Here is a 57,671-nt window from a genome sequence, read left to right as displayed (position 1 = left end):
GGCGAGATGACCATGATGACCTCGGGGCCGGCCGACGCCTATACCAAGGCTGAATCAATCCTGGCGGGTATGGCCGGCAAGGTTTATCGCCTGGGTGACGTTCATGGCCTGGGGTCGAAGGTCAAAATCATCAACCAGCTCCTCGCCGGTGTGCATATTGCCGCCTCTGCCGAAGCCATGGCGCTGGGCCTGCGTGAAGGGGTCGATGCCGATGCACTCTATGAGGTGATCACCCATAGCGCCGGTAACTCCTGGATGTTCGAAAACCGCGTACCGCACATTCTCAAGGCTGACTACACGCCGTTGTCCGCGGTGGATATTTTCGTCAAGGATCTGGGCCTGGTACTGGATACCGCCCGGGCCAGCAAATTCCCGTTGCCGCTGTCGGCCACCGCTCACCAGATGTTCATGCAGGCGTCCAGTGCCGGCTTCGGTCGTGAAGACGACTCGGCGGTGATCAAGATTTTCCCGGGCATCGAATTGCCGACTGCCAAGCCCCAGTCCGTTTGAAGCCCGAGCCCGTTTGAGGAACACCCCATGACTACCTCCACCGCACGCCCGCTGCTGGGCTGCATCGCCGACGATTTCACCGGTGCCACGGACCTTGCCAACATGCTGGTGCGCGGCGGAATGCGTACCGTGCAAAGCATCGGTATCCCGAGCGCAGACGTCGCTGCCGGGCTTGACGCCGATGCGATCGTCATTGCCCTGAAGTCGCGCACCATTCCTGTCGCCGACGCGGTCGAACAGTCCCTCGCCGCACTGGCCTGGCTGCGCGAGCAAGGCTGCGAACAGATCTTCTTCAAATACTGCTCGACGTTCGACTCCACCGCGGCCGGCAATATTGGCCAGGTCAGCGAAGCGCTGCTGGCGGCGCTGAGTAGCGACTTCACCCTGGCCTGCCCGGCGTTTCCGGAGAATGGCCGGACAATCTTTCGCGGCCACTTGTTTGTGCAGGATCATCTGCTCAGCGAGTCAGGCATGCAGCAGCATCCGCTGACGCCAATGACCGATGCCAATCTGGTTCGGGTGTTGCAATCGCAGACCCGTCTGAATGTCGGCCTGTTGCGCTACGACACCATTGCCCGCGGCGCTGAGTCGGTGCGCGCGCGAATCGCAGAGCTGAGGGCTGAAGGTGTCGGCATGGCCATCGCTGATGCCTTGTCGGACAGCGATTTGTACACCCTCGGCACCGCCTGTGCCGATCTGCCGTTGTTGACGGGTGGTTCGGGGCTGGCCTTGGGCTTGCCGGAAAATTTCCGTCGCGCGGGCAAGCTGCGCGACCTCGATGCCTCGAAGCTTCCGGCGGTGTTCGGCGGGGAAGTGGTGTTGGCCGGCAGTGCTTCGATCGCCACCAATGGACAAGTGGCGGCCTGGCTCGAAGCCGGTCGGCCGGCCTTGCGGATTGATCCGTTGGCCTTGGCTGCGGGTGAACCGGTGGTGGCGCAAGCCTTGACCTTCGCCCGTGATAACGAACAAACCGTATTGATCTACGCCACCAGCTCACCGGATGAGGTCAAGTCGGTGCAACAGCAACTGGGTGTCGAGCAGGCTGGAAGCCTGGTGGAAAACGCCTTTGGCGAAATTGCTCAAGGTCTGCGCCAGAGTGGCGTGCGCCGTTTCGTGATTGCCGGCGGAGAAACGTCGGGCGCGGTGGTTCAGGCGTTGGGCGTACAGCTGCTGCAGATCGGCGCGCAGATCGATCCGGGTGTGCCGGCGACTGTCAGCAGTACTGACGAACCGTTGGCGCTGGCACTTAAATCGGGCAACTTCGGTGGTCGCGACTTCTTCGGCAAAGCCTTGAGCCAACTCGCCGGAGGTGTGCAGTGAGTAACGAAAACGCCCTGCGCGAAGAGATCTGTGAAGTTGGCCGCAGCCTTTACCAGCGCGGTTACACCGTCGGCAGCGCCGGCAATATCAGCGCGCGCCTGGACGACGGCTGGTTGATCACACCGACCGATGTCTGCCTCGGGCGCCTCGATCCCGCGACCATCGCCAAGGTCAATCTGGCCGGCGAATGGGTGTCCGGTGACAAGCCTTCCAAGACCCTGGCGCTGCACCGCCAGGTCTACGACCGCAACCCGAGTGTCGGCGGCGTGGTGCATACCCACTCCACCCATCTGGTGGCGTTGACGCTGGCCGGTGTCTGGCAGGCAGACGACATTCTGCCGCCGCTGACGCCGTATCAGGTCATGAAAGTCGGGCATATCCCATTGATTGGCTACCAGCGACCCGGTTCGCCGAAGGTTGCCGAGCAAGTCGCGCAGCTGGCCAATAGTGTTCGCGGCGTGATGCTCGAACGGCTTGGCCCGGTGGTCTGGGAAAGTTCGGTATCCAGGGCCAGTTACGCCTTGGAGGAGCTTGAGGAAACTGCGCGGCTCTGGCTGATGAGCCATCCCAAACCGGAGCCTCTGGACCAGGCGGCTTTGGACGAGTTGCGAGAGACCTTCGGCGCGACCTGGTAAAGCGCTGGCTTAACACAACAAATCGATACAGCAGGCCCTGTACATGAGACGCGTAGCGACTCTAGACGGACCCGGCTTGCCTGAAAAAACAATAACAACAGGAAATCCAAGCATGACTCACCTTCACAGCGGCATTTTCAGATTCAGTGGCAGAACCGTTTCGTTTACCCGGCGTGGAGGGGTTCTGAAATGAGCCCGTTAGTCCTGATGATTACCGCAGGGGTGGGCATCGCGCTGTTGTTGTTCCTGGTGCTCAAGTACAAGTTCCAGCCCTTCGTGGCCTTGATGCTGGTGAGTATTCTGGTGGCGCTGGTGGCCGGGGTGAAACCGGCCGATCTGGTGGCGACCATCGAGGGCGGCATGGGTAAGACCCTGGGCCATATCGCGATCATCATTGCCCTGGGCGCGATGATCGGGCGAATCATCGAACTCTCCGGTGGCGCCGAGGCGCTGGCCAAGACCCTGATCACTCGTTTCGGCAACCGGCGTACACCGCTGGCGCTGACGATTGCCGGGTTCATGGTCGGGGTGCCGGTGTTCTTCGAGGTCGGCGTGATCATCTTGATGCCGCTGGCCTATGGCATTGCGCGCAGTGCGCGTAAGCCGCTGTTGGTCTTCGCATTGCCGATGTGCGCGGCCTTGTTGACCGTACACGCCTTCCTGCCGCCACACCCGGGCGCAGTGGCCGCTGCCAGTCAGTTGGGCGCGGACCTGGGCCGCGTGCTGATGTTCGGTCTGCCGATCACCGCGTTCCTTTGCTATGTCGGCTACCGCGTGGCCGGGCGCATGACCCGTCGGGTGTACCCGATGACCGACGATATTCGTGCCGAGGTGTATGGCCCGCATGTCACCAACGAGGATCTGGCCGCCTGGTCCAATGGCAACGACAAGAGCGCTGGGCGAGCGGCTGTGGCCGTGTCGCACATGGGTCTGGAAGAGTCCACCAGCAGCATCGTGTCCAAGTTGCCGCCGGCGCCACCACCGGGTTTCGGTATGATCGTCAGCCTGATCGCGCTACCGATCATTCTGATCCTGCTGGGGACGCTGTCCACCTCGTTGCTGCCTGCCGAATCGACCCTGCGCGGCATCATGACTGTGCTCGGCGCACCGCTGGTGGCGCTGCTGATCGACACGTTGCTGTGTGCCTGGTTGCTGGGTTCGCGTCGGGGCTGGAGCCGTACGCAGGTGTCTGATGTGATCGGCTCGGCCTTGCCCGGTGTGGCCATGGTGATCCTGATTGCCGGTGCCGGCGGGGTGTTTGGCAAGGTGCTGGTGGATACCGGAATCGGCGCTGTCGTCTCCGATATGCTGCGCACTACCGGTCTGCCGGTGCTGGCGCTGGGCTTTTTGCTGACCATGCTGTTGCGCGCGGTGCAGGGCTCGACGACGGTGGCGCTGGTGACCACTGCCGGCATCATCAGCCCGCTGATTGCGACCCTCGATCTCACTGCCAATCACATGGCGCTGCTGTGCCTGGCCATGGGCGGTGGCGGGTTGGCCATGTCCCATATCAATGACGCCGGTTACTGGATCTTCACCAAGTTGTCCGGACTGACCGTGGCCGACGGCTTGCGCACCTGGACGGTGTTGACCACCTTGCTCGGCACCTTGGGTTTCTGTATTACCCTGCTGATCTGGCCCTTTGTCTGATTCTTTATCTCAGGAGCTACCATGCCTCGTTTTGCTGCCAACCTCAGCATGCTCTACCCGGAACATGCGTTTCTGGATCGCTTCGCCGCCGCGGCCGCCGATGGTTTCGAAGCGGTGGAGTATCTGTTCCCCTACGACTACAGCGCTGAAGAACTCAAGCAACGCTTGAGCGACAACGGCCTGGTGCAGGCACTGTTCAACGCGCCGCCCGGTGATTGGGTGGCGGGTGAGCGGGGCACGGTGTCGTTGCCGGGCCGGGAGAGTGAATTTCGTCGCGGTTTCGATCGCGCCCTGGAGTACGCCGGCGTGCTGGGTAACTCGCGCATCCATGTCATGGCCGGCCTCCTGCCTTCCGAGAGTGATCGGGCACGGCATCACGCCATTTATCTGGAAAACCTGGCCTATGCCACCGCCCGGGCGGCCAAGGTCGGTATCACGGTGCTGCTGGAACCGATCAATACACGAGACATGCCGGGCTTTTTCCTCAACCGGCAGGACCAGGCCCAGGCCATCTGCAAGGAAGTAGGCGCCAGTAACCTGAAGGTTCAGTTCGACTGTTATCACTGCCAAATCGTTGAAGGCGACCTGGCCACCAAACTGCGTCGGGACTTCGATGGAATCGGCCATATCCAGATCGCTGGCGTGCCGGACCGGCATGAACCGGACCTGGGAGAAGTCAACTATCCCTATCTGTTCGAGTTGATCGACCAGTTGGGTTATGACGGCTGGGTAGGTTGCGAATATCGGCCGCGTGGCAACACGTCTGCCGGCTTGCAATGGTTGCGGGAGTGGAAGGCGCGCTAAGCGCAACAGAGAAGGGGCGGCGGGCTCTGCTGGAGGCAAGAGCCCGTTGTTTCAGACCGGGGTATTGTCAGACGGCAGCAACAGTTCGACTCCCTGTTTGCGAATGCCATCGGCCGCGGCCGGGGTCAATGCATCGTCGCTGAGGATAATGTCGAACTGCTCTAGCCCGGCAATCCTGTACATGCTGAAGGTGCCGTATTTCGAACTGCTGGCCACCAGTACCACTTGCGAGGCTGATTGCATCGCGGCTTGTTTCACCTCCACCTTCAGCGCCGAAGGCGTGGTAAGGCCGCGACGCAAATCCCATGAGCTGGTCGATATGAACGCGATGTCGGTGACGACCTGGCGCAAGGTGGCCACCGCCAGGCCGCCCACGCACGATTGATTGGAGTGATCCAGCTGCCCGCCGGTATGAATCACCGTGACATGGGGGGCTTCGATCAGCGCCTGGACAACGCCGAAGTCATTGGTCACCACGGTCATGCCGGGCAGCGCTTTGATATAGGGGACGATTTCCAGCGTGCTGGTTCCCGCATCCAGGTAAATCGTCATATCGGCATGCAGTAGCCGGGCGGCGAGCTTGGCCATGGCCTGCTTCTGTGGCAACTCGACCACCGCCTTGAGCTGATGGCTGGGCTCACTATGGAGCTGGCTGGCGATCCGCACGCCACCCGTTACCGAGTAAGCTCGACCTTCCTGCTCCAGCAACGCGATGTCGCGGCGTATTGTCATGTGCGAACAGTCGAACATTTCCATCAACTGATGAACGCTCAGCACCTGATGCTTGCGTAACTGTCGCAGCATCAATTCACGGCGCTGTTCAGGAATCATCGGTGCGCCGCTTTCGGCGGCGATGTCCTTTTGATTAGGCATTCGGGCTCCAGATTAAGGAAAGCTGGCGGTAAAGCTAACGGTCAAACATAGTAGCGAATCTGTGGCGGGATCAGTAGCGCGGCGAGTGACACGGCCTGGGGACAATGACCGTCATTCTGGGTTGCTGGGTGCCTGGGACTTAAATTGAACCGCGTTTCACCTGGAGAGGGCTTCCTGCTCTTTCGATATGTAGCCAGTGAAGGCACAATGCGCATCCTTTTTTGGCTGGCCTTGCCGGAGGCGCCTCGAAATGATCAAAACGCCGTACTACCTCATCGACAAACAAAAGCTGCTGGCGAACATGCAGAAGATCGCCTATGTGCGCGAACAGTCCGGGGCCAAGGCCCTGCTGGCACTCAAGTGCTTCGCCACCTGGTCGGTGTTCGACCTGATGCAGCAATACATGGACGGCACCACGTCGTCGTCGCTTTACGAGCTCAAGCTCGGTCGACAGAAGTTCGCGGGCGAGACTCACGCCTACAGCGTGGCCTGGGCCGATGACGAGATCGAGGAGATGCTCGAAAACTGCGACAAGATCATCTTCAACTCCATCGGTCAGTTGCAGCGCTACACCGAGGCTTCGGCCGGCAAGGTGCGCGGCCTGCGGGTCAATCCGCAGGTGAGCAGCTCGGATTATCTGCTGGCCGACCCCGCGCGGCCGTTCAGCCGTCTGGGCGAATGGGACCCGGTGAAGATCGAGCAGGTCATCGAGCAGATCTCTGGCTTCATGTTCCACAACAACTGCGAGAACGGTGATTTCGGCCTGTTCGACCAGATGCTGTGCACCATCGAAGAACGCTTCGGCGACTTGCTGCACAAGGTCGAGTGGGTCAGCCTCGGTGGCGGTATCCATTTCACGGGCGAAGGCTACGCGCTGGACGAGTTCTGCGCGCGCCTCAAGTCCTTCTCGCAAAAATACGGCGTGCAGGTTTACCTGGAACCGGGCGAGGCGGCCATCACGCAGAGCGCTTCGCTGGAAGTCACCGTGCTCGACACCCTTTACAACGGCAAGCACCTGGCAGTCGTGGACAGCTCCATCGAAGCGCACATGCTCGATCTGCTGATCTATCGCCTGAATGCCAAGCTGGCGCTCAGCGAGGGTGAGCACACGTACATGGTGTGCGGCAAATCCTGCCTGGCCGGAGACATTTTCGGTGAGTATCAATTTGATCGTCCGCTGGCTATCGGGGATCGGCTGTCGTTCATCGATGCAGCGGGTTACACCATGGTCAAGAAGAACTGGTTCAACGGCCTGAAAATGCCGTCCATCGTAGTGAAACAACTCGACGGTACCGTCGAGGTGGTTCGTGAGTTTGGTTACAACGACTACATGTCCAGCCTTTCGTAAGCTGGCAGAGAAGGAGAGAGAGAAAAATTGAAGAAGAACGTGCTTATCATTGGTGCAGGAGGTGTCGCCAAGGTGGTGGCCCACAAGTGCGCGCAGCACAACGATGAACTCGGTCGTATTGCTATCGCGTCGCGCAACATCTCCAAGTGCCAGGCCATCATCGACAGCGTCAAGGCCAAGGGTAGCCTCAAAGTGCCCGCCGATATCCAGGCCTTCTCGCTGAACGCCCTGGATGTCGAAGCGACCAAGGCGCTGATCCGCGAAACCGGATCGCAGATCGTCATCAACGTCGGTTCCGCCTTCCTCAACATGTCGGTGCTGCGCGCCTGCATCGATACCGGCGTGGCCTATCTGGACACCGCCATTCACGAAGAACCGGGCAAAATCTGCGAGACTCCGCCCTGGTATGGCAACTACGAGTGGAACCACCTCGAAGAGTGCAAAGAGAAGAACATTACCGCCATTCTCGGCGTGGGCTTTGACCCGGGTGTGGTCAACGCCTATGCAGCGCTGGCGCAACAACAGTATTTCGACCGCATTGATTCGATCGACATTCTCGACGTCAACGCCGGTTCCCATGGCAAGTATTTCGCCACCAATTTCGACCCGGAAATCAACTTCCGCGAATTCACCGGACAAGTGTGGAGCTGGCAGAACAGTCAGTGGACCAGCAACACGATGTTCGAAGTCAAACGCACCGACGACCTGCCGGTCGTAGGCGCGCAGAACCTGTACCTGACCGGCCACGATGAAGTGCACTCGCTGTCGAAGAACCTCGACGTGCCCAACGTGCGTTTCTGGATGAGCTTCGGCGAGCACTACATCAATGTGTTCACCGTACTCAGGAACCTTGGCCTGCTCTCCGAGCAACCGGTCAAGACCGCCGAAGGCCTGGAAGTCGTGCCGCTGAAGGTGGTCAAGGCCGTGCTGCCTGATCCGAGCTCGCTGGCGCCTGGCTACACCGGCAAGACCTGCATCGGCGATCTGGTCAAGGGCACCAAGGATGGCCAGCCGCGCGAGGTGTTCATCTACAACGTGGCTGATCATGAAGACGCTTACGCGGAAACTGACAGCCAGGGCATTTCCTATACCGCAGGCGTGCCGCCCGTGGCCGCCGCCTTGCTGGTCGCCCGCGGCGAGTGGGACGTGCAGCGCATGGCCAACGTCGAGGAGCTTGCGGCTGAGCCGTTCCTCAAGGCGCTGGATGTGATGGGCCTGCCGACCCGCATCAAGGATGAGAATGGAGACCGTCCGTGGAGCTGCAACGCTTGAGGCTCGCAACATACAGTTGAACCGGGTTTCCCGCTCCATACGCAAAAACGCCGCTCTTTGAGCGGCGTTTTTGTTTGTGCGTATTGGCTCGTCACTTTGGACGGCAGTGGGGAATGCAACATTCCCGCCCGTCACCCACATGGAAACCCAGCCCGTCGAACCGGCACTAACCCGTGGTTGCGTGGTCAGTAATTGGCGCGCTGTAGCGCAACGAGGATCGTCGCTGATAGTGGCACATCAGGCTGCGTTTAGTGTTTTCTCCAATGCCTTAGGGCAAAAAACTCGCGATGGACTGCGTCTTGGACCGACTTTTCCTTTTGCGGGCGACACTCTATGGGTTTGCTTCTCGATCCGCGTCATGACATTGATGCCGCTTTATTAAGCTATCGCCGGGTGTTCTGGTCGCTGGCGCTGTTCAGTGGGGTGATCAACCTGCTGGTGCTGGTGCCGTCGCTCTACATGATGCAGGTGTACGACCGGGTCCTCACCAGCCGCAACGAAACCACCTTGTTCATGCTCACCTTGATCGCCTTGGGACTGTTCATGTTCAGCGCCCTGATCGAGTGGGTACGCGGCGAGGTGATGATTCGCATGAGCGCGGGGCTGGACGATGCCTTGGGCGAGCGGATTTTCGACGCTGCCTTCGCCCGCAGCCTGCGCGAGCACAACGCCAACCCGGCGCAGGTGCTCACCGATCTGGCGACGCTGCGGCAGTTGATCACGGGCCAGGGCCTGATCGCCTTGCTCGATGCGCCGTGGTTGCCAATCTTCCTGCTGGTGGCGTTCCTCTTTCATCCCTGGTTCGGCGTGCTGACGCTGGTTCTGGCCTTGGTGCTGATCGGCCTGGCGCTGTGGGGCGAGTTGGCGACTCGCACGCGCTTGGGCGAAGCCAATCGCCTGGGCGTGCAGTCGTCGATCTATGTAAACAGCACGTTGCACAACGCCGAAGTCATCCAGGCCCTGGGCATGCTCGGGCCTTTACGCCAGCGTTGGAGCCTGCTGCAGCAACGCATCATTGCCGCCCAGGCCCATGCCAGCGACCGTGGCGCGCGTATCACTTCGATGACCCGTTTCGTGCGCATCTCCGGACAGTCTCTGGCCCTGGGCCTGGGGGCGTTGCTGGTGCTTGAAGGCCAATTGTCGGCGGGCATGATGATTGCGATGTCGCTGCTGCTGGGGCGTGCTCTGGCACCCGTGGAAATCGCCATTGGCTCTTGGAAGCAATTCAACTCCGGCCGCCAGAGCTACCAGCGCCTGAGCCAACTGCTTGCCCAGCATCCGCGCGAGCGCCTGCGCATGCCTTTGCCACCCCCCACCGGCGCAGTTCGTCTGGAGCAGTTGTATGTCGGCCCTCCCGGTGCTTCGCAACCGATCCTGCGGGGCATCAATTTCAGCCTGGCCAAAGGTGAAGTGCTCGCCGTCGTCGGCCCCAGCGCCAGTGGTAAATCAACACTGGCCAGGGCGATGGTCGGGGTATGGCCGGCGATGGGCGGGTCGGTGCGCCTGGATGACGCCGAGATCAGTCAGTGGTCCCACGACGCCCTGGGCCCGCACCTTGGATACCTGCCGCAGGACATCGAGCTGTTCGACGGCAGTGTGGCCGACAACATTGCCCGTTTCGGCGCGCAGGACGCCGACAAGATCATCGCCGCCGGGCGTCACGCCGGCATTCACGAGATAATCCTGAGGTTCCCCAAGGGTTACGACACGCCGCTGGGCCCCGGCGGGCTTGGCTTGTCCGGCGGACAAAAGCAACGCCTCGGCCTGGCTCGCGCGCTCTATGGGCGCCCGTCGCTGATTGTGCTCGATGAGCCCAACTCCAACCTCGATGAAGCCGGAGAGCTGGCGCTGGTCCAGGCCATCAGTGCGCTCAAGGCTGCTGGCAGCACCGTGGTGCTGATTACCCACCGACCTAATGTGCTGGCGGTGGTCGATTACATCCTGGTGCTCAAGGACGGCACTCAACAAGCATTCGGTCCACGGGATCGGGTGCTCAAGGCATTGATGCCGGGGCCTAGACCGGCCGCGGTCAGGGGGGCTGGCGAAGATGCATGATCTGACCCCTGAGCAGCGGCTGAGCGTGCGCGGCGCCACAACGTTACCCTGCGCCAGTACCGACGCCGGGGGGGCGGCACGCTATGGTGTGGGTTTCCTGGTCCTGACGCTGGGCGGCTTCCTGCTCTGGGCCTGCCTGGCGCCGCTCGACCAGGGTGTCGTGGGCAGCGGCACCGTGGTGGTGGCGGGCGAACGCAAGGCTGTGCAGTCGTTGGTCGGTGGGGTGGTGGAAAAGCTGTTGGTCAGCGATGGCGACCGCGTCACTCAGGGGCAGTTGCTGGTGCAGCTCAATACGGTGCAGGCGCAGTCGCAACTGGACGTGACCCTGGGGAAGTTGCTCAACGATCGCAGCGTCGAAGCGCGATTGATTGCCGAGCGCCTGGGTTCAGCCGAGATCCAATGGCCTGCTGATCTGCTGGAACATGCCGACGAGCCGCGGGTAAAAGCGGCCATGGCCTTGCAGAGCCAGTTGTTTCTGACTCGCCGCGCAGAGCTGGGCAGCCGCTTGCAGATCATCGAACACGAAGCCGCGGCGTTGCAGCAGCAATTGCTTGGTTACCAAGGCGTCAAACGCAACTACGACGCGCAGATGCGTTTTCAGCAACAAGAACTCGAAGGCCTGCGTGATTTGGCCCGTGAAGGCTACGTTCCGCGCAACAAACTCTTCGAGGCCGAGCGCAACGCAGCCCAATTGGCCGGGCAGATTGCCTCCGGGGTGGGCGATGTCGGCAGGACCCGCCAGGCGATCAACGAAAGCCGGCTCAAGGCCTTGCAGGCGCAGCAGGAATTTCGCCGCGACGCCGAAACCCAGCTCAGCGAGGTCTCTGCCGAGGCGGCAGGTTATGCCGATCAGATTCGTGCCTTGCAGTTTGAAGTCGACAACGGTGCGATCCGTGCGCCGGTGTCCGGGCAGATCATGGACGTGAGCCTTCATACGGTCGGGGGCGTTGCGCAGGCCGGCCAAACCCTGATGCAGGTGGTGCCGCTGGATGCGCCGATGGCGATCACCGCGCGTTTCGAGCCGCTAATGGCCAATAAGTTGCGCCCGGGTCTGCCGGTGCATGTGCATTTCACCGCGCTGCAACGGGTAGATACGCCGACGGTCACCGGCACGGTGACTACGGTGTCGGCGGATCAGTTGATCAATGAACAGACGCACCAGCCGTACTTTTCCGCCAAGGTCGAAATTCCCGCCGACACCGTCGCTTCGCTGCAGGCTGCCGGCCTGCTGGTGCGCCCCGGCATGCTCGCCGATGTCACGGTGGTGACGGGGGAGCGCACCTTGATGAATTACCTGATGAAACCTTTGCGTGAGCGCTTGCTTGCGGCCTTCAAAGAGGAATGAGCATGATCGACCGTTGTCGCTACCGCTCCGGTGTACTGCTGGGTTTGTGTACCAGCTGGGCCGCGATCAATCCCGTGTGGGCTGCCGAAGAAGGCCTGAGCCTGACCGCTGCGTACGACGCCTCGCGCATCAATGACCCGACCGTGCAATCGGCGGCCCATGCCTTTGATGCTTCGAAACAGGAAGAGGCGATTGGCCGCGGTGGCCTCTATCCGCAAGTATCGCTGACGTCGCGCTACGGTTACGGTGGGCGTACCGATGGCGGCGACGACCGCAACTACGTCAACAGTAACGATTACCAGGCGAACAACGTCACCCTGGCGGCGCAACAACCGCTCTATGACAAGGGGCGCTGGGCGGCGTATCAGGAGGGCAAGGCGCGGGGGCAGTTGGGTACCCAGGTATTCGACGTTGCCGGCCAGACCCTGTACGACCGGGTCGCCAAAGGCTACTTCGACGTCGCCCGGGCCGAAAACGAGATCAAGTTGATCGCCCAACAAAAGACTGCCATCAATGGGTTGGTGACGCAGAGCAAAAAACTTTATCAAGGCGGCCAGGGCGCGATCACCGATATTGATGAGGCCCAGGCGCGGCTCGATCTCGTCGACGCCCAGCAGGCTGAAGTCCAGGCCCGGCGCGTGGCTGCGTTGCGGGCATTGTCCGGTCGCGCCAGTGTGCCCATCGATGACATCCAGCCGATGCGCGAAGAACTCGCCGCCGGTAGCCCGATCGCTCCGGAGCAGGATTTGCCGTACTGGACGGCGATTGCCCGTGAAGCGAGCCCCGAGCTGGCAGCCCGGTTGGCCGCGGTGAAAGTCGCCGAGGCGCAGGCCGACAGTCAGCGCGCCGGGCATTATCCGACCTTGTCGCTGACCACCCAGCTAACCCGCCGGGAAACCCGCCAGTACCAGGAACTCGATCCTCGCCAGGACACTTATTACGTGGGGGTGCAGCTGGATATTCCGTTGTATCGCGGCGGGGCGGTACGCGCCTCGGTGGCGAAGGCCGAAGCGCAACTGGCCGGTGCCCAGTCCGACTACGATGTGCAGCGTCAACAGTTGGCCGAGGACATCGAAGCCGATTATCTGGGCGTGGTGGCCGGGTTCACCAAGAGCAAGGCGATGCAGCGGGCGGTGGAGTCCAATCAGCGGGCCCTGACTTCGACGGAGAAAGGCTTTCAGGGTGGAGTGCGTTCCACGGTGGATATTCTTGATGCACAGCAGCGGGTGTTCCAGGCCCGCCGAGACCTGCTCAACACCAAACTCGACATGCTGCAAAGCTATGTGAGCCTGCACACCCACACCGGCCAAATGAACCGCGGCGTCCTGGAGCAGGTGCAAAGCCTGTTCTGAAAAGCCTTGGGTTCTAACCAAAGCTCAAGATCGCAGCCTATCCCCTGTGGAAGCGAACCTGCTCGCGAAAGCGGTGGGTCAGCCAGCCTCCATGTTGAATGTGCCGGCGCCTTCGCGAGCAGGCTCGCTCCCACATTTGATCTGTGGCTGTCCTCGATTTTTTGGGTACTGCAAATCCCTTGTGGGAGCGAGCCTGCTCGCGATAGCGGTGGGTCAGCCAGCCTCCATGTTGAATGTGCCGGCGCCTTCGCGAGCAGGCTCGCTCCCACATTTGATCTGTGGCTGTCCTCGATTTTTTGGGCACTGCAAATCCCTTGTGGGAGCGAGCTTGCTCGCGATAGCGGTGGCTCAGTCAGCCTCGATGTTGAATGTGCCGGCGCCTTCGCGGGCAGGCTCGCTCCCACATTTGATCTGTGGCTGTCCTCGATTTTTTGGGTACTGCAAATCCCTTGTGGGAGCGAGCCTGCTCGCGATAGCGGTGGGTCAGCCAGCCTCCATGTTGAATGTGCCGGCGCCTTCGCGAGCAGGCTCGCTCCCACATTTGATCTGTGGCTGTCCTCGATTTTTGGGCACTGCAAATCCCTTGTGGGAGCGAGCTTGCTCGCGATAGCGGTGGCTCAGTCAGCCTCGATGTTGAATGTGCCGGCGCCTTCGCGGGCAGGCTCGCTCCCACATTTGATCTGTGGCTGTCCTCGATTTTTTGGGCACTGCAAATCCCTTGTGGGAGCGAGCTTGCTCGCGATAGCGGTGGGTCAGCCAGCCTCCATGTTGAATGTGCCGGCGCCTTCGCGGGCAGGCTCGCTCCCACATTTGATCTGTGGCTGTCCTCGATTTTTTGGGCACTGCAAATCCCTTGTGGGAGCGAGCTTGCTCGCGATAGCGGTGGCTCAGTCAGCTTCCATGTTGAATGTGCCGGCGCCTTCGCGAGCAGGCTCGCTCCCACATTTGATCTGTGGCTGTCCCCGATTTTTTGGGCACTGCAAATCCCTTGTGGGAGCGAGCCTGCTCGCGATAGCGGTGGGTCAGTCAGCCTCCATGTTGAATGTGCCGGCGCCTTCGCGGGCAAGCCCGCTCCCACAGGATGTGAGCTTGACTCAGGCTGTAAAGTCGCTGGCGTGCAGCTCCTTGACGCCCACCAGTTCGAATTCGAACTCGGGGGTGGCGTCGGCGTTGACACTGCCGTAGAGAATGCCATCGGCAAAGCGCAGTTGGCCGGTGGCGTTGGCAGGGTCGAAGGCGTTGCTGCCGATGAAGGTGAAGGCGTCGACGGTGGCGGTCAGCGGGTTGGCGTCCAGGCCGGTAAGATCCAGATGATCACCCTCGGTGGTCTTGAAACCGCTGATCACATCGCGCAAAGCCCCGACGCCCATGTCCGACAGCGCGCCAAACGCGTAGGTATCCGCGCCAGTGCCACCGGTGAGGTTGTCGGTGCCTGCACCGCCGATCAGCCGGTCATCGCCCGAACCGCCCACCAGCGTATCGTTGCCCGCACCACCGTTCAGAACGTTCGCGGCGCTGTTGCCCGACAGACTGTCAGCGTAGGCGCTTCCCGTCAGGTTTTCGAAGAACTTCAAGGTGTCGAGCCCGGACCCCACGGTGTTTTGTTGCGCTGACGTCGAGAGGTTTACGGTAACCCCGGACAGGGCGCGTTCGTAGGACACCGTGTCAATGCCATCGCGCCCGTCCAGCACGTTGTTGCCGGCTCCGGCGAACAGCGTGTTGTCCAGCGCGTTGCCCGTGCCATTGGCGGCGCCAGTGCTATCGATATACAGACGCTCGACGTTGTTGCCGAGGGTATAGGCCCCCAGGCTGCTGTGCACACTGTCGACCCCTCCAGACACCGCATTGCTGTTGGTCTCGATCACGCTGTCGTCGGCGTTGTCGACATAGTAGGTGTCGTTGCCATCGCCACCGCTCATGCTGTCGTCCCCTGCGGCACCATCGAGCACGTTATTGGCGGCATTGCCGGTGATGAAGTTGTGCCGCTCATTGCCGGTGCCGTTGATGGCTGACACGCCGGTGAGCACCAGGTTTTCGAGGTTGGCGCCCAGGGTCCAGCTGACCGAGGCCTGCACCGTATCGATCTGCGAGGTCGAGGTGTTGGTTTCCACCACGCGGTCGGACGCGTTATCGACCACATAGATGTCGTTGCCATCGCCACCGGTCATGGTGTCCGCACCCAGATGACCATCCAGTGTGTCGTTGCCCAAAGTGCCCACCAGGGTATCGGCCTGGTCGGTACCGGAAATCATGTTCTGGGCGTTGTCGAAAATGTCCTGCACGCTGTTGTTGTCGTTAGGGTTGCCCTGGAAGCCAAGGTCACTGGCAATGTAGTCGGCCAGGCGCTGGCCGACGATCTCCGCCGACTCCTCGTGCAGGTGCCAGACGTCGTCGGGATACGCCTGCGGATCGACTTCGTGGCGCAAGGGAAGGTCGGTGTAGTCCACCGCCAGCTTGACGTCAGCGCGCTCGGTGGCGATGGCTTCCTGGGCGGCGCGGACATAGCCAACCCCCTCGACGATGGAGGCAATCTTTTCTTCCGAATAACCACGGGCACGCGCCGCGTCCTGCTCGTAGTGACCGGTTTCCATCATGTACACGCTGAAGTCGCCGAACTGGGCATGCAGGTAATCAAACACCTTCAGGGTCGCAGCCTTGTAGGCCGCTGCTGCCGCTACTTTGTCCGTGGCGCGGGCGATCTCCTGGGCGGCTTCCTCGCCCTGGCCCCAAATGATGCCCATGGTGACGTTATTGATGGATTGCAGTTCGGTGAGCTGGTCACGCAGCAGCGTCACGGCGCGCAACAGCGCAGCCCCGGGTTGGTTGGTGTCGGTCAGCCACCAGCACAACTTGAGTTCCTCCGCGCTGAGCGTCGAAAGGCCGGTGACCGTGCTGCCGCCCACCGCGATGTCGATGCCGTTGCCATCGGCGTCGGTGAACTGGCTGCGCACGTCATAGGTGGTGTAGCGGTCCAGGTCGTTGACCAGCATCGACGTGCCGGACTGATTGTCGTCCTCCGTCATGCGCAGCAGTCGCGCATTGGATTGGCCAAGGGTGGGCACGTAGAGGATGTCCTGCTGGGCGCGCTCGCCGAACACGAAATCACTGGCAGTCAGGGTGTTGAGGTAGTTGCCATTGAGGGCGATTTCAAAACGATTGCCATCGGCGTCGGCCTCGGCGGACTTGATGTAGGTCTTGTCGCCGGCCGCGTTGAGGGTGATGTACAACGTGCCATTGTTGCCATCGCCGAGCCCGACAATGCCCAGGCCCGAAACATCGATCTTGTCGACGCCCGCGGTGAAGTCATAAATCGTGTCGGTGGCCGTGACACCGCCGGTGTCGTAGTCGCGGTAGCTGTCGAGTACGTTGGTGTAGCGGAAGGTGTCGGCACCGTCACCGCCGTAAAGCGAATCACGTCCGGCACCGCCATCGACGATGTCCGCGCCGGTGCCGGCCTTGATTGTGTCGTTGCCACCGAGGCCGAGGATCAGGTCTGCACCCGCCGTACCGTTGAGGGTTTCGGCATTGTTGGTGCCGGTGATGGTGTTGGCGGGCGCATCGGCCACCGCCAGGGCGAAGCTATCGCTGACTGATGCACCGGCCGGGTCCGTGGCTTTGACCAGGACGTTGTAATTGCCGGACGCGGTGCTGGTCGGCGTGCCGGTGAAGGTCAGGTTGGTGGCATTGAAGCTCAGCCACGCGGGCAGGGCGCTGCCATCGGCCAGGGTCGCGGTGTAGCTGAGGCTGTCATTATCCGGATCGGTGAAGCTGGTGACCGGCACCGCGTAGTTGAACGGGGTGTTTTCGGTCGCGCTCTGATCCAGCAACGCCGTTGCCACCACCGGCGCATGGTTGACCGTTGGTGAAGTGGCAAAAACGAAGTTGGCACTGGTCAGCGTGTTGAGGTAGTTGCCGTCCAGTGCCACTTCGAAGCGGTTGCCATTGGCGTCGGCGGTCAGGGACTTGATGTAAGTCTTGGTGCCGGCACTGTTGAGCACCACGTACACGGTGTTGTTCTTGCCGTCCCCCAAGCCGGTGAAACCCACGGCCGAGAGGTCGATCTTGTCGGCGGTGATATCGAAATCGGTGATCAGGTCGCCAAGGTTGGCGCCGCCGGTGTTGTAGTTGCGGTAACTGTCCAGGCGATTGGAGAACACAAAGACGTCCGCTCCAGCGCCACCGGTGAGTGTGTCCATACCGGCACCGCCGTCGAGCTTGTCATCGCCCGCGCCGCCACTGAGGCTGTCGTTGCCCGCCAGGCCGAGCAGGGTGTCCGCCGAATCGCTACCCAGCAGCGAGTCGCTGCCGCTGGTGCCGGTGATCACACGATTGAAGATGAAATTGCTGGCGGTCAGGGTGCTGGCCAGGTTGCCCGAGAGAATCAATTCGAAGCGATTGCCGCTGGCGTCGGCATCGTAGTCCTTGATGTAGGTGCGGTCGTTGGTGGCGCTGTAGCTGACCTGCAAGGTGCCGCCACGGCCATTGCCCAGACCGGTGAAGCCGAGGCCGGCGAGGTCGATCTTGTCCTGGGTGACGTCGAAGTCGGTGATGGTGTCATCGAAGCTTGTGGTTGCGTTGCGGTAACTGTCGGACTGAGCGACGAAACGGAACGTATCGGCGCCGGTACCGCCGGTGAGTTTGTCGATGCCTGCACCACCCACCAGAATGTCGCCACCGGCTCCGCCATTGATGGTGTCGTTGCCGGCAACGCCATAGAAAATCTCGCTGGCGGCACTGCCCAGCAGGGTGTCGTTGCCAGCCGTACCTTGCACGGTGGTCATCGGCTCCGTGGCGCTGACGTAGCTGCCGTCACCATAGACCAGCGTGGCACCCTTGCTGGTGTGACTGATGGTGTTGCCAATAATGGCGTTGCGATCGGTGCCGTCTTCATTGCGCTCTGCAACACCGTAGGTCGACAGGTTGCTGCCGCTGATGATGTTGCCCTGAATTGTGTTGTCGCTGCCGTTGAAGTATTTGCCGGACACGCCGAGGGTGTCGTCGTAGGACTGGATGATGATCTCCGGCACGGGGTTGCCCAGGGAATTATTGTTAAGCGTGTTGTCAACGATCTCGACGTGGTTGCTGCCGTAGATGCGGATCCCGGCGCTGGTGTTGTCGTGGATATCGACGTCGCTGACGGTCACGTCGCTGGACAGTTTGATCAGCACCCCTTCGGCGCCGTTGCCGTACACCTCGCCACCGGTGATGGTGATGTTGCTGGGGGAGGGGATGTTCTCGCTGCCGCGCTGCACCACGATGCCATTGCTGCCGTTGTTGTAGGCGACGTTATTAGTCATGGTGAAATCGTGGGTGCTGGTAACGACGTTGAAACCGTGGCGGTCGTTGTCGTAGGCGACGTTGTTTTCGAAGGTGCTGTCGCTGAGGAAGTCAGCAACGAAGCCGTCCAGGCCATTGCCGTGGGACACGCTGTTCTTGATGACCATGTTGACGGTTTGCTCGTGGGGGTCGAAACCGTACCCGGAGCAATCCTTGATCTCGACGCTGTCGAGGGTGACGTTGGAGTCGTAGCCTGCTTCGCCGGGAATGTAGCCATTGAACCAACCGTCGATCTTGCCCGTGGTGTTGTCACGGTTGCCGTCGATGGTGAGGTTGCTGACGCCGAAGTCGTGGGTTTCCTCGCCATAAGCGGAGCGGATGACCCCCGTGATCTTGGTGTCGGAGCCGTCAGCAACCTTGACGGTGGTTGCGCCCATGCCGTCGCCGTACAGGTAGACGTTGCTCTTGAGCATCAGGCAGCCGTCGGAGGGTTCCTCGCCTCCCGAAACGATATAAGTTCCGGTCGGCATATACACCTGCCCCCCACCTGCGGCGGCCGCTGCATCAATCGCGCTTTGTATCGCCGCCGTGTCGTCTGTGATGCCATCACCTTTGGCGCCAAAATTCTGTACGTTGAAAATCATGAGTTTATCTCCGTATCAGGCTAAAACCTCGGTAGATGCCAATATTCCATCGGCGGCTACCGTGTTATGACCCAACGGAGCGCAAAAGTTGTGACCACATATCGGGGAAGTGTCAAAAAACCGAACCAACTGATCAGCGGTTGTGAGGTGTTTCGAGAAAATAACGTTCTGTTGACGCTCGCTCAGTTAGCGAGCAAGCCCGCTTGTAGGGTAGGACTTGTAGGGAGGAGGAGGGCGCAAGCTCTACCTCATCAAGCACGGGCAGGACATGCCCAAGGGGTTGAACTGGCAATGGACGCCAGTGGCGCCCATATCGTTGGCCATCCGAAATCGGCGCCTGCACCGGTCTCGCACAAGGAGCCAGAGATCCGCTGGATTGGCTGATCAGGACAACGCAGGACGAGTCCATTTGAAGGGATGATTACGGACGATCGCTAAACACCTGGACACCCTCTGGAAGCTTCGACTGCATCATTTCTCTTCTATCCAATTTGCGTCCGTCCACGACGAAGGAACCATCACCCACTGAATGAATGGTTCGTGTCTCTTTGCGTAAATCGTCGATGTAGGCCGCGAGGCCTTCGAGGACAACGATATTGTGTTTCTCGATGATATCGATAACGTTGCACTCGATATTTGCCAGGCATTCCTTAATCAAGGGTGACCTGACATGTTTGCCTTTCACGGGTGTTAATCCGAATGTTGCAAACTTGTCTGTGTCAGCACCGGAACAGGTTCCCACACCAATAACGCGATCTATCAAATCGACGGTGGGGATTGAAATGACACACTCCCTGGTTTTTAAAAGCGCGGCGTACGAATAGTTCCAGGGCCCGGTGGTCATGGCAAAAATCGGCGTGAAGCCCATCACCATGGTCCAGGAGATGGTCATGATGTTGTTCTTCTGGCCATCATTTGTGGTGACGAAGACAACCGGGCCTGGCTCCATCAGTGTGAATGCTGTGTTGATTTTCATCTTTTTCAACTTCAGGCACTCCCCATTGTCTTTGATCGGCATCAAAGACGCTCAGACGGTATCGAATGCTCCATTTTCAGCCAGCAAGGTGGCTATCAGGGCGGTGCTGTCGAGTACCTGCAAGTGCTGCGTCACACACTCGGGGGGCAGGCGAAATGGAGGCACGCTGTCAGAGATCGCAATGTGCTCGAAAAGCGGCTGGTCGAACAGATGGCTGCCAGCTGTGAACAAGCCATGGGTCGCTGCTGCGAACAATCGTGTGGCTCCAGCCTTTTGACAGGCAAGGCCCGCATGCTTCAGCGTTTCACCGGTACTGATCAGGTCGTCGAAAACAATGGCTGTCTTCCCCGATACGTCGCCAACCAGGAGGGTGCCCGTCAGCGTCGCGTGACCACGGTGCTTTTCCATCAGCGCACTGCCCACTGAACGTCCCAGTTGTCGTTCGAGGGCCTGACGAAACTGTTCGGCGCGCTTGGCACCACCGGAATCCGGGGACACCGCCACCACGTCGGCGTCGCCGACGAATCTTACGAAATGCACGGCGAATAATTCGGTGCACTGCACGTTCCACGTAGGAATGCGAAAGGCATTGTCGAATGCGGCCGGATTATGCACCTCCAGGGCAACCAGACGATCTACGTGGCAGGCTTCAAACATGGTCGCCAGGTAGCGAGTGATCGTTGGGTCTTGAGGTTGGCTGCGACGATCTTTGCGTCCGTAACAGAGGTAGGGTGTTACGACCTGCACATGGCGAGCGCCGGCATCCTTGAGTGCTCCGCAAAAGAACAACAGGCGACACAACTTATCGTTAGCGCTCTGCCGGTCATCCCCATACAAAGAATGGAACACCACGACCTCGCGACCGTTAACCGACGCCAGCGGTCGGCATTTATGTTCGCCATCTTCATAGTCGCGCTCTTCATGCAGGGCCAGTTGGCAGCCAAGCCGTTGCGCGACGCGGGTTGCATAGTGCTCACTGCCTTGCAGGGCAAAAAGAAGCGGGCGATCGGTGAGCATGCATTGGCTCCTTTGAGGCTTATCGAACAGTTGCGCCGTCATCGGGCAGCACCATGACGCAAAACTTCAATGCAGAATTCCATTTCGTAGGGCGAGACGTTGCATTCGACGATGTCATGGGCGGCAACTTGCAGATGCACGCCGATAATGTCGGCATGGATCGGTTGCTGGCAGACATGCCGGTCAACCAATACCGCAGTGTAGACCCGACGAGCCCCCAGTTGCGCCAAATAGGCACAGGTGCGCAGGAGTGAATGGCCCTCAAAAAGCACATCGTCGACAACAAGCAGGGTGGTATTGGCAAGGTCCAGTTCGCCCTGCCAACGTAATCCCGCTCGGCTCGGCCCTATTGATATTGATCAAGTGCTGTGAAATGAAATTTCAATCCATGAGAGGCGTTGGTTCATTGAACGGCGTTACGCAGGTATTTGATATAAATCAACGCCAGGGCGACATCAACAGAGGACTCTGAATCAACGCTGGTACCTGATCCGGCGCAGGCGTTACGGCTGGCCTCAGCAATGGGGCAGCGGTGGACGTCGAGTCCCATCTGTCTGGAGTCAGATCATGAGCCAATATCAACGCTCTCGGGCTCGAAGTAACGACGGAGGTGACGTGCGCCGATGACATGAAGCAAGACATTCTTGATCACGTCACGGAAATGCGGCCCGACCTGTTGATCAAGGAAGTGCAGCATGAATCAGCGCTCAAACGCGCGTTCTTCACCCCGCAGGGAAACAATCGTTCATCAAACTGGCCGGTCTGGGCAGAGTCCAGTACCACGGCCTGGAGAAGCTGCTGGGCAGCACGACCGAACATATTCTGTACCAGGTGCCTTGCAGTGTTCTGGCGGTCTAGAACGGACAAGGCCATGTTGTAACGAAACGACAGGCGTCATCGCCTGAGGAGGTTTTTCATGAGTCAAAGCCCCTCATTGCAAACCACATTGGAGGACCGGGCAGAAGCCGGTCGACGTCTGGTGGAACCGTTGCTCAAATACGCCCATCGACCCGATGTCATCGTCCTCGCCTTGCCCCGTGGCGGCGTTCCGGTCGCCTATGAAGTGGCTAAGGCCCTGGACGTGCGCCTGGACCTGATGCTAGTCCGAAAGCTGGGCGTTCCGTCCCACCCGGAGTTCGCCATGGGCGCCATTGCCAGTGGCGGTATACAGATCCTTAATGACGACGCCTTGCGGGCGCACCCCATTACCCCGGCCGCGTTCGATGCCGTGCTCGCGCGAGAAACACAGGAGCTGTTGCGTCGTGAGCAGGTGTACCGCGGAACCCGCCCACCCGTGCGACTGAAGGATCAGGTGGTGATCCTGATCGACGATGGTCTGGCAACCGGGGCCTCGATGATGGCGGCAATCCACGCAGTGCGAATACAAGCACCGTCTCGCATCGTCGTCGCAGTGCCGGTTGCGCCGCTGGAAACGGCGGAGGCACTGCGCAGTGAAGTCAATGAGGTGATCTGCCCACTGATTCCCGAGTGGATGATGTCGATCGGTTATTGGTACCTGAGGTTTCCCCAGACTTCAGATGAAGAGGTCATTGATTTGTTGATGCGGGCCTGGCGGCGAGAATCCGCTACCAGCGCCTCGGCTCAGGGGAACGTCGATGACTGAGTCGCAATATCGGCAATGCTGATTCAATAACAAAAAAAGCCCCCCGCCGGTTTCCCGGCAGGGGGCAGGGCAGTCTGGGGTTCACTCGCCTTTGATCGGCACGACCTTACATCCGTTTGGCGGTCCACCGCGACAGAACAAACACGCCACACTGGTCCCTACAAGGACAGTGTCCCGGACCACAACATCCAGCCGGCGAAGGCTGCCGCCGTCCAGATAATGATCAACAGCCCCGTCTCAGGGCCGCTGAGCGGTTGTCCCTGGCGAGTCTTGATGGTGGCCAGGTAAATCAACGAACCGGGGGCGTAGAGCAAAGCGCTGAGCAACATGTATTTAGGCCCGGCGGCATACAGCAGCCACAGGCAATACAGTGTGGCGACCGAGGCGATGGCCATGTCGCGCAGTTGCAGGGCGCGGTGACCGGCATAGGTCTGACCCTGCCAGGTCAGTTTCAGCGCATACGCACCGCTGAACAGGTACGGCAGCAGAATCATCGAGGTGGCCAGGGAAATCAGCGCGAGGTAAGTGGCGCTCGAGTACAGCGTCAGTAACAGGAACAGTTGAATGCAGCCGTTGGTGATCCACAGGGCATTGGCCGGTACACCTTGGGTGTTTTCCACGGCAAGGGATCCCGGCATGACCTTTTCCTTGGCCGGTGTGAACACCGATTCCGCCGCCAGCAGCGTCCAGGCGAGCAGGGCGCCACCCACCGAAATGATCAAGCCGATGCTGATCAGCACCGCGCCCCACGGCCCGGCGGCAGCCTGAAGCACGCCGGCCATCGAAGGGTTTTTCAGGGCGGCTAACTCCGGTTGTTTAAGTATGCCCAGCGACAGCAGCGACACCGCAATCAGCAGCAACAGGGTGATGACAAAACCGATGACCGTGGCGCGACCGACGTTGGCGCGTTCTGCGGCACGGGCGGAGAACACGTTGGCGCCTTCGATCCCGATGAACACCCAAACGGTGACCAGCATGGTGCTTTTGACCTGATCGAGGGTGCTGCCCAGCGCGGTCGAGCCCCAGAAATCGACAGTAAAGGTTTCACGCTGGAAGGCCGCGATCACCAGGCCGATAAACAGCAGCAACGGTACGATCTTGGCTACCGTGGTCAACGCGTTGGCCCGGGCCGCGGTGCGCATCCCTCTGAGGATCATCCAGTGCAACGACCACAGCACCACGGACGCGCCGGCAATCGCCGCTTTGTTATTGCCTTCACCGAACAGCGGGAAGAAATAACTCAGGGCCGCGAACAAAATCACCAGGTAGCTGACGTTGCCGATCCAGGCGCTGATCCAGTAGCCCCAGGCTGAGTTGAACCCGAGGAATTCGCCACCCAAGGCGCGTGCATAGGCAAACACCCCGTTATCCAGTGCTGGTTGGCGGTTGGACAAGGTCTGATAAACCAGCGCCAGCGACAACATGCCAACGCCGGTGATCAGCCAGCCAATCAGAATTGCCCCGGCGCCCGCACTGGCCGCCATGTTCTGCGGCAGGCTGAAAATGCCGCTGCCGATCATCGAACCGACCACCAGGGCAATCAGCAGGCTCAAGGACAAGCGTTTGGGTTCCACCTTTCGCAAGCTGCCTGCAAGTGGGTGGGCAGTAGGCGGGATAACCGGTTGAGTGCCTTGCAGGTGCGTAGCCATGGGAGCCTCCACGAAACGAAAGTTTCTGCACTCATCGAAGGCGATGGTGCGAATGCTGACTCTAATTTCTACGTGTACGTCCAACGCCTGTTTGATTTAGATCAGAAAGAGGGCAAACACCTGGTTTGTCCGGGCACAGCCATGACCTCCGTTGTGTCCAACGCCTCAATTGCGGCGCTCCGGCGAACACGAAAGACATTCGAGTCCTAAGCTCTACCTCGATGAACGACAGATGTTTTTACGGCGAGGCATGCAAATCGCTTTTGAGGAACTCACTTCGATGCTCAGTAAGTGGCTGGACCCCGTTCTATTGCTGCTCACCGCACTGACGCTGCTGGCCGGTGGCGTTGCGTATGTTGCGCAAGAACCTGATTGGGCCTCGATGTGCTGGGCCGCAGGAAGTCTGGTGATGGGCGCAGTACTGCTCGTTGAAATCGTCAGGCGCCTGGCCCGGCGCGAGGCCGGTGTCGACCTGATCGCGCTGCTGTCGATCACCGCCGCCCTGGTCTTTGAGCAGACACTGGTGGCGGCGGTGATTGCCTTGATGCTGGCGACCGGACGCACCCTGGAGTTTTTTACCAAGCAACGCGCTGACCGCGAGCTTCGTGCGCTCATTGACCGGGCGCCACGTTTTGCCTGGCTGCAGGAGGAGGGCGGCTTGCGCGAGATCCCTGTTGAGCAGGTCCAACTGAATCAGACATTGCTGGTGCGGCTGGGGGAGGTGATACCGGTCGACGGTCGGCTGCTAAGTCCTGCGGCCATTCTGGACGAATCGGCGCTCAGCGGTGAGTCGTTGCCCGTCACCCGTCGAGAAGGTGAGCAACTGCCCAGCGGCGTTTCCAATGTCGGTGCGCCCATCCTGCTAATCGCCACGCGAACGGCCGCGCAGAGTACCTATGCCGGCATAGTGCGGCTGGCCGAGGAGGCACGTCGTTCGCGCGCACCTTTCGTGCGCCTGGCCGACCGCTATGCATTGTTCTTCATCCCGCTGACGTTGCTGATTGCCGGATTGGCCTGGCAATTGAGTGGTGATCCTTTGCGAGCGCTGGCGGTCCTGGTGGTGGCCACACCTTGCCCTTTGATTCTGGCAGTACCGATTTCCTTCATGTCAGGTATTTCGAGGGCAGCGCGGCGCGGGATCCTGATCAAGGACGGCGTGACCCTGGAAGCGCTGGCCGGGGTCAAGCAGGTGTTTCTCGACAAGACCGGCACTTTGACCAGCGGCCATGCCCGTCTGCAGTCGATAGAGGTCAACGGACTGGCCGATCCGCAGCGTCTGCTTGGCCTGGCCGCTTCGCTGGCGCAGGCCTCGACGCATCCTATCTCCCAGGCAATTGTTGAAGCGGCGCATCAGCGCCAATTGCCGCTCAGCGTCCCGCAGGAAGTAGAAGAAAGCCCAGGCTCTGGACTTTGTGGGCGCGTCGATGGCGTGCAGGTGCGTTTCGGCACGTTGTCTTTTGCTCACAAAGAAGCCCCCGAAACCGACTGGGTCGCCGCCATGCTGCGCCACATGGATTACCTGGCGTGCAGTGGAAGCTTCATCGACGTGGATGGGGAACTCGCGGGCCTGCTGGTTTTCTCGGACAAGGTTCGCCGCGAAACCCCGCAGACTCTGCGTCGACTGCGCAATAGAGGCATCGAAAAGATCGTCATGCTCACCGGGGATCGCCTGGAAACTGCGGAGATGATTGCGCTGTCTGCCGGGATTGACGAGCTGCGTGCCGGGTTGACCCCTGAGGATAAAGTGCGTGCTGTACAGCAAGGTTGCCTGCGCACCAGCACACTGATGGTCGGCGACGGCATCAACGATGCTCCCGCGCTGGCGGCGGCCAACGTTGGCGTGGCCATGGGGGCGGGCGGTGCCACTGCTTCTGCGCAAGCCGCTGGTGTTGTGCTGCTGGTGGATCGTCTGGATCGCCTGGTCGAGGCGTTGGACATTGCCCGACGAACCCGCTACATCGCACGCCAAGGTGTGCTGGTCGGGATGGGAATGTCATTGCTGGCCATGGCGGCAGCCGCCCTTGGCTACCTGCCGCCGCTGATTGGCGCCGTGGTGCAGGAGGGCATCGACGTGGCGATCATCATTAACGCCTTGCGGGCATTGGGGCCGTTATGGGCGTTGAGGAAACGAAAGCTTACCGCTGAGCATATCGATCGCCTGCAAGACGAACACCAGCAACTCTCCAGCGTGTTGAGCGATCTGCACCAACTGGCCAGCGACTTTGCCCAGCGCCCACTTGCGCAAGCACAGACCGACTTGCAGGAACTGGTCGACAAGCTGCAAACATCTCTGGCGCAGCATGAACACGAAGATGAAAACATACTGTACCCGCTGCTGACGCGAAGCCTGCCGGGGGAGGACCCGATGTCGGCCATGAGCCACGTTCACCGGGAGATATTTCGCCTTATCCATTTGCTGGCGCGCATGAGCAGCGACTTCAATTCCAACCCTGCAATGGCACCTGCTGACGAGATTCAGCATCAGCTGATTCGACTGGATACCCTCGTGCGACTGCATTTTGACCAGGAGGAGGAACTGTTCCGTTTTCTAGATGGGCGCTAAAAGTTTGAGTCCGGCACGAAGCATTCGACACGTCATTATTGAACATATGGGCGATGACCGATGTTCATAAGCGGCTGTTGTAACCCAGGCTTTTGAGACCCGTTAACCAGAAACTAAGTTAGAGTGTTCATCAATGTCTGTTCACAAGGGCCCTCCACTCGATTCGCGTAGTCGCGCCAAGCGGTTCCAGCGAACGAACTGGGTAAAAAAACCGTATATCAATCGTTAGTTGAAGAATGAATCGTCCGCTGTTTGTTTCTCTAGATGGGCCCAAGGGAACCGGCAAAACCACACTGTTGGAGGCCGTTACGAAAGTGCTGAGGGCCGACAACAAAAAGGTGATCCGACTTTCCGAGAGTAAAAGCGATCCCTATAGGGGGGAAACAATGACCCTCGTGAACAAACTCGTCAGAAATCCCACCCGGGATTTGGAGTTCGAGGTTTGTGAGCGCCTTGCTGATAGCCGTACCTGGATTTCCCAGCACGTGCTGGCTAAACAGCCACCAGGCAGCATCATCTTGATCGATCGCTGGTACCCGTCTGATGCCGCGTTTCGCCGGCTAATCCCGTTTGCAGAGATTCTACAGTTAAACATTGATCGAAACGTGCGAGTGCCGGACCTGCATGTCGGGGTTGTCACCACCCCTGATATTTCATGGGCGAGGGCTGCGGCACGACGGCGTGGGCTGAGCAGTACTGTGATCCATAAGCTGGAAGAACATGTCGCTTGTACCAAGACGTTCGAGCGAGCGATTGCAGATCACGGCTGGGTTTTATGCCGTAATGAAGGAACGATCGAAGACGCAACGATGCAGGTGATTTCGGAGATCTATAGAGTCCTTCGATGCCCCATAGGCGAAGTTCACCGCGCCGGTCTTGATGCGGTTGAGATAACCGTAGATATGGATCGTTAGCTGGGTCGAAGGGGTGATTTTTCGCCGCAGCGGTAGCGGTAGCCGGCTGACGCTTTGATAGTTCATGAAGCTTCTTGCCCGCGACTCGGTAGCCTAACACGCGTGAAGAACCGGTCCGGCCCGGGCCAGCTTGCATAGATAACCAAGGCAGCGATGCGGTCCGGATAGACGGCCGCTATCGCCTGCGCTACTGCGCCGCCCAGTGAATGGCGCTGATCCGTAAAAGCCGGTTGCACCGAACCGCCCCAATGCGTTTCTCTCGATCCTGAATTGGTCGATACCGATGTCAATTTTGCTGCTTGCGTCCGGATGCATCGCAAGCAACAGGTGCATTTTTTTGACAGCGAGCTTGTTGGTTATCACGCCTACTGCGGCGAATCGAATCACGTTCAGCGGCCGGAAGCGGCCTGAAATTATGCACCCAAGTTGGTGCTTCAAGAAGCAAATGGGTCATCACTTTCTGCGAGCGAAAAGAAGTCTCCCATAGAACTGGCTGGTTTTTTGATGATCAAGCCAAATGGGCTAATGGAGCCTGACGGAAAATAAGTTTTCCTGGGTAGCCGGGCCTCAGGCTGCGATCAAGACTCAACTGTCGCGGTGAGCGCCATTCACCGGCAGGCGACTGCCCAGGCGATAGCGCGACGAGGGGTGAGTCAGCCGAACGTAGGTGACGATTTTATTCTGACTCCAGGTGCGGCGCACCAGGATCAGGCAGGGTTCATTGGTGTCGATCTGCATGTGCTTGCTTTCGTCGCTGCTCGGGTGACCGGCTTCGACGATATGTTCCATCTCATCGGGTCGGATCACCTGCAACAGATAACGCGCCGGTTGCAGTTGCTCGCCAAATTCTTGCAGCAGGAAGTCCGGCACCAGTTCGGGATTGACGTAGCGATCCTCGAACTGCACCGGCACGCCTTCTTCGCTGTGCACGCAGATCAGATGGAACACCGACGAACCGGTGGGCAACGCCAGGGCTGCGGCCACCGGCATCGAGGCCGCTTCGCGGCCCAAGTGCAGCACGCGGCAACTGTAGCTGTGCCCGCGCGCGATGATTTCGTCAGCGATATTGGTGATGCGCAGTAGGTTCGATTGCGGCTTGCTTTCGGCCACGAACGTCCCGACGCCGGAGATCCGCACCAAATGGCCTTCCTCGGTCAGCTCGCGCAAGGCCCGATTGACGGTCATGCGCGAAATGCCCAGCTCCTGCACCAGGCGATTTTCCGACGGGATCAGGTCTCCGGGCTTCCATTCACCGCTACGCAGCTTGTCTTGCACAAAGTCCTTCGCGCGCCGATAGAGGGCTTGCGGTGCATTTTTGATCATGGGTCAGTCCGCGTCTTTTTGAGCGGCAAGAACACTTGCCAGGGCTTTGAGAAAAAGGTCGTTATCCTCACAGCTACCGATGGACACACGCAAGTACTGTGTATACCCGTCTTCACGCCAGGGTTTGAGGATGACGCCCTCGCGCAGCAAGGCCTGATTGATGGTTTCGGCCGGATAGGGCGTGCTGAAGTACAGGAAGTTGGCCATCGACGGCGCCGGACTCAGCCCCATGTTTTGCAGGGCAATCACCATGTGCCGCCGCTCGTGGGCGACGTGGGCGAGGGTGGCCTGCAAGTGCTCTTCGTCCGCCAGTGCTGCAATGGCGGCGGCCTGGGCCACGCGATTGATGTTGAACGGGGTGCGCAGACGGTCGATCAGGTCGGCCAGCAAAGGATCGCTGACGATGCCATAGCCGATGCGCAATCCAGCCAGTGAATACGCCTTGGAGAAAGTCCGCAGCAGGATGAACGGCTTGCCACTGGCCTGGATCAATCCGAGGCAATCGGGGTAATCCGCCTCGAAATCCGCGTATTCGTAATAGGCCTCGTCGAATACCAGCAAACATTGCGCCGGCAGCGCCGTCAGTAGCTGTTGCAACTCGTCGGCGTCGAGGGTGCAGCCGACCGGGTTGGAGGGGCAGGAGAACATCAACAGTCGGGTTTTCGGTGTCAGCGCCGCAAGCATCGCCGGCACGTCAAAGCGCCCCTCATCCGTCATTGGCACCCCTGACACCCGGGCTCCGGCGGCGATGGGGTAAATGAAGTGCAGGCCGAACGACGGCACTACCGTGACCACTTCATCGCCGTGGTCCAGAAACACGCGACTGATGATGCTCAGCAAATCTTCCGAACCATTGCCGAACACCAGGTGATCGCCCGGTACGCCGAGCTTTGCCGATAGCTCCGCGCGCAACTCCAGGCAACTGGCATCCGGGTAGAGGGCGATGCTGGAACAGGCCGTGGCCATGGCGGCGGCCACTGCGGGCGCCGGGCCCAAGGGGTTTTCGTTGCTGCCCAGCTTGGCCACGCGGGTCAGGCCGAAACGCTGGCGTACTGCTTCGGTGCTGAGGCCGGCGTTGTAGCTGGCGAGGTCGCGCACTTGGGGGCGCGCAAGGAGTTGCAGTTCAGCAGCGTTCATACCAGAGAAGCCTCTTTGTTGTCCTGCCAGAAGGCATTGCGATCCAGATAGTTCTGCAGAAATTGCTGCAGGCGCGGGTGTTCGGAGTTGTGGAATATCTGCTGCGGCGTGCCTTGGGCGACCACTTGCCCTTGATCGAGGAACACCACCGAGTCAGCAACCTGCGCGGCGAAGCCCATTTCATGGGTGACCACCACCATGGTCATGCCTTCTTTGGCCAGGGTCTTCATGACCTGCAAAACTTCGCCCACCAGTTCCGGGTCGAGCGCCGAGGTCGGCTCATCGAACAACATGATGTGCGGTTCCATGGCCAGTGCCCGGGCGATGGCCACGCGCTGTTGCTGGCCGCCCGAGAGCTGGATCGGATAGACGTCGGCCTTGTGCGCCAGGCCGACTTTGTCGAGCATGGCCATGGCGCGCTGACGGGCTTCGGCCGTCGATAACTTGCGCACCCGCAGCAGGGCTTCGCTGACATTGCCCAGCGCCGTCATATGTGGCCACAGGTTGAATTGCTGGAAAACCATGCCGACATTGCGCCGAACCTGATTGATCTGCGCTTGCGGCGCGCGTTTGCGGCCCTTGCCGTTATCCGGCACAAAGCCGAGCAACTGGCCTTCGACGTAGATTTCCCCTTCGTCATACTCTTCGAGGAACGCCATGCTGCGCAGCAGGGTGCTTTTGCCTGAACCGGAGGGGCCGATCAGGCACACCACTTCGGAATGCCGGACCTGTAGATCGATGCCTTTGAGTACACGCAGGGTGCCGAAACTCTTGCCGACATTGTGAAGACGCAGCATGGGTTGCTGGTCGCCGGGGAGTTGCTCGGGAGTCTTCATGGGGTCACCTTGTTTCTGGGCAATGGGTTTCAAGTGGCGTTGGAGGTCGTTCATTGCGGTTGCCTGCTCATAAAGCGCCCGACCTTTGTTTCCAGGTACATGCCCAGCCGCGAACAGAGTTCGACCAGCAGCAGGTAGCCGATACACAGCACCAACAGGGTTTCGACAAAGGCGAAAGTTTGCGAGCCGATACCGGTCATGACCATGGTCAGTTCCGGGATGGTGATGATCGACAGGACGGCAGTTTCCTTGCACAAGATGGTCACCAGGTTGACCAACGCCGGCAGGATGATCACCAGCATCTGCGGCAACTGAATGCGCAGGATGCATTGCCAGCGTGTGATCCCCAGGCAGTCGGCTGCTTCAAGTTGGCCGCGGGCCACCGATTCGAAACCGGTACGGAAGATTTCCGCAAAGTAGACGCTGCCATAAATGCCCAACCCCAGAACCCCGGCCGGAATCGGCTCCAGGCTGAGGCCGAAGGACGGCCCGCCGTAGTACACCAGGAACAGTTGGACCAGAAACGGCGTGCTGCGGATCACTTCGATGAACACCCGCAACGGCGCCCGAATCAGGTTGTTGCCAAACAGCTGAGCCACGGCAATCAGCAAGCCGAGGAACAACCCCAGAACGACACCCGCGGACCAGGTGCCGAGGGTGACCATGAAGCCTTGGGCGATGTCATCGAGGTGCTCGGTGATGATCCGGTGATCGAAGATCATGAGCGTTGCTCCTTCATGCGTCGCTCCAGCAGGCCGCCGCAGAACGCCAGTGGAATGTTGATCAGGCAATAGAAGCCGGCGAGCATCAGGTAGTCCTGAACGAACAGGTAATCGCTGGCGGCCAGGTTTTGCGCGGTGCGGGTCAGGTCAGCGAGACCGACTACCGACACCAGCGACGACGCCTTGATCAGCAGGATCATTTCGTTGACCAGCGCCGGCAGGGTCAGGCGCACGGCTTGCGGTACACGGATGCGCACCAGCATTTGCCGAGTACTCAGGCCCAGCAATCCGGCGGCCTCCAGCTGACCACCGGGAATGGCGAGAAAACCACCGCGCAGAATTTCCGCGATGTAGGCCCCGGCGCACAACGACAGGCTGATGATGGCGGCCGTCAGCGGCGACACGTTCGGCAAGCCGACGCGAGGCAGGAAGTAATAGACGAAGAGCAATTGCACCAGCAGCGGAATGCCCCGGAACACGAAAATGTAACCACCACCCAAACGTCGGAACAACGGCACCGGTGACAGGCGCAGGCTGGCGACCAGAATGCCGATGAAAAATCCGATCACCAGAGCGGCGGTGGAGACTTCAAGGGTCACCAGCAGGCTTGTCAGCAACAGCGGCAGGTTCTGTAGAAATAAAGACCAATCAAACATCGTGGCGACTCCAACTCAGTTGACCGCCGGCCAGGGCCGGCCGGCGATCAGGAGCTCCAATGGGCGGACGGATTTACCAGGTTGGGGTGAAGTCGGCTTTCGGTACATCCATCTCGGCACCCAGCCATTTCTTCTGCAACGCGGCAAGGCGACCGTCTTCGTGCATTTTCAACAAGGCACTATCAAGGGCGGCGATCAGGCTGCTGGCGTCGTCATCCTTGCGGCCCAGGTAGGCGAAGTAGGATTTCTTACCGAACGGAGGCAAGATCACTTTAAACGCTTTGTTGCGTTCAGCGGCGACGTACGAGATGTTCGGCAGCGAGTTGGCAACCGCAACGATGCGCTTGGCCGCCAGGTCAGCGTAGGCCTGGTTGTTGTCGACGTATTCGCGGATCGTCACTTTCTCCGGCAGCGTGGCGGCGAAGGTCTTGAGTTCCTCCAGTTGCGCCGAGCCTTTGCCGGCACCTACGGCCTTGCCGGCAATGTCTTGCGGTTTGGTGATGGTGGTATCGCTGGCGCCGACCATCAAGGCAACGGTGGCTTCGGCAATCGGCAGCATGAAGTGATAACGCTCTTTGCGGGCCTGGGTCACGATGATGGGGCCTGCAACCATGTCGAATTTCTTCGCTTCAAGCCCTGGCAGTACGCTCGGCCATGGCAGGTCGATGAACTTCACCTTGACCCCCAACTCCTTGCCCAACTGATCGAACAACTCGGCGTTCAGGCCTTTCTGTTTACCGTTATCGGTGAAATCGAAAGGCGCAAATTGCAGCTCGGTACCCACCACCAGTTCACCGGCTTTCTTTACATCGGCCAGTTGATCGGCGTATGCAGCCAGGGACGCGACAGTCAGGGTCAGAGCGAGGCACAGGCCGTTGAATCGTTTACTGAAAAGAGAATCGAGTTGCATGGTGTCACTCCTTCTGGGGATACAGCGAGGTTGGGTGTGAGTCCTGCGGTGATTCAGGAGGGCAACAGCAGTTAACGTGCCACTCCGGTATATACAGGCCTTCAGCCGAGGATTTTTCCCGGGTTGAGAATGCCGTTGGGGTCGAAGCAATCCTTGAGCTGACGCATCACCGCGAGGGCTTCGGGGCCGACCGAGTGATGAAGAAACTCGCGCTTGAGCAGGCCGATGCCATGCTCGGCAGACACCGAACCGCCCAGTTCGCCGACGGCGCTGTAAACCAGCTCTTCGATGTCGAGGATCGGCGCCGGCTGCGGCAACGACACACAGTCCACGGTCAGGTGCAGGTTGCTGTCACCGATGTGTCCGAAATACACGCTGTGATTGCCAGGCCAGCGCTCGTCCAGGCGTGCGCGACAGCGTTCGACGAAGTCACCGATCAGGCCGATCGGCAGGCTGACGTCGAAATTCAACGGGGTCATGCGGGTCGGGAATTCACCGGTGGCCTCACGGATTTTCCAAAGCCCCCGGGCCTGGTTCTGGGAACTGGCGAGCACCGCGTCTAGCACTTCTCCGGCGCCAAACGCTTCTTCCAGCGAAGCTTCGAGCTGTTCCTGTGAACCGGCTGACTCAAGCAGTACATACAGGGGGTAGTCGAGTGACAGGGGGGCCGCCGCGTTTTCCAGCCAGCTCACCCCGAGGCGAAAGAAATCCTGCCACATCAGTTCATAGGCTTGTGGCGTGCCGACGCTGCGCTGAATCCGCCGCAGCAGGCTGACGGCACTGGCGTAGTCGGGCAGGGCGCAGAGCAGGGTGCTGGTCTGGCCGGGTTGCGGCGCGAGCTTCAAAACCGCGCGAGTAATCACGCCCAAGGTGCCCTCACTGCCGATGAAGCACTGTTTCAGGTCATAACCGCAGTTGTTCTTAATCATCTTGTTGCGCAAATCGAGCACCCGGCCATCGGCCAGGACCACTTCCAGCCCGAGCACCAGGTCACGGGTCATGCCATAGCGAATCACCGCATTGCCGCCGGCATTGGTGGCGATATTGCCGCCGATCTGGCACGAGCCGCGCGCCCCCAGATCCAGTGGAAAGACAAACCCGGCGTTGAGCGCAGCTTGTTGGATCTCCTCCAGCGTGGTGCCGGCCCACACGCTGATGGTGGCTGCCGCCGGATCGATCTCTTCAATGCCGCGCAGGCGTTCCAGCGACAAGGCGATGTCGGAGGCCCGAGGCACCGCACCGCCGGCCAACCCGGTCATGCCACCTTGGGGAACCACCGCTTGCCCGGCGACATTGCAGATGCGCAGAGCGCTGGCAACCTGGGCCGTGGTGCGCGGTAACAGCAACGCCGCGGGGCAGGCCGGGGCGTGGCCGGTCCAGTCGCTGTAGTGACGTTGACTGATATCGGCGCCAGTGATTACCCCGTCGTCCCCCAGGGCCTGACGCAATTGTTCGAGGGTGTGTTGTAGATCGTTCATCGGCTCAACTCGCGGTCAGAAAAAGTGGAGGACGTCGTGACCAGGGCACGACGATCAAGTTGCTCAAGGTCCGGAGTGCCCAGCAAGGACAAGGCCAGGCGCAGTTCTTGCGCGAGCAGATCGAGGGCGTGGCCTGCGCCAGCCTGTCCACCGACAGCGACTCCATAAAGCGTAGATCGCCCCAGCAACACCGCATCGGCGCCCAGCGCACAGGCTTTGAGAATGTCGCCGCCGCGACGGACTCCACTGTCGAGCAACAGGGCCAGTTTGCCTTTGGCCACCGCGGCAATCGCCGGCAGGCAGTCGATGCTGGCGGGAACCCCGTCCAGTTGCCGGCCACCATGGTTGCTCACCACTAAGCCATCGAGCCCCAGGGCTACGGCTTTCTCGGCATCCGCCGGGTGCAGCACGCCCTTGAGCAGCAGTCGATGGGGCCAACGTTCGCGTAATCGGGCCAGGGCGTCCCAGTCGAGCCCGGTGTCCATCTGGCTGCCGATAAACTGCGCGGCGCCTTCGATGGTGCGTTGTTCGGTCGGCAGATAGCACTCGATGTTGCCCAGGTTCGGCAGACCGTGCGGCCACAGCGCCTGGGCCATCCAGCGCGGATGACACAGCACGTCGAGCTTGTTGCGCAGGCTTAGTTGCCGGGGCCGGGCGAAGTTGCGCCGGTCCCATTCCCGATTGCCCAACAGCACCGCATCGCTGGTCAGCAGCAAGGTCTTGCAACCGACCGCATCGGCACGTTGCAGCAAGTCTTCTCCTACGGCGGGATCACGCAGGCAATACAGCTGAAACCAGAGATTCACCTCGGGCACCGACGCCACCACCTGTTCCAGGGAACTGGTGGAAACGGTACTCAAGGTGAAAGGCAGGCCACGCTCCGTTGCGGCCCGGGCCAAATGAATATCGGCATCGCGGTACAGCATCGCGTTGTAGCCGGTGGGACCGATGGCCATCGGCAGCGGCAGGTCTCGCCCGAACAGCGAACACTGGGTCTGCGTGGCCGAGCTAGGCACCAAGGTGCGCGGCAGCAGCGCGATGTCAGCGAAAGCCTGGCGGTTGCGCCGCAACGTCAGTTCTTCTTCGGCACCACCCTCCAGGTATTCCCAGGCGAAATGCGGCAAGCGCCGCCGAGCCATGACCGCCAGCTCGGCAATACTTTGTGCCCGGTGAACATCCGGCCCTGAATAATAGCGACGCATGGCGATCCCTTGATGTGAGGAAAGAGGCGCAGCAGGGCTGCGCCGATTCGATTGCGATCAGGCGTACAGGCGTTCGGCGGGCAGCCAGCGTTCGAACGCGGCAAACTCCACCCAGGCGCGGGCGGTAGCGATGTCGGGGGCGAAGTAACGGTCTTCATCGTAGTGCGCGACTTCGCTGCGAATCATGGCCAGGACCTCGCCGAGTTTTTTCGAGGTCTTGAGCGGAGCATGCAGGTCCACGCCTTGGGCCGCGCCGAGCAGTTCGATGGCCACCACGGCGCTGCTGTTACCGGCCATATCCAGTAAGCGGCGGGCCGCAAAGGTCGCCATCGACACGTGGTCTTCCTGGTTGGCCGAGGTTGGCAGGCTGTCGACGGAGGCCGGATGCGCCAGGGTCTTGTTTTCCGAGGCCAAGGCGGCGGCGGTCACTTGAGCGATCATGAAGCCCGAGTTCAGACCACCTTCGCGCACCAGAAAGGCCGGCAGGCCGGAGAGCGCCGGGTCAACCAGTTGGGCAATCCGCCGTTCCGAGAGCGCGCCGATTTCGGAAATCGCCAGGGCCAGTACATCGGCAGCCATCGCCACCGGTTCGGCGTGGAAGTTGCCGCCCGACAGCACCTCGCCGTCAACGCTGAACACCAGTGGGTTATCCGAAACCGCGTTGGATTCACGCAAGAACACGCCCGCAGCAAAGCGCAAATGGTCCAGGCAGGCGCCCATGACTTGCGGTTGGCAACGCAGCGAGTAAGGGTCCTGGACCCGAGCGCAATCGATATGCGATTGACGAATTTCGCTGTTGGCCAGCAGCTCGCGGTAGTACTGGGCCACATCGATTTGCCCGGGTTGACCACGCACGGCTTGAATGCGCGGATCGAAAGGTACGTCAGAGCCTTTCAAGGCTTCCACGCACAGGCTGCCGGCAATCACAGCGGCGGTGAACAGCTTCTCGGCGGCAAACAACCCGCGCAGCGCCAGCGCAGTGGAGACCTGGGTGCCATTGATCAGCGCCAGGCCTTCCTTCGGCCCCAACACAATCGGCTCCAGACCGGCAATCGCCAGACCTTCGACGGCGTCCATCTCACGGCCGTTATGACGGACGCGACCCACACCAATGAGCACCGCCGACATATGCGCCAACGGGGCCAAGTCACCCGAGGCGCCAACCGAGCCCTGGGAAGGAATGCACGGATAGACCTTGGCGACATACAGCTGAACCAGTGTTTGAATCACTTCCCAGCGAATGCCGGAAAAACCCCGGGCCAGGGACCCGACCTTCAACGCCATGATCAGGCCAACACTGGCGTCATCGAGCAATGGACCGGTGCCGGTGCAGTGCGAGAGCAACAGGTTGCGCTGCAACTTGGTCAGGGACTCGGTCGGAATCGACGTTCTGGCCAGCAGGCCGAAACCGGTATTGATGCCATACACCGTGCGTTCGTTGGCGATGATCTGGTTCACGGTGCGAGTACTGGCATCCACGGATTCGCGAGCAGCCGGGTCGAGTTCGATGGCGCATTGCTTCTGATAGATGACGCGCAATTGATCGAGAGTGAGTTGGCCGGGTTTGAGTAGCAAAGGTGCGTGCATTGCAATGTCCTAGGGTGGTGGGCGGAATAGGTAGCTATATCATCCTGTATATACAGGTTGAGCAATATGCGGGCCAAAATTCTTATCATCACCAAAGAACGGCGTTTCAGACACGTATATTGCGGGTTCTGGAAAATCCGTTCGACCGTCTTATCCGTGAATGTGTAACCAAAAGCTGCACCAAATGCGCGCTTTCCGCACACTGTTGGGGCGTATGGAAACCAATGAATTAAGGGCAACCCCCCTGCATGCCGATGAATGAACAACAAATAAGGGCCCTAGATTGCGGTGCGTGAGGAGGGCGCAAGGAGTACGGCACAGTAAATGCTTTTAGCTGTATATACAGGGTGATCGCCATAGGGCGTTCCTGAACCATGACCCAGCACCATGACCCCAGGAGTGAGCATGTCTTCTACTGTCCGTCTGCCTCTGATCGATATGTCCGGTGTCCGCGAAGGTGACAAGGCGAGTATTCATCGAGCCGCCGATGCCATTCGAACCGCCTGCTGCGACATCGGCTTCTTCTACATCATCAACCACGGGGTGCCGCAGCCAGTGATCGATAAAGCGATGGCCGCCGCCGGGGAGTTTTTCGCTTACCCGGCCGAGGTCAAGCGCCAGGTGGCCGTCAACAAACGGCATCGTGGTTGGCACGCGTTGGGCGGGGCGACCATGTATGAAGCCACCAAACCCGATCACAAAGAGTTTTTCAGCATCGGTCTCGAACTGGCCGAAGATGATCCCAGCGTGCTTGCCGGTGAAGCGTTGCGCGGGCCAAACCAGTGGCCGGAATTCATGCCGTCGTTGCGCGAAGCATTGGCTGACTATTATCAGGAGGTTGCCAAGGCCGGGGCCGACCTGTTGCGGGTGGTGGCGGTCGGGCTGGGCATTGACGAAGATTTTTTCACCGACAAATACACCAAGCCGTTGCAGCGCACCCAGATGGTGTATTACCCGCCACAACCGCCCCAGGCCGAAGCAGATCAATTCGGGGTGGCGCCGCACACTGATTACGGCTGCATCACATTGCTGTATCAGGACAACAGCGGCGGCTTGCAGGTCCGCGAACTGGGCTCCAATCGCTGGATCGACGCCACGCCGATTCCCGGTAGCCTGGTGGTGAACGTCGGCGACCTGTTGGCGCACTGGTCCAACGATCGTTTTCGTTCAACGTTGCATCGGGTGATCAACACCTCGGGCCATGAGCGTTACTCCATCGCGACGTTCTATGATCCGACTTATGGTGCGACAGTCGATCCTTGCGATCTCGGGATCGACCCGGCGCTGAGCCTGTATCCGCCGGTGGCAGCGGGAGACTACATCCTCAAGCGGATCGACGACTCGATGGCGTATCGTAAGAAGGCTTAATGAAACTCGGCTACATGGTGCCACGCCGATTGATGTAGTCGGTAGCCGGCAACAACCCGCAGACCTGGGCGCTAGTGCCCAGGCCATTGGGTCAGCCAGGTGCATCGCCTGGCGGTGTATGGTCAGGTGCGTCGGCCGACGATCAGCAAGGGCTGTTAAGGACTGAGACGCCACGTCCAGTGTTAAATCTGTCGTATAGAAAATGGCAGGGCGTTTCGGTTAATTAGCGACGCTGACAGTGAAAGAACCTTTGGTAGAAGTTCCGTTCTGGCACATCATTTAACTTATGGGCGATGTATACCGTTCATGAGCGATCCATTCTCAATCGTTACTGATTTTTACACGATCTATGGAGCCTAATGTTCACAGATTTATGTTCCTGAGGAGCCCTCAACCATCTATAGAAGGCTTCCTCGAATTAGCAACGCGTCTGCCTGGCGCAGACTGAGAAGTTACTGGAAATGAGGTGAGGGAATGCCTCAATCAGAAAACAGCTCAAACATCAGCTGGCGAAGCCAGCGATTGGCCGGTTCCTTGTTATAGCGTGCATGCCAGAACAGGTTTATTTCAATGTTGGGCAATTCCACGGGCGTCGGTAGCACCGTAAGCCCAAAGGGTTGTTCACAACTGCTGGCGAATCGTTCAGGCACTGTTGCCATCAAGTCGGTGCGTTGAAGGATGTGGCCGACTGCGACGAAGTGAGGGACCTCCAGGCGTATGTTGCGCTCGATGCCGGCCCGTGCCAGAAAGGTATCGACTTCGCCGTGCCCCGTGTTCGCCGCTACGACGCGAACGTGGTCATAACTGCAAAAACGCTCAAGCGTTAACGGTTCCCTGGTAGCGGGGTGGTCCTTGCGGCATATGCAGACATAGCGATGGTGAAACAGGCGCTGCTGAAAAAATCCGGCTTGCAGGTGCGGCAGTAATCCAACGGCGAGGTCGATCGCACCGTTCTGCAACCCTTCGGCCAAGGTATCGGAGGTGTTGCGCAGCGTGCTGATCGAACAGCCCGGAGCGCGTTCAGCCAGCGCGTCCATCAGCCGCGGCATGAAGTAGATTTCACCAATATCGGTCATCGCCATCGTAAACCTGCGATTGCAGTTGAGCGGGTCGAACGTGTCCTGTCGGCTCAGCGCATCGCGTAAGGTCTGAATGGCCAGTGCAATCGGTTCAGCCAACTGCCGGGCATAGGGCGTGGGCTCCATTCCTTGATAAGTGCGAACGAACAGCTCGTCGTTCAACGTGACACGCAATCGCTTCAGCGCATTGCTGACAGCGGGCTGGGTCAGGTCGAGATTATCCGCCGCCGTCGATACCCGGCGGTCAATCAGTAGCTGGTTAAATACCAGAAGCAGATTGAGATCAAGTTCACGTAATTCCATAACGCCTCGTGCAGATTTCGCGCTCATGCGGGCGATAGGTTGTTGCCCGTTGTTGGATCTGCACCGCTCTGAAATCGCCGCTGCAAGAGCCAAAGCCTAACAAGTGCCAGACCGCCGCGTCCATCGTGAGATCGAAGGGACTTTTGCCTCCCTTCGATCTTTATTCACCTTCGAAATACTGCCTATTCACCTGGCTGCATTTATCACGGTCGATCGTTTGCCCATGATCGAGTCCATGTCCAGTGCTGAACGCTCTGCGTAACACCATTGGGCACCGCGCAATTTCCGGAGGCGTCAGATCCTCCGGCTCTATAACAATGACAAGAAGAGCGATGCCATGCGTACGATTGATGTATCAGCCCTGATTGACGGGGCACGTTTCAATTCCTTCCATGCGCGCGTGCTGTTCTGGTGCGCGCTCATCATCATTTTCGACGGCTATGATCTGGTCATCTATGGGGTCGTGTTGCCTTCACTGATGTCCGAGTGGGGCCTCAGTTCGTTACAGGCGGGTGCGTTAGGTAGCTGTGCGCTGGTGGGCATGATGTTGGGTGCTCTGTTTTTCGGTTCACTGTCGGATCGTATAGGCCGACGAAAAACCATCATGATGTGTGTCGCCATCTTCAGCGCAGTCACAGCGATCAACGGCCTGGCACGGAGCCCCGAGGCTTTCGCCTTATGCCGATTCATCGCCGGTCTTGGGATCGGGGGTGTAATGCCCAACGTTGTGGCGTTGATGAACGAGTACGCGCCAAAGAAATCCCGCAGCACGTTGGTCGCGATCATGTTCAGTGGCTACTCGTTAGGGGGAATGCTATCGGCGAGCCTGGGCATGGTGCTGATCCCTCAATGGGGATGGCAAGCGGTGTTTTATGTAGCGTTGATTCCGCTGTTGGCCCTGCCATTTCTGATACGACAATTGCCAGAGTCGATGGATTTGCTTTTGCGTACCGGGCAGACCCTCAAGGCCCAAAATCTATTGGCACTAGCCGCGCCGACCTATGAGCCAAACGCAAATGACCAGTTGAACCAGATGGTCGCCAAAGGTACGACTGTGTCGATTGCGCAGCTGTTCGAGGACGGGCGCAAGTTGAACACCTTCATGCTGTGGCTGGCGTTTTTCTGTTGTTTGCTGATGGTTTATGCACTGAGCTCCTGGCTGCCAAAACTCATGACTGCCGCAGGCTATGGATTGAACTCCAGCCTGGCGTTTCTGCTGGCGCTAAACGTCGGCGCGATTATTGGCGCGGTGGCCGGAGGATGGCTGGGGGATCGAATTGGAATCGCAAAAGTCTTGTTCGGGTTTTTCAGTTGCGGAGCGTTAGCCCTGAGCCTGTTAGCGCTCAAGGCGCCGTTACCGGTTCTTTATCTGCTCATCGCCATCGCGGGGGCATGCACCATTGGCACCCAGATCCTGGCCAACGCCTGCACGGTGCAGTATTACCCCGCGCACATACGGTCCACAGGACTTGGTTGGGCGATGGGCGTCGGTCGCACCGGAGCCATCATCGGTCCTTTGCTGGGCGGCGCGCTGCACGCTTCATCACTGCCGCTGCAGGCGAGCTTTCTCATCTTCGCAGTGCCAGGACTGATAGGGGCCGTCGCTATTCTGGTGTTTCTCATTCAGAACGCTTCAAGCCGTCAGGCCGCTTCATCCAGGCAAACCGTGTCGCAATAACGATGGCCGAAACAGGCGAGGCCAAGGAAGGGTTCGCGTGGCCAATGACTGCTCGTTCCGCGGAGTAATATTCACACCCATGATGGGATGTATGGGAGTTGCGGTATTTATCAATAGCGCTCGGATGGCGATTATTGGGTTACTCCAATAACAATCAGCCTCATGGGTAACTTGCTATGCGTACTTCTCAATCCAAATTGCACATCGGTATTGTTGGCGGCGGTATTGCCGGCGTGGCTCTGGCCCTTGACCTGTGCCGTCAGTCCCACCTGAGTGTGCAGCTGTTCGAATCGGCTCCAGCCTTTGGCGAGGTCGGAGCAGGTGTCTCCTTCGGCGCCAATGCCGTTCGTGCCATCGCGGGTCTGGGTATTGCCGAACCCTACCGCAAGATTGCCGACCAGACGCAGGACCCCTGGCAGGACATCTGGTTCGAATGGCGTCGTGGTGAAGATGCCGGTTATCTGGGCGCAAGCCTGGCCGAAGGGGTAGGGCAGTCATCGGTACATCGTGCTGACTTCCTCGATGCCCTGGCCAGTCAGTTGCCCGAAGGGATCGCGCAGTTCGGCAAGCGTGCCGTCAGCGTGGAGCAGGATGCCGAACAGGCTCGCGTGCTGTTCACCGATGGCACTGAGCATCGCTGCGATCTGTTGATCGCCGCGGACGGTATCAAGTCATCGATTCGTGATCATGTTCTCAACGGCCTTGGCCAACCACTTGTGGCGCCGCGTTTCAGTGGTACCTGCGCCTACCGTGGAATGATCGACAGCGAACAACTGCGCGCGGCGTACAGAGCTCGGGGTGTCGATGAGCACTTGATCGATGTCCCGCAGATGTACCTGGGGCTTGATGCACATATCCTCACTTTCCCCGTCAAACAAGGCCGGCTTATCAACGTTGTGGCCTTCATTTCCGATCGCAGTCGCCCTGATCCAATCTGGCCAAGCGATGCTCCGTGGGTGCGCAATGCCAGCCAGGAAGAAATGCTCTCTGCCTTCAATCATTGGGGAGACGCTGCACGGGTACTGCTCGAATGCATTCCGGCCCCCACCCTTTGGGCTCTTCATGAACTCGAAGAGTTGCCAGGCTACGTACACGGTCGCGTGGGGCTGATCGGCGATGCTGCGCATGCAATGTTGCCGCACCAGGGCGCTGGCGCAGGTCAGGGGTTGGAAGATGCCTGGCTTCTGGCGCGATTGCTGGCCGATCCTCAGGTCCTGACCAGCCAGCCACAAGAGGTGCTCGCGGCTTACGACGCAATCCGTCGTCCACGTGCCTGTCGTGTACAGCGCACATCCTGGGAAGCCGGGGAGCTTTATGAATTGCGTGATCCAGCTGTAGCCGACGACGAACAGCTGCTGAGCAAAACCCTCGCCGAGCGTTTCGACTGGCTGTGGAATCACGATATGCAGTCCGACCTTCAAGAGGCTCGTGCCCAGTTGGGTTGGCGAGCATCTGCATAACGCGTTGAATCGACATGCACGGAGGGAGCATCCAGCGGCTCTCTTCGCAGCCAACGCCCGCGAGCGTTGCAGTCTGCCTGACAAGCCGACGTTTTCTCGACTTCGACGAGCTCCTTGCACCTCGGGAGCCCCATTAGAGATTGAAGATGTGGTGCTCGAGGCTCCATGGCCAACCGAGGTGCGCGTCCGTGTGGTCGCCACAGGCGTTTGCCTTACTGACATTGTGGTGCGAGATCAGCTAAGCGATCGCCAGCGAAGACAGGACTTGCCCGGCGATCGCTGGCAGCATTCGCTTACACGAACAGCAGAACGTCGTTAACGGCTTTACGCGGCTTTTGCGGCCAGTTGGCTGAACCGGGATAGCCCGAGATGCTTGAGCTGGGACTCACCGGGCAGATCTGGAACGCCGCCACGGCTTACTGGGTGTTTACAGCGAGTAACTGCGAGTCTAGGGGTGGCTTGTTGGTTTGGGCGAACTGTCTGTAATAGTTAATAAGTACGACGTATTTTATCCATATGGGGATAAAAACGTCGGATAACATTTTATTATCAGACCTAATATAGCGGAGGACAGGGCATGGCGGTAGGGGTGCCGGAGAACGACGTATTTGCCGCCGCGGACGCCGTGTTGGCTCGCGGTGAGCGCCCAACAGTGGAACGTGTGCGCCTGGAGTTGGGTCGCGGTAGCCCGGCGCGGGTCGGCGGTTTGCTCGACCAATGGTGGGCGCGGCTGGCCGAACGGCTGAAGGGTGAGACGCGTCTACCAGCGTTGCCCGCAGAGGTCTCGCAGGCCTTTGTCGCCGTGTGGCAACAGGCGATCCACCTGGCGCAGGGCATGGTCGAACAGGCTCTAACTGAGCAACGTCAGGTGCTGATCGCAGAACGCGAACGGGTAGCGGCGGTCGAGGACCAGGCGCGTCAGGATGCGGCGCAGTTTCGTCAGCAGGCGGCGGAAGCCTTGGCTGGGCGCCAGTCAGCCGAGTCGCGCCTGGCAGATTTGGAACTGCTACTGTCCCAGGGCCAGTTGCAGATCGAGGATCTGCAGCAGCAGCGCGAGAGCTTGCTGCGCGAGCGCCGTGAAGCTCAGCAGCACAACCAGACATTACAGCAGGATCTGCAGGCGCTGCGGCTCAAGGCCGAGCAGGAGCGCGTCGCGCAGGAGAGCTACGTCCGTGGAGTTGAGGATCGCGCGCACCGCGAGGTCGACCGCGCGCGGGAGGAGGGCAAGGCTTCGGCGACTCAGCTCAAGGAGGTTGGGCGGCACGTCGAGCAGTTGCAACGGCGGCTGGAATCGATCCAAATCGAGCTAAGTCAAACCCAACAACGTGCTGCGGCACAGCAGGCTCGTGCTGACACGCTGGAGCAGCAACTGACGCCGTTACGTCAGGCGCCCTCTGCGAAACGTAAGCCACGGACCAAAAAACTCGCGGTGTTGAAGACCGATCCCTGAAGGGGGGGCGGCACCCACGGCCGAAGTCGCCGTAACCAGTCGAGAGAATGCGTTTGGCCCCGCTGAGCATTGCGAGCAGGTAGAAAGCTGCTATCTGTCCTTCAAAATGAGCACCTTTTGGTCCGATAGCGGCGGTACTCGATTCCCGTCTATTGCGGGACTTTCCTGAAGATGTGCTTTCTGGCTCTGCCATACCATTTCATCCTCTTAAACATTGGAGGCTGTCGGCTGCTGGGTTTACTTAAAGCAACAAATGCTCCGTCTTTGATGGATCGCAAATCATTGGATCTGCCGAACGTCGGAGCCGCCGGACAGAGCTGTATTTGCGCCCTGAGGAGCGATCATATTTCCCCGTCATCGTGAAATTATCGTTCAGGAATAAAGGAAGCTTTTCTGCGTGCTACTCGTCGGGCAAGGTAATGTTGATAATGTGATTTCTATAGATGCTCGGCAGCTTTTCGAGTACGAGTTCTTTTCCAAGCATATCAGCGTCTCGAATTGCGTCCGCGAGCAGTTCGATCGTGACTAATTGCAGAGCAGGCATGGATAGCGGGGCATAGCTGAGATGCCACGGTTCTGGATACATTCCTCCCTTGAAATATTTGTATGGCCGGAAAAAACCAAATGCCGCAATGTTTGCATCGAGCCAGTTATGCAAATCAGAGAATATACCTCCCGGAGCAGTCTCCTCGGGCAAGAGCTTTGGCACGTAGTCGGGAGGCATTGCCAAGCCGTCAACCACATCGATTTCAGTGCCCCATTGATGCCGGCTTCCTCCAGGCAACGCGGACCAATTTAGGATGCAGCTGATGATCTCGGAGGGTGAAAGCGAGCTGTAGTCGCGCGCGTGACCTTCCAAATCGTAAAGCGGTTTCCCTCCACTAAACTTTCCATTCCAAATCCGCAGCTGCGTTCTGAAATCACGAAAGCTGCTGTAAGGCAGGAGATCAATACCTGAGCGCCGGGCATCTGCTCGCATGTCCAAGAATGCCGTAGCTGCTTCTTGTTGAGCTGCGAATCTGGGTTCGGAAAGCTGGACGATGTGCGTCCGTGCACGCCCCGTCAGTTCCAATTCATTGAGCATGATCTTCAACGCCTTCAATGGAAGCCCTGCTCCTCGGTTGAGGCTTGGGAACTATGGAGTCTATATCACCGGATCAAAGTGAGCCTATGTGCAGCAGGGATTAAGGCATCACCGTCGAAAATCCGATTGAGATCAGGCCCACTTGCCCACGTGCCAGGTTGTTGTCTCGATTAGCAGCTCCAAGCTCTCGAAGCACTAAAGGGTAATGCTGACGTAAAACGTGAAATCGAATTCGAATCGAAACTGCGTGACTTGCTTTCCAAGTACGGTTTCAGCTTGAAAGACGTGGTCAACTTGCTTGACCCACAAGCTGGTCGTCGCGCACTGTCAGTTCCTGGCTGACCAAGTGAGTTTGGTTTGAGTACAAAAGGGCCCTACGAGGGCCCTTTTTGTTCGCGAAGACTGGCGGACACAGTCATCAATCTAGGCTTCAGTCAAAGCCTTTGATGCCTAAGGTGATGGAATCAACGATTCACATCAACCACAACGCGTCCACGTACCTCGCCGGCGAGCAGGTGATTTGCCGTCTGTACAACCTCGCCCAAACCAATTTCTCGCGTTATCTCTTTCAAGATGGAGAGATCCAGATCTCGTGCAAGACGATCCCAGGCAGCGATTCGATCTCTACGAGGACGCATCACGCTGTCAATCCCAGCCAGGGTTACGCCACGCAAAATGAAGGGTGCGACGCTAGCAGGTAAGTCCATCCCTTGTGCAAGTCCGCAGGCGGCAACAGTGCCTCCATAACGGGTACTGGCACAGACGTTGGCCAGCGTATGGCTACCAACCGAGTCGATGGCGCCTGCCCAGCGTTCTTTTGCAAGTGGGCGACCTGGCCCGCTCAAAATTGAGCGATCGATGATCTCCGAGACGCCAAGCCTCTTTAGGTAATCCGCTTCTTCGAGGCGACCGGTTGAGGCCACCACGGTGTAGCCCAACCCAGCGAGGAGGGCGATCGCGAAACTGCCGACGCCGCCATTGGCGCCTGTCACCAAGACTTCGCCCTTGTCCGGCGTTACGCCATTGCGCTCCAGAGCGAGTACCGAAAGCATTGCTGTATAGCCCGCAGTACCAATCGCCATGGCTTGCTGGGCGGAGAATCCTCTGGGCATGGGAATCAGCCAGTCGCCATTTACCCGCGCCTTTTGAGCTAGACCACCCCAATGTGCTTCACCCACTCCCCAACCATTGAGTAGCACATTGTCGCCAACCTTGAAGTCAGGGTTGCTACTGTCCTCAACCGTACCTACCAGATCGATGCCTGGCACCATTGGGAATTTGCGTACAACTGGGCCCCTACCAGTTATGGCTAGCGCGTCTTTGTAGTTGAGGGTGCTGTAGGTAACACGGACAGTCACATCACCGGCAGGTAGTTGCGATTCGTCTAGATCGGCGATTTTTGCCAGGCTGCTGGTTTCATTTTTTTCAATCAAAATGCCACTGAACATTAGGGTTTTCCTCTATTAGACCGATCGTCTATAAATGGGTAAAAAAATCAGCGGGGCAGCCCAGCCATGAATCCGCTGATGAAGGTGCTCAAGGGGGCCGTACTTCTTACAAGCCGTGCTCTAAGAACTGCGCCTTCCCAGCCAATCCAGAAATAAGCAGCGAGCTCTGTGCAATCAGCATTTTTGGCGAGTTCCCCGGAGTCCTGGGCTAACGCCAAGCAATCGGCTAATCGTTGCTGCCAACTGAGAAGGGTCGAGTCCAAATGTTCGCGAAACCCGTCTGGAAGAATGGTGACTTCCTGGCCCAGGTTGCCCACGAGACAGCCACGTTTGAAATGGTATTTCTCCATACCTGCTTTCGCGTCTTCAACGAAAGCAAGCACGCGTTGCAGCGGAGTCAGTGATTCATCCAGAAACCAGCGCTTAAGCTTTTTGTCGAAATAAGCTGCGTAGTTATCCATCACCGCCCGGCCAAAATCTTCTTTGCTAGCAAAGAAGTGGTAGAAGGAGCCTTTGGGAACGCCGACCTTCTTCAACACACCGTCGATGCCGGTGGCCATGAAGCCCTGTTCGGTGAGAATTTCTGTGCCGCAACGGATGAGCGCGTCCCGGGTATCCAGATTGTCTCTAGGAACCTTAGGAGGGCGGCCGCGGCGAGGAAGTAGCTTCATGTCGGTCATAAGGATCGATATTAGACTGATCGTCTCTAAAGTCAATCCACATGACTCCACTGTGACTGCTCTAAGGCATCTTCACCGTTGGGTCGGCTTATCCGCTGATTCTAAATATCGTTGAGGCAAGCTTGCGAGGATGTCTTACACCTGACCAACGTCAACGGCTTCGACATCACGACCCCGGCTAGCGAGCACGAGTAACAAACTTGCTGCTGCCAGAACGGCACCGGCAACGGGCACTGCGGCATAACCAAGACCACCAGAGATAACCGCTCCTCCGGCTGCCGCACCTACGGCGTTGCCTAGGTTGAAGGCGCCCACGTTGACCGAAGCTGCCAAGCCAGGCGCATCGTGTGCGGCCTGCATGACACGAATCTGCACAGGGGGAACGATAGCGAAGGTGACAATACCCCAGACTAAAAGGCCGATGGCGGCAGCGATGTGGTTAGTCAGCATCAATGGTAAAACCAGCATCACAGCCGAAAGCAGAGCCAGGAACAGTTTCGTGCTGCCTTCCAAAGACCAGTCGGCCAGACGTCCGCCTACCGCGTTGCCAATGGTGAAGCCCACGCCAATCAATACCAATCCCAACGTGATGAATGTGGAAGATGCGCCGGTGAGGTTTTCGAGCACAGGTGCGACATAGGTATAAAGTGTGAACATAGCACCTGCCCCCATGACCGTTGTTGCCATGGCCATTAACACTGCGGGGCGAGTAAGGACTTTCAGTTCTGCGCGTACATTCGGCATTGGATTGGCCTTACCTTTGGGTAAGGTAATCGCCAATGCTCCAATTGCGACAAAGCCCAGTCCGGCGGTAATCGCGAACGCCATACGCCATCCAAGTTGCTGGCCAATCCAGGTTGCAGCAGGCACGCCGCCAATATTTGCAATGGTGAGGCCTAGAAACATGGTAGCTACGGCGCTGGCCTGCTTTTCCTTCGAGACCAAACTTGCAGCAAGCACCGATCCGAGACCAAAAAAAGCTCCGTGATTGAGGCTGGTGATCAGTCGCGAAATCAAAAGCGTCCAATACCCCGGCGCCATAACTGACAGAAGGTTTCCGAGCACGAAAATGCTCATCAACAAGATCAGCGCTTTCTTCGTAGGGAACCGTCCCAAAGCAAGCGTCATGATCGGGGCGCCAATCATGACGCCCAACGCGTAAGCCGTGATCAACATTCCTGCTGTAGGAATAGAAACATTAACGCCGTTCGCAATTACGGGTAGCAGCCCCATAGGGGTGAACTCCGTGGTGCCAATAGCAAATGCACCGACCGCCAGTGCAACGAGTGCCCAGGTTGATTTCATGGATGCGATCCTGCCTTAAGAAATTTAAGCGATAGTAGTGCCGCGTCGCGTTGACTTAAACGCAGCTTAGGTACATTCATAATTGTCTTTTCGGCAAGAATCCCAAAAGAGTTAACACTCGAGATGAGTGATAACCCGTTAAGCTCCACACTCCATCACAAGCCGGCAGCTGCTTTCTCGATAACTTTGGCAACCCGCGTTGGCTGGCTTAGAAATACGCCGTGACTGGCTTTGACTTCTGTAATCTTGTCGTTGCCTCGCGTGTACATATAGCGCTGCAGCTTCGGATCGATGAGTTGATCTTCAGTCGCCAGCACAGCGTAAGAAGGTTTGTCATGCCATGCGGCAACTGTCGTTTTTGCACTGGCAGCGGCTACAGCTAGCGGCATCTGCCCAGCAGCGAGAAAGTCCGCTTGAGCCTTAGGTATGTCAGCGGCGAAATCTGCATGGAAGACTTTAGGATCCAGTGAGAGAAAACCATGAGCATCAGGTAATAGGTGCGTTGAGATCGGTGGAATCTTGCTCGATAAATCGACCAGGCTTTCGCCAACATCGGGCTGCATTGCGGCCACGTAAACCAGGGACTTCACATTCGGATGGTCGCCTGCTTGAGTAATGATTGATCCGCCATAACTCGCCCCGACTAGAACCGCAGGGCCGTCCTGCTGATCAAGCACCCGCTTGGTGGCTGCAACATCTTCAGCAAGCGATGTTTGTGTATGAGCAACAATGCTGACCTTAAAACCGTCTTTTGTCAGTTGATCATAAACACCTTTCCAGCTAGACCCATCGACCAACGCGCTGTGCACCAACACGATGTTGTGAACTTTAGTCTGTGGAAGCGAAGAGGCCGCCGCTGGAAAAGCAGCGACCACGATAAGTGCGCCTACTATTTTTTTGGGTAGCTTGAACATGTGGAACTCCGGGACTAAATCAAAATGAGCAACCAATGCGCACCGACCCTAGAGGATGAGAAGAACCGTCGAGTCCAATGGCTGAAAAAGGCCGGTGGATACGATGTGGTTGCCAGTCTCAATCCTCACACTCGGCTTAGTAGGAGGCTGAATTGGTATCGTCAAAACCAGTACGCAGGCGCGATGGTGTTATCCTAGAGATTGCATAAATGGCAATAAACAACGAAAAAAGAACATCACCTATGAGCTTTTGTCATTAATGAATCATGAGCATCTGCGCGTTCTGGTTGAGATAGCGCGACTTGGCAGCTTTTCCCAAGTGGCCAAACAACGCGACCTCGACCCATCAGCCGTATCACGCATTGTTCAGTCAGTAGAGCGTGATCTGGGCGTTAGGCTTTTCCAGCGCTCGACGCGACAGGTATCGTTAACGGAAGCAGGGGGTACCTATTTAGCCAGGATTGCACATCTGCTGGAGGAGCTCGATGCGGCAAGCGACGAAGTAAAATCCGCGGAGCAACGGCCCAGCGGGATACTCAAGGTCACGGCTTCAGTCGCTTTTGGCCAAGCATGTCTGGTGCCGCTGGTGCCTGAATTCATCGAGATGTACCCCGACGTCCAGTTAGAGTTACTGCTGACAGATACCAATGTGGATTTGATCGCTGAACGAGTGGATTTGGCGTTACGGGTCAGCCCGCACATGGCTCAGGACATGGTTCGCTTGAAGTGGTTTGATGCTGCCTACACCGTCTGTGTGGCACCCAGTTATATTCGTAACCACCCAACTGTCTCGGTGGTCGAGGATTTGGCAAATCACCGGCACGTGCTTTTTGGCTATCCACAACCTCAGTCGCTCTGGATAGTTACTGATGAGGGTGGCGTTGAGCACCGAATATCAGCCCAAGCTGCCGTTGTTTCCTCCAGCGGTTTAGCCCAGCGGGAACTGGCAATTTCAGGGGTGGGCCCCGCGCTCATGCCAATTTGGCTCGCAGCTCCCGCGTTAAAATCAGGTGCCCTGGTCGAGCTGCTGCCACATTGCTCTATAACGCCGAGCAATTTTTCAGGTGCAGCCTGGTTGCTGTATCCAAATCGAAAATTTCTACCCTCTAGAACACGTGTCATGCTGGATTTTCTTTTGAAGCACACGATGCAATGTTGGTAAACAAGCCAGCTAAGGGGTTACATCGTTTGCTTGGCTGATCTTGGTCACGCTGGGCAGATTCAATTGCTGTGCAAGTAGGTTGTCAGTGTAGTGGTCTAATGAAACCGGACACCCATTTAGGCGAGAATACTCGCCAGATCGAGGTGTCAGATGACCAAACAACGCCGCTCCTTTACTGCTGAATTCAAACGCGAGGCTGCTGACCTCGTGCTCAAGCAAAACTACAGCTACATCGAAGCCAGCCGCTCACTCGGCATTGGTGAGTCAGCGCTGCGCCGCTGGGTTGACCAGGTTCAGAAAGAGCACCAAGGCGTCACTCCGCAGAGCAAGGCGCTGACCCCAGAGCAGCAGAAAATTCAGGAACTGGAAGCCCGGATCGCTCGGCTTGAGCGAGAAAAATCCATACTAAAAAAGGCTACCGCGCTCTTGATGTCGGAAGATCACGAGCGTTTGCGCTGATTGATCAGTTGAGTGCCCATGAGCCGGTTGATTGGCTGTGTAAGGTGTTTGAAGTCACCCGCTCGTGCTACTACGCCCAGCGCCTGCGGCGCCGCACTCCCGATGTTGAACGGCTTCGGTTGCGTAGCCGGGTCAGTGAGCTGTTCTCGCAAAGTCGCAGCGCTGCGGGCAGTCGCAGCATCCTGTCACTGATGCGTGAAGATGGTGAGCAACTCGGTCGATTCAAAGTGCGCAGTTTGATGCGTGAGCTTGATTTAGTCAGTAAACAACCCGGCTCACATGCCTATAAACGAGCGACAGTAGAAAGACTTGATATCCCGAATACCTTGAACCGTGAGTTTGATGTGCCAGCCCCCAATCAGGTCTGGTGCGGTGACATCACCTATATTTGGGCACAAGGAAAGTGGCATTACTTGGCTGTCGTTCTGGATCTCTGCACGCGCCGGATAGTGGGCTGGGCACTGTCGGAAAAACCGGACGCCGAACTCGTGATCCGAGCCCTGGATATGGCCTACGAGCAGCGTGGCAGGCCTTCGGATCTGCTGTTCCACTCGGATCAAGGGTCCCAATATGCAAGCCGGTTGTTTCGCCAGCGGTTGTGGCGATACCGCATACGCCAGAGCATGAGTCGCCGGGGAAATTGCTGGGACAATGCACCGATGGAGCGAGTGTTCCGGAGTTTGAAAACTGAATGGATACCGACCTTAGGCTACAGAACTGCGCAGGAAGCACAGCGCGACATCAGCCATTTTTTGATGCATCGGTACAACCGGATTCGGCCTCACCAATTCAACGGTGGGCTGGCGCCAGCTCGGGCCGAGGAAAAACTTAACGTCGTGTCCGGGATTAGTTGACCACTACAGACTTAATCGCGTTCATCGTGGGCAAGGATGCTCCAGCTCGTAAAGAGCTCGCCAAGCTAACGAAAAAAGTTTATGGCATGAGATCTGCCATTGTTCATGGTGGAGATAAAGAGATGTCGAGCGAGAATTTGGTTGTTAATCACTTCATGCGCGGTGCTCTGGGCGAGTTGCTCACAGCAGGGCGCTTCAAGGATACCAAGCGCCTCAATACAATTTGCGAAATGTTGTTGGATGCGCAGTATTCCTACTAGGGGCATTCAGGTTGGGGCGATCAGTTCGCACTTGAGCGCTAGGGTCAGAAGTGATGTTGGTCGGGTGCTTATCTACCAATACACATTCGCGCCTGCCTTGGATCAAGTGCGTTGCTGAGACTACAGTCGGAAGCGCTTAAGCCCCCGCAATGCAGCATCAGAGTCCTGTTCACTATCATCCCCGTTTTGGCAGTTTCCAATTTGGCCGAATGAAGTGACAGGTATATCCATTAGGGAATTGTTCGAGGTAATCCTGGTGTTCTCGCTCTGCTTCCCAGAAGGGGCCTGCAGGCGTGATCTCTGTGACGACCTTGTCAGGCCACAGGCCGGATGCGTTCGCGTCGGCCACAGTGTCTTCGGCCACGTACTTCTGCTCATTGTCGAGATAGAAGATCGCCGAGCGGTAGCTCATGCCAATATCGTTCCCTTGGCGATTGGTCGTTGTTGGGTCGTGTATCTGGAAGAAAAACTCCAGGATCTGGCGATAGCTGATCTGCTTCGGGTCGAATACGATCTCGATTGCTTCTGCGTGTGTGCCGTGATTGCGGTAGGTAGCGTTAGGCACATCACCGCCCGTGTAGCCCACCCGTGTAACAATCACACCAGGGTAACGTCTTAACAAATCCTGCATGCCCCAGAAGCAACCACCAGCCAGGAGGGCGGTTTCAGTTTGCGTTGTCATATCAAGCTCTCCCATCGAAAAAAAACCCTTTGAGTTCACACTCGCAGGGTATTTGGTAGTTCAGGAATCACGTGGGCTGTGCCTTTGCGGCGCGGGGCAGGGCTCCGCGCCGAAAAGCTTACGGCTTAGTTAATCGCGTCGCCCAATACTTCAACGATCCGCTGAGCAATGTGCTCGACGTGCGTCTCAAGTGCAAAGTGACCGGTGTCCAGAAGCTCAACGACCGCGTTCGGGTTATCACGCTTGAAAGCCTCGGCGCCTGGCGGAATGAAGAACGGATCGCCCTTGCCCCAGATGGCCAGGGTTGGCACCTTGGTGTCACGGAAAAACTTCTGGAACGCTGGGTACAGCGTCAGGTTGTTCTGATAGTCGTAGAACAGATCAAGCTGAATATCCTTGTTGCCCGGACGATCCAACAACAGTGCATCCAGGTAGTAAGCTTCTGGTGCGATATCTTCAGGGTTGCTCACGCCTTCCACATACTGCCAGCGAGTACCTTCCAAGTGCAGGATGGCATCGTTGATCACCTGGCGATTCTCGGCGGTCTTTTCTGCCCAATAATTGCGAATCGGTGCCCAAGCATCACCCAGACCTTCCAGGTAAGCATTGCCATTCTGGGAAATAATGGCGCTGACGCGCTCAGGGTGTGCCAACGCGAGGCGCAGACCGGTTGGAGCGCCATAGTCAAAGAAGTACATGGCGTAACGCTTGAGACCCAGCACATCGACAAAATCACCGATCGTCTTGCCGATGGCATCGAAGGTATAGACGTAATTGCGTTCAGCTGGAACGTCAGTGAAACCGAAACCTGGAAGATCCGGCGCGATGATGCGGTATTTGTCCGCAAGCAAAGGGATCAAGTCGCGGAACTGGTGCGACGAACTCGGGAACCCGTGCAACAGCAGCAACACTGGTGCATCGGCAGCGCCTGCTTCGCGATAGAAAACACGGACGCCGTCTGCTTCGGCAAATTTGTAAGCTACGTTGGTGTGCTTGGACGAGGTCATGGCTCGATCTCCTGTAACTGGTAAAATAGTTATTGATGGTTACTGGCTCCCATTGTGCACGATTTTTGTAACTGGTCAAACTGTTTTTATGGGTTACAATGGTCAATCGAATTTCGGGAGATCTCCATGACTGCCTCTAACCCGTCACTTAACCTTCCTGCTCCGCTTATACTGGCCGATCATCCGGCCCTCGATTTGTTGAACACAAAAATGATGGTCGAGGGCCAAACGCGCGATCTTCTGTCGGACGATGAAGACGCGGCTCGATGGCTTGAGCAAATCGGATTTGGTTCATCCACTGAGTTACCTGTCGCTGTAAACGGTCGGTTGGTGGGTGAGTTACGCGCGCTGCGTGACTGCGTTGAGAATTTGATCGCTGCCCGTTGCGAGAGCCGCTCGGCAGATCCGGCGGCACTGAATGCGTTTCTGCGACAGGCAGTTCCTCAACTTGTATGGGAGCAACCAGGGCAACCGCTTTTGGATCGATTTCGTGAGCCTGACGCGGCGAATCGAAGGATGAGTCAGCTCGCGTTTGCTGCCGCTGAATTACTGGCCGAGGGCGATTTCAATCTCGTGCGCAAATGCGAAAGCCCAGAGTGTTCGCTGATGTTTTATGACCGCACCAAGTCGCACAAACGACGGTGGTGCAGCATGGCACTGTGCGGGAACCGTCATAAGGTTGCCGAGTTCCGTAAGCGTCGTCAGGGCGTTGTGAACTGAAGCTTTCACTTGTATGAAGGAGCGCTGATTTACTAAGGATAGCCTGCATCAAGGGGAGGGCCGGACAAGCGTCAATAGCGTCGACTCGCGTCAAAACGTCTTATCTTGAATTTTTCGTTCGACAATTGCGCCAAGTTCTCGAATGGGATACTGGGCGTGTATGCGGAGAGCCTTGCAGCCTCGCTCATGGCTAAATGATGCAGAGTCGGTGAAGTGTTGGACAAACCCACAGCAACGGCAGCTAACCAGGGCGCCATCGAGTCGCCAGTGTTTATTCCAAATTTGGAGCGGAAGGTAAGTCATTGGCATTACATTGCCTGCCTATGGGTTAGGTGCGCACTCCATGTGCTGGACAGTTGTAGACAATGAACATAGGTTCCGGTTTCCGCTACCCACGAGATAATTCAATTTCGGTAAGGCTCCGAAGGCAATTTGAATGACTGCTTTTGGCCCAGAGTGTGTAAAAACGCTCATAACCTGATCGTCTTGGGTCATTGACGTTCGTTGGCTGAGCGATCACACGGTCAATGCTGCGAGTCGCATCGGTCGCGACCTAGAACACGTCAACGCCGTTTTTACAGCCTCTGGGATGGGCCAAAACTAGCCTTTTTTAGGCCGACAGCGCCTTCATTAAACCCTTAGCACCAATGATTTTCATGACCCGTTTCAGGTTGTAGGCAAGCACATTCAAACTCATCTCCGCACTCACCCCGGCCAGCTTTCGCGTCAGGAAGTGCGTCGCACCCATCCATTGCTTGAGCGTCCCGAAGGGATGCTCAACCGTCCGTTTTCGGACTCGCATCATCTCCGGGGCTTTGCTCAGCCGAAGGTGCATCTCCTCCAATACGGCTTCATGTTCCCAGCGTCGAACTCGTCGTTCCGTGCTCGGTGTGCACTGCGCTTTCAGCGCGCAGCCCTGGCATTTCGAACTCCAGTAACGATGCAGCTTCAGGCCTTTTTCAACGTAGGAGTAGTGCCAGATCAGCGCCTCTCCAGCCGGGCAAATGTATTCGTTTTTTGCCGCGTCATAGATGAAGGCATCGTTATTGAAACGCCCGTCAGCCTTGGCTCCAGAGGTCATCGGTTTGGGCACATAGGCGGTGATGCCGGCATCGTGACAAGCCAGGATTTGTTCGCTTTTGAAATAACCTCGGTCCGCCACCACCGACAACGTTTCTGACGCTATCGCCTCGCGGGCCTGCTTGGCCATTGAACTGAGTTGATCGCGGTCGGAACCGACGTTAGTCACCTCATGTGCAACGATCAAATGGTGCTGAGTATCGACCGCTGTCTGCACGTTGTAGCCGACGATTCCTGTGCCGCGCGTCATCATGGAACGGGCGTCTGGATCGGTCAGTGAGACCTGTTTATCCGGCGATTCTTTGAGCTGGATTTCGATCACTTGAAGCTCCTTCATTTGAGTTTTGAGCTTGGCGATTTTCTCTTCCAGCCGCACGGCACTGGGCTCGGAAGCTGTGGGTTCCTGCCGATCGGCAGCATCGAGTGCCGCCAGGTAACGGTTGATACTCGATTCAATTTCTTCCATGCGCCGCTTCAGTTTGGCGATGGTGAAATTGCGGTCGCGGTTGTTGACTGCTTTGAATTTACTGCCATCAATGGCGACCAGATTTTCTCCAAACAGTCCCAACTGCTGACACAGCACAACGAACTGGCGACAGACGCCTCGGATGGCCTTGCTGTTGTCTTTTCGGAAATTGGCGATGGTCTTGAAATCGGGCATTAAACGCCCGGTCAACCACATCAGTTCGACGTCGCGTTGAGCTTCTCGCTCCAAACGTCGGCTCGACTGAATGCGGTTGAGATAGCCGTAGATGTAGATCTTCAACAGGATCGCGGGGTGGTAAGCAGGCCGGCCAGTATCGGCTGGAATGGCACCTTCAAAACCCAGATTGACCAGGTCGAGTTCGTCGACAAAGACGTCGACTACACGCACAGGATTGGTATCGCTGACGTAGTCGTCGAGGCTCTCGGGAAGTAAGGTGCCTTGGCCTCGATGTTCACCTTGGATAAAGCGCTTCATGGGCGATCCCTGCGATGAAATCCTCAGAAATCATAGCA

Annotated in this window: 44 protein-coding genes and 3 pseudogenes (1 of these 47 cut by a window edge); 23 read left to right on the top strand and 24 right to left on the bottom strand. The window is 58.4% G+C overall.

Features of this window, described 5'->3' with window-relative positions; translation table 11 throughout:
• The 5 genes from ltnD to otnI all read left to right on the top strand — a co-directional run.
• Positions 1–510: the 3' portion of an L-threonate dehydrogenase gene (gene ltnD / locus JFU47_RS04465; protein WP_095132767.1), read on the top strand. Its footprint begins 396 nt before the window's first position; 510 of the gene's 906 nt are visible here — the last part of the coding sequence; the start codon falls outside the window, past its left edge; its stop codon occupies positions 508–510.
• 27 nt (positions 511–537) lie between these two features.
• On the top strand, positions 538–1,830 hold the full coding sequence (gene otnK / locus JFU47_RS04460; RefSeq protein ID WP_201181285.1) for a 3-oxo-tetronate kinase: 1,293 nt from the start codon (positions 538–540) through the stop codon (positions 1,828–1,830).
• Positions 1,827–2,465, top strand: a complete 639-nt coding sequence (gene otnC, locus JFU47_RS04455; protein WP_140682897.1) for a 3-oxo-tetronate 4-phosphate decarboxylase — start codon at positions 1,827–1,829, stop codon at positions 2,463–2,465. Before otnK ends, otnC begins: the two co-directional genes overlap by 4 nt.
• A gap of 189 nt (positions 2,466–2,654) precedes the next feature.
• Positions 2,655–4,115 (top strand): GntT/GntP/DsdX family permease, encoded by a 1,461-nt coding sequence (locus JFU47_RS04450; protein WP_201181283.1) that lies wholly within the window; start codon positions 2,655–2,657, stop codon positions 4,113–4,115.
• A 21-nt stretch (positions 4,116–4,136) separates the two neighbouring features.
• Complete coding sequence (gene otnI, locus JFU47_RS04445) at positions 4,137–4,919, top strand: 2-oxo-tetronate isomerase (protein ID WP_201181281.1); 783 nt, start codon at positions 4,137–4,139, stop codon at positions 4,917–4,919.
• Between the two features lie 51 nt (positions 4,920–4,970).
• Here the strand turns inward: otnI and JFU47_RS04440 are convergent, their stop codons facing one another.
• The gene (locus tag JFU47_RS04440; RefSeq protein ID WP_140682906.1) at positions 4,971–5,792 is read right to left on the bottom strand and encodes a DeoR/GlpR family DNA-binding transcription regulator; all 822 of its coding nucleotides are present in this window, start codon (positions 5,790–5,792) and stop codon (positions 4,971–4,973) included.
• Between the two features lie 250 nt (positions 5,793–6,042).
• Between JFU47_RS04440 and nspC the strand changes: the two genes are divergently transcribed.
• The 5 genes from nspC (at position 6,043) to JFU47_RS04415 (ending at position 13,164) form a co-directional block, all read left to right on the top strand.
• On the top strand, positions 6,043–7,140 hold the full coding sequence (gene nspC / locus JFU47_RS04435) for a carboxynorspermidine decarboxylase (RefSeq protein ID WP_201181279.1): 1,098 nt from the start codon (positions 6,043–6,045) through the stop codon (positions 7,138–7,140).
• A gap of 27 nt (positions 7,141–7,167) precedes the next feature.
• Entirely contained in the window at positions 7,168–8,412 is a 1,245-nt protein-coding gene (locus JFU47_RS04430; RefSeq protein WP_201181277.1) for a saccharopine dehydrogenase family protein, read from the top strand.
• 333 nt (positions 8,413–8,745) lie between these two features.
• Complete coding sequence (locus tag JFU47_RS04425) at positions 8,746–10,467, top strand: type I secretion system permease/ATPase (protein WP_201181275.1); 1,722 nt, start codon at positions 8,746–8,748, stop codon at positions 10,465–10,467.
• Positions 10,460–11,812 (top strand): HlyD family type I secretion periplasmic adaptor subunit, encoded by a 1,353-nt coding sequence (locus tag JFU47_RS04420; RefSeq protein ID WP_201181273.1) that lies wholly within the window; start codon positions 10,460–10,462, stop codon positions 11,810–11,812. The genes JFU47_RS04425 and JFU47_RS04420 overlap by 8 nt, the downstream gene beginning before the upstream one ends.
• Before the next feature lie 2 nt (positions 11,813–11,814).
• Positions 11,815–13,164: a TolC family outer membrane protein gene (locus JFU47_RS04415; RefSeq protein WP_201181271.1), complete on the top strand. Its 1,350-nt coding sequence runs from the start codon at positions 11,815–11,817 to the stop codon at positions 13,162–13,164.
• A 1,094-nt stretch (positions 13,165–14,258) separates the two neighbouring features.
• Here JFU47_RS04415 and JFU47_RS04410 read toward each other — a convergent pair.
• From JFU47_RS04410 to JFU47_RS04395, 4 genes and pseudogenes are all read right to left on the bottom strand, one after another.
• The gene (locus JFU47_RS04410; protein WP_201181266.1) at positions 14,259–19,085 is read right to left on the bottom strand and encodes a M10 family metallopeptidase C-terminal domain-containing protein; all 4,827 of its coding nucleotides are present in this window, start codon (positions 19,083–19,085) and stop codon (positions 14,259–14,261) included.
• 421 nt (positions 19,086–19,506) lie between these two features.
• Complete coding sequence (locus JFU47_RS04405) at positions 19,507–20,103, bottom strand: flavin reductase family protein (protein ID WP_242485058.1); 597 nt, start codon at positions 20,101–20,103, stop codon at positions 19,507–19,509.
• Positions 20,104–20,112: 9 nt separating this feature from the next.
• The gene (locus JFU47_RS04400; RefSeq protein WP_201181536.1) at positions 20,113–21,078 is read right to left on the bottom strand and encodes a ribose-phosphate diphosphokinase; all 966 of its coding nucleotides are present in this window, start codon (positions 21,076–21,078) and stop codon (positions 20,113–20,115) included.
• Between the two features lie 38 nt (positions 21,079–21,116).
• A pseudogene (locus JFU47_RS04395) lies at positions 21,117–21,395 on the bottom strand (phosphoribosyltransferase family protein); the annotation flags it as partial.
• Positions 21,396–21,667: 272 nt separating this feature from the next.
• Here JFU47_RS04395 and JFU47_RS33480 point away from each other — a divergent pair.
• Positions 21,668–21,808, top strand: a pseudogene (locus tag JFU47_RS33480) (universal stress protein); the annotation flags it as partial.
• A gap of 186 nt (positions 21,809–21,994) precedes the next feature.
• Positions 21,995–22,702, top strand: coding sequence for a phosphoribosyltransferase (locus JFU47_RS04390; RefSeq protein WP_201181265.1), 708 nt, complete (start codon positions 21,995–21,997; stop codon positions 22,700–22,702).
• Between the two features lie 158 nt (positions 22,703–22,860).
• Here JFU47_RS04390 and arcD read toward each other — a convergent pair whose 3' ends face one another.
• On the bottom strand, positions 22,861–24,351 hold the full coding sequence (arcD, locus tag JFU47_RS04385; RefSeq protein WP_201181264.1) for an arginine-ornithine antiporter: 1,491 nt from the start codon (positions 24,349–24,351) through the stop codon (positions 22,861–22,863).
• 280 nt (positions 24,352–24,631) lie between these two features.
• On the opposite strand from arcD, the gene JFU47_RS04380 reads away from it, so the two are divergent.
• Entirely contained in the window at positions 24,632–26,914 is a 2,283-nt protein-coding gene (locus JFU47_RS04380; protein WP_201181262.1) for a heavy metal translocating P-type ATPase, read from the top strand.
• Between the two features lie 236 nt (positions 26,915–27,150).
• Positions 27,151–27,828, top strand: a complete 678-nt coding sequence (locus JFU47_RS04375; RefSeq protein WP_201181254.1) for a dTMP kinase — start codon at positions 27,151–27,153, stop codon at positions 27,826–27,828.
• Between the two features lie 585 nt (positions 27,829–28,413).
• Here JFU47_RS04375 and hutC read toward each other — a convergent pair.
• The 9 genes from hutC to hutH form a co-directional block, all read right to left on the bottom strand.
• A complete protein-coding gene (gene hutC, locus JFU47_RS04370; protein ID WP_201181245.1) occupies positions 28,414–29,151 on the bottom strand; it encodes a histidine utilization repressor in 738 nt (245 codons plus the stop codon).
• Between the two features lie 3 nt (positions 29,152–29,154).
• Positions 29,155–30,288 (bottom strand): histidinol-phosphate transaminase, encoded by a 1,134-nt coding sequence (gene hisC / locus JFU47_RS04365; protein WP_201181243.1) that lies wholly within the window; start codon positions 30,286–30,288, stop codon positions 29,155–29,157.
• Positions 30,285–31,085, bottom strand: a complete 801-nt coding sequence (locus JFU47_RS04360) for an amino acid ABC transporter ATP-binding protein (RefSeq protein ID WP_201181534.1) — start codon at positions 31,083–31,085, stop codon at positions 30,285–30,287. The genes hisC and JFU47_RS04360 overlap by 4 nt, the downstream gene beginning before the upstream one ends.
• Positions 31,086–31,174: 89 nt before the next feature.
• Positions 31,175–31,846: an amino acid ABC transporter permease gene (locus JFU47_RS04355; protein ID WP_201181241.1), complete on the bottom strand. Its 672-nt coding sequence runs from the start codon at positions 31,844–31,846 to the stop codon at positions 31,175–31,177.
• The gene (locus JFU47_RS04350) at positions 31,843–32,502 is read right to left on the bottom strand and encodes an amino acid ABC transporter permease (RefSeq protein WP_201181239.1); all 660 of its coding nucleotides are present in this window, start codon (positions 32,500–32,502) and stop codon (positions 31,843–31,845) included. The genes JFU47_RS04355 and JFU47_RS04350 overlap by 4 nt, the downstream gene beginning before the upstream one ends.
• Positions 32,503–32,575: 73 nt before the next feature.
• Positions 32,576–33,412, bottom strand: a complete 837-nt coding sequence (locus JFU47_RS04345) for a transporter substrate-binding domain-containing protein (protein WP_201181237.1) — start codon at positions 33,410–33,412, stop codon at positions 32,576–32,578.
• A gap of 101 nt (positions 33,413–33,513) precedes the next feature.
• Positions 33,514–34,890 (bottom strand): FAD-binding oxidoreductase, encoded by a 1,377-nt coding sequence (locus JFU47_RS04340; protein ID WP_201181235.1) that lies wholly within the window; start codon positions 34,888–34,890, stop codon positions 33,514–33,516.
• On the bottom strand, positions 34,887–36,092 hold the full coding sequence (locus tag JFU47_RS04335) for an alpha-hydroxy acid oxidase (protein WP_201181233.1): 1,206 nt from the start codon (positions 36,090–36,092) through the stop codon (positions 34,887–34,889). The genes JFU47_RS04340 and JFU47_RS04335 overlap by 4 nt, the downstream gene beginning before the upstream one ends.
• Before the next feature lie 57 nt (positions 36,093–36,149).
• Positions 36,150–37,679, bottom strand: coding sequence for a histidine ammonia-lyase (hutH, locus tag JFU47_RS04330; RefSeq protein WP_201181231.1), 1,530 nt, complete (start codon positions 37,677–37,679; stop codon positions 36,150–36,152).
• 405 nt (positions 37,680–38,084) lie between these two features.
• Between hutH and JFU47_RS04325 the strand changes: the two genes are divergently transcribed.
• Positions 38,085–39,047 carry an isopenicillin N synthase family dioxygenase gene (locus JFU47_RS04325; RefSeq protein ID WP_201181229.1) on the top strand — a complete coding sequence of 321 codons (963 nt, stop codon included), beginning with the start codon at positions 38,085–38,087 and terminating at the stop codon, positions 39,045–39,047.
• A gap of 479 nt (positions 39,048–39,526) precedes the next feature.
• Here the strand turns inward: JFU47_RS04325 and JFU47_RS04320 are convergent, their stop codons facing one another.
• A complete protein-coding gene (locus tag JFU47_RS04320; protein WP_201181227.1) occupies positions 39,527–40,429 on the bottom strand; it encodes a LysR family transcriptional regulator in 903 nt (300 codons plus the stop codon).
• A gap of 337 nt (positions 40,430–40,766) precedes the next feature.
• Between JFU47_RS04320 and JFU47_RS04315 the strand changes: the two genes are divergently transcribed.
• From JFU47_RS04315 to JFU47_RS04305, 3 genes are all read left to right on the top strand, one after another.
• On the top strand, positions 40,767–42,107 hold the full coding sequence (locus JFU47_RS04315) for an MFS transporter (protein WP_201181218.1): 1,341 nt from the start codon (positions 40,767–40,769) through the stop codon (positions 42,105–42,107).
• Positions 42,108–42,283: 176 nt separating this feature from the next.
• Positions 42,284–43,567 carry a salicylate 1-monooxygenase gene (gene salA, locus JFU47_RS04310; protein WP_201181216.1) on the top strand — a complete coding sequence of 428 codons (1,284 nt, stop codon included), beginning with the start codon at positions 42,284–42,286 and terminating at the stop codon, positions 43,565–43,567.
• Positions 43,568–44,144: 577 nt separating this feature from the next.
• Positions 44,145–45,017: a DNA-binding protein gene (locus JFU47_RS04305; protein ID WP_201181214.1), complete on the top strand. Its 873-nt coding sequence runs from the start codon at positions 44,145–44,147 to the stop codon at positions 45,015–45,017.
• 400 nt (positions 45,018–45,417) lie between these two features.
• Here the strand turns inward: JFU47_RS04305 and JFU47_RS04300 are convergent, their stop codons facing one another.
• On the bottom strand, positions 45,418–46,101 hold the full coding sequence (locus JFU47_RS04300) for a M15 family metallopeptidase (protein ID WP_201181207.1): 684 nt from the start codon (positions 46,099–46,101) through the stop codon (positions 45,418–45,420).
• A 174-nt stretch (positions 46,102–46,275) separates the two neighbouring features.
• Between JFU47_RS04300 and JFU47_RS33010 the strand changes: the two are divergent.
• Positions 46,276–46,425: pseudogene (locus JFU47_RS33010) on the top strand (transcriptional regulator); the annotation flags it as partial.
• A 140-nt stretch (positions 46,426–46,565) separates the two neighbouring features.
• On the opposite strand, the gene acuI reads toward JFU47_RS33010, so the two are convergent.
• The 4 genes from acuI to JFU47_RS04280 form a co-directional block, all read right to left on the bottom strand.
• Positions 46,566–47,549, bottom strand: a complete 984-nt coding sequence (acuI, locus tag JFU47_RS04295) for an acrylyl-CoA reductase (NADPH) (RefSeq protein WP_201181205.1) — start codon at positions 47,547–47,549, stop codon at positions 46,566–46,568.
• A gap of 47 nt (positions 47,550–47,596) precedes the next feature.
• Complete coding sequence (acuR, locus tag JFU47_RS04290) at positions 47,597–48,229, bottom strand: acrylate utilization transcriptional regulator AcuR (protein ID WP_201181203.1); 633 nt, start codon at positions 48,227–48,229, stop codon at positions 47,597–47,599.
• Positions 48,230–48,364: 135 nt separating this feature from the next.
• The gene (locus JFU47_RS04285; RefSeq protein WP_201181201.1) at positions 48,365–49,534 is read right to left on the bottom strand and encodes an MFS transporter; all 1,170 of its coding nucleotides are present in this window, start codon (positions 49,532–49,534) and stop codon (positions 48,365–48,367) included.
• A gap of 155 nt (positions 49,535–49,689) precedes the next feature.
• On the bottom strand, positions 49,690–50,448 hold the full coding sequence (locus JFU47_RS04280) for an alpha/beta fold hydrolase (RefSeq protein WP_201181199.1): 759 nt from the start codon (positions 50,446–50,448) through the stop codon (positions 49,690–49,692).
• Between the two features lie 259 nt (positions 50,449–50,707).
• On the opposite strand from JFU47_RS04280, the gene JFU47_RS04275 reads away from it, so the two are divergent.
• The 3 genes from JFU47_RS04275 (at position 50,708) to JFU47_RS04265 (ending at position 53,183) form a co-directional block, all read left to right on the top strand.
• Entirely contained in the window at positions 50,708–51,610 is a 903-nt protein-coding gene (locus JFU47_RS04275) for a LysR family transcriptional regulator (protein WP_201181197.1), read from the top strand.
• 150 nt (positions 51,611–51,760) lie between these two features.
• A protein-coding gene (locus tag JFU47_RS04270) for an IS3 family transposase (RefSeq protein ID WP_201181195.1) occupies positions 51,761–52,923 on the top strand; the annotation gives its coding sequence in 2 pieces (ribosomal slippage) (positions 51,761–52,016 and positions 52,016–52,923; 1,164 coding nt in all).
• Complete coding sequence (locus JFU47_RS04265) at positions 52,920–53,183, top strand: hypothetical protein (RefSeq protein WP_201181193.1); 264 nt, start codon at positions 52,920–52,922, stop codon at positions 53,181–53,183. The genes JFU47_RS04270 and JFU47_RS04265 overlap by 4 nt, the downstream gene beginning before the upstream one ends.
• A 175-nt stretch (positions 53,184–53,358) precedes the next feature.
• Here JFU47_RS04265 and msrA read toward each other — a convergent pair whose 3' ends face one another.
• Both msrA and JFU47_RS04255 read right to left on the bottom strand, forming a co-directional pair.
• Positions 53,359–53,865: a peptide-methionine (S)-S-oxide reductase MsrA gene (msrA, locus tag JFU47_RS04260; RefSeq protein ID WP_201181191.1), complete on the bottom strand. Its 507-nt coding sequence runs from the start codon at positions 53,863–53,865 to the stop codon at positions 53,359–53,361.
• 125 nt (positions 53,866–53,990) lie between these two features.
• Positions 53,991–54,872, bottom strand: coding sequence for an alpha/beta fold hydrolase (locus tag JFU47_RS04255; RefSeq protein ID WP_201181189.1), 882 nt, complete (start codon positions 54,870–54,872; stop codon positions 53,991–53,993).
• 126 nt (positions 54,873–54,998) lie between these two features.
• Here JFU47_RS04255 and JFU47_RS04250 point away from each other — a divergent pair, with 126 nt between their 5' ends.
• Complete coding sequence (locus JFU47_RS04250) at positions 54,999–55,592, top strand: CGNR zinc finger domain-containing protein (RefSeq protein WP_201181187.1); 594 nt, start codon at positions 54,999–55,001, stop codon at positions 55,590–55,592.
• Positions 55,593–56,202: 610 nt separating this feature from the next.
• On the opposite strand, the gene JFU47_RS04245 is transcribed toward JFU47_RS04250, so the two are convergent.
• The gene (locus JFU47_RS04245; RefSeq protein WP_201181184.1) at positions 56,203–57,633 is read right to left on the bottom strand and encodes an IS1182 family transposase; all 1,431 of its coding nucleotides are present in this window, start codon (positions 57,631–57,633) and stop codon (positions 56,203–56,205) included.
• Positions 57,634–57,671 lie beyond the last annotated feature (38 nt).

The organism is Pseudomonas sp. TH39(2020), from assembly GCF_016650715.1.
Classification (GTDB): Bacteria; Pseudomonadota; Gammaproteobacteria; order Pseudomonadales; family Pseudomonadaceae; genus Aquipseudomonas; species Aquipseudomonas mandelii_C.
The sequence above is the reverse complement of the archived record's forward strand: the minus strand, read 5'-3'. Positions and strand labels throughout refer to the sequence as shown.

Coding starts and splice junctions, on each gene's coding strand:
- JFU47_RS04375 (WP_201181254.1), top strand. CDS start 27,151: ATGAATCGTCCGCTGTTTGTTTCTCTAGATGGGCCCAAGGGAACCGGC.
- hutH (WP_201181231.1), bottom strand. CDS start 37,679: ATGCACGCACCTTTGCTACTCAAACCCGGCCAACTCACTCTCGATCAA.
- JFU47_RS04340 (WP_201181235.1), bottom strand. CDS start 34,890: ATGAACGATCTACAACACACCCTCGAACAATTGCGTCAGGCCCTGGGG.
- JFU47_RS04410 (WP_201181266.1), bottom strand. CDS start 19,085: ATGATTTTCAACGTACAGAATTTTGGCGCCAAAGGTGATGGCATCACA.
- msrA (WP_201181191.1), bottom strand. CDS start 53,865: ATGACAACGCAAACTGAAACCGCCCTCCTGGCTGGTGGTTGCTTCTGG.
- JFU47_RS04300 (WP_201181207.1), bottom strand. CDS start 46,101: ATGCTCAATGAATTGGAACTGACGGGGCGTGCACGGACGCACATCGTC.
- JFU47_RS04360 (WP_201181534.1), bottom strand. CDS start 31,085: ATGCTGCGTCTTCACAATGTCGGCAAGAGTTTCGGCACCCTGCGTGTA.
- JFU47_RS04405 (WP_242485058.1), bottom strand. CDS start 20,103: ATGCCGATCAAAGACAATGGGGAGTGCCTGAAGTTGAAAAAGATGAAA.
- hisC (WP_201181243.1), bottom strand. CDS start 30,288: ATGAACGCTGCTGAACTGCAACTCCTTGCGCGCCCCCAAGTGCGCGAC.
- nspC (WP_201181279.1), top strand. CDS start 6,043: ATGATCAAAACGCCGTACTACCTCATCGACAAACAAAAGCTGCTGGCG.
- JFU47_RS04440 (WP_140682906.1), bottom strand. CDS start 5,792: ATGCCTAATCAAAAGGACATCGCCGCCGAAAGCGGCGCACCGATGATT.
- otnK (WP_201181285.1), top strand. CDS start 538: ATGACTACCTCCACCGCACGCCCGCTGCTGGGCTGCATCGCCGACGAT.
- arcD (WP_201181264.1), bottom strand. CDS start 24,351: ATGGCTACGCACCTGCAAGGCACTCAACCGGTTATCCCGCCTACTGCC.
- JFU47_RS04255 (WP_201181189.1), bottom strand. CDS start 54,872: ATGACCTCGTCCAAGCACACCAACGTAGCTTACAAATTTGCCGAAGCA.
- JFU47_RS04305 (WP_201181214.1), top strand. CDS start 44,145: ATGGCGGTAGGGGTGCCGGAGAACGACGTATTTGCCGCCGCGGACGCC.
- JFU47_RS04345 (WP_201181237.1), bottom strand. CDS start 33,412: ATGCAACTCGATTCTCTTTTCAGTAAACGATTCAACGGCCTGTGCCTC.
- JFU47_RS04350 (WP_201181239.1), bottom strand. CDS start 32,502: ATGTTTGATTGGTCTTTATTTCTACAGAACCTGCCGCTGTTGCTGACA.
- JFU47_RS04450 (WP_201181283.1), top strand. CDS start 2,655: ATGAGCCCGTTAGTCCTGATGATTACCGCAGGGGTGGGCATCGCGCTG.
- acuR (WP_201181203.1), bottom strand. CDS start 48,229: ATGACCGACATGAAGCTACTTCCTCGCCGCGGCCGCCCTCCTAAGGTT.
- JFU47_RS04245 (WP_201181184.1), bottom strand. CDS start 57,633: ATGAAGCGCTTTATCCAAGGTGAACATCGAGGCCAAGGCACCTTACTT.
- JFU47_RS04425 (WP_201181275.1), top strand. CDS start 8,746: ATGGGTTTGCTTCTCGATCCGCGTCATGACATTGATGCCGCTTTATTA.
- JFU47_RS04390 (WP_201181265.1), top strand. CDS start 21,995: ATGAGTCAAAGCCCCTCATTGCAAACCACATTGGAGGACCGGGCAGAA.
- JFU47_RS04355 (WP_201181241.1), bottom strand. CDS start 31,846: ATGATCTTCGATCACCGGATCATCACCGAGCACCTCGATGACATCGCC.
- salA (WP_201181216.1), top strand. CDS start 42,284: ATGCGTACTTCTCAATCCAAATTGCACATCGGTATTGTTGGCGGCGGT.
- acuI (WP_201181205.1), bottom strand. CDS start 47,549: ATGTTCAGTGGCATTTTGATTGAAAAAAATGAAACCAGCAGCCTGGCA.
- JFU47_RS04415 (WP_201181271.1), top strand. CDS start 11,815: ATGATCGACCGTTGTCGCTACCGCTCCGGTGTACTGCTGGGTTTGTGT.
- JFU47_RS04280 (WP_201181199.1), bottom strand. CDS start 50,448: ATGTTCAAGCTACCCAAAAAAATAGTAGGCGCACTTATCGTGGTCGCT.
- JFU47_RS04420 (WP_201181273.1), top strand. CDS start 10,460: ATGCATGATCTGACCCCTGAGCAGCGGCTGAGCGTGCGCGGCGCCACA.
- hutC (WP_201181245.1), bottom strand. CDS start 29,151: ATGATCAAAAATGCACCGCAAGCCCTCTATCGGCGCGCGAAGGACTTT.
- JFU47_RS04275 (WP_201181197.1), top strand. CDS start 50,708: ATGAATCATGAGCATCTGCGCGTTCTGGTTGAGATAGCGCGACTTGGC.
- otnI (WP_201181281.1), top strand. CDS start 4,137: ATGCCTCGTTTTGCTGCCAACCTCAGCATGCTCTACCCGGAACATGCG.
- JFU47_RS04250 (WP_201181187.1), top strand. CDS start 54,999: ATGACTGCCTCTAACCCGTCACTTAACCTTCCTGCTCCGCTTATACTG.
- JFU47_RS04320 (WP_201181227.1), bottom strand. CDS start 40,429: ATGGAATTACGTGAACTTGATCTCAATCTGCTTCTGGTATTTAACCAG.
- JFU47_RS04285 (WP_201181201.1), bottom strand. CDS start 49,534: ATGAAATCAACCTGGGCACTCGTTGCACTGGCGGTCGGTGCATTTGCT.
- JFU47_RS04400 (WP_201181536.1), bottom strand. CDS start 21,078: ATGCTCACCGATCGCCCGCTTCTTTTTGCCCTGCAAGGCAGTGAGCAC.
- JFU47_RS04325 (WP_201181229.1), top strand. CDS start 38,085: ATGTCTTCTACTGTCCGTCTGCCTCTGATCGATATGTCCGGTGTCCGC.
- JFU47_RS04335 (WP_201181233.1), bottom strand. CDS start 36,092: ATGCGTCGCTATTATTCAGGGCCGGATGTTCACCGGGCACAAAGTATT.
- JFU47_RS04380 (WP_201181262.1), top strand. CDS start 24,632: ATGCTCAGTAAGTGGCTGGACCCCGTTCTATTGCTGCTCACCGCACTG.
- JFU47_RS04315 (WP_201181218.1), top strand. CDS start 40,767: ATGCGTACGATTGATGTATCAGCCCTGATTGACGGGGCACGTTTCAAT.